Source organism: Paenibacillus plantiphilus, assembly GCF_927798095.1.
Classification (GTDB): Bacteria; Bacillota; Bacilli; order Paenibacillales; family Paenibacillaceae; genus Paenibacillus_Z; species Paenibacillus_Z plantiphilus.
In genome coordinates this window covers 1-57671 of sequence record NZ_CAKMMF010000019.1, presented here as the reverse complement: position 1 = coordinate 57671, position 57671 = coordinate 1, and the positions used below count along the sequence as shown (strand labels likewise).

Genomic DNA, 57671 nt, shown 5'->3' with positions numbered 1-57671 from the left:
GCCCGAACACAAAATATTATACCTGATGGATAAATAAGCGTAAACCTCCGCTTCCGCCAATCCTATCCAGCAGCAGACATAAGACGGCTTATCCCTGCGTACAAGTAGTAACATGTCTCATTCACCCGCTTGAATCTGCTCTGTAGATTACGTGCATATATACAAAACCTTTTGAGGAGGGATATTGTTGAGAACCGCAGTGTGGCTTTATCTGTTTCTGTTTGTCGCGTTCTTTGATCTGCATGCCCAATATCCGATACTAACGCCCTTTGCCGTGTCGCTAGGCGCGGCGCCATCCTTTATCGGGCTAATGATGGGCTTGTATTCCATCACGCATCTGCCCGGCAATCTCATTGCCGGTTATGGCGTCGACCGTTATGGCAGCCGCCTGTTCATCGTCTTCAGCCTCGCGGCTGCCGGAATCATCCTCGTCCTGCAGGCCAAGGTTACTGATCCGTGGCAGCTGCTCGTGCTGCGCTCCATCAGCGGCTTTGTCCTTGCTTTTCTGTCACCTGCCTGCATGTCCATGCTGGCCCGAATTGCCAAGGATCGCATTCATCAAGGCAAGCTTATGGCAGGCAACGGATTGGTCCATACTGTGGCATCCGTCGTTTCCCCTGCCGTTGGCGCTTATATGGTGGCGCAAATCGGGTTTACTATGGCATTCCAAATTCTCGGGTGGGTGCTTATTGGAACAGCTGCCTGCGCACTGATCTTCATTCGAGAGCCTCGGAATATTGCGACAGCTATAGCCCCAGAGAACGATACTGGTGGAACGGCAGAGCTTCCTGATTCATCGGATGAACCCGCAGAATCCAGGGTTCCCTGGATTGTCTTTTCCCTTCCCGTCGCCATGAGCTGCGCGCAAGGCATTCTCTCCTTTGAGCTGCCACTTATGGCGAAGTCTCAAGAAGCGATGCTGGAGACAGGCTTGCTCTTCTCTGTTGTCAGCTTAGGCGCGCTGCTCACGCTGAGCATGCTGTTCTTGAACCGCTTGTCGCCCTATCTGCGAACGTTGTGGGGAGCCCTGCTGCTGGCGGTCACTTACTTCACCATTGCCGCCGATACGCCGCTGCCGCTCTATGCCCTCCTGCTCCTGCTCGGAATGGCGAAAGGCATTATTTTCCCCGCATTGTCCTCTCTGCTGATTGAACTTAGCGGCGGCGTGCGGTACGGTAGAACCTTCTCCGTTCTGTCCATTGCCTTCTCCATCGGCGCTTTTCTTGGGCCTATGCTGGCCGGCCAGCTGCGGAATGTCGTATCCCCCTATTACATCGCATTTCTCGCACTAATGATCGCCGTCTCAATCCTGCCCTACTATAATGCGCGATCCGGGCGCGGGAGCAGCAGCGCCCATTTTTCCCGAACTGGGTAATCGCACAGGGCTCCTGCCGCCTCCCGTCATAGTATGCATAAAGGCAAACGACCAGTGTGCGATTGCGGAAATACCAGAATTATCGCGCCGGCGGCTGCCATGGAGATGCATATTGGCGAAGAGGAGTGATCATACATGTCTCAAATGATAGAATCCAACGACCGATACGGCGGCCATATGAAGGGCATCATGACTTCTACCGGCACCATTCTCGTGCTGTTCATCCTGCTTATCATTGTACTCGGCGGATTAATGTGCTTCTAAATCTAAAGACGGCTTGCTGCGGCGAGCCGTCTTTGCGTTTCTTTCGCGATATTATACAATAGCGCTAAGAGGTGAATGACAATATGGACATTGCAATTATCGTCGAAGGGAAAAATGACCGCAGCCGCCTCCGGCAGGTGCTTCATGCGGAGGTTCCCATTTATTGCACGTATGGCACTCCAAGCAGCGGGCATCTGGATGCGCTGAGCAAGCAGGTCGGCGACAAGCAGCCCTATCTGTTTACCGACAATGACGCGTCAGGCAAACGAATCAGGGGAATGCTGCGCGATACCTTCCCCGATGCCATACATATGCATACCCGTAAAGGCTATCCCGGTGTCGAGAAGACGCCGACGGAATACTTGATCGAGCAATTAGAAAAAGCGGGTCTCGAGGGGTACATTCAGTACCCGAATCCCGATCCCGCTTCATGGTAATGGGCGCCAAGCTGCCCAATTCATTCTCTTCTACTCGTCTACAAGTGCGTCGACGACCGCTACAATGCGGTCAGCATTCATCGTTTCATCGATGGAGCCTGTCATATATTTGCGAATCTTGCCTTCCCGATCGATGAAGGTAATCGTGTCGGAATGGGTGTACAGCCCTGATTTCTCGTCCTTCAAAAGTCCAAGCCCAAAGTCCGTCATCAGCTTCTTCGTAGCCTCTTCACTGTCTCCGCGCAGAAACTTCCAGCCGCTCTGGTCGATATCACCTGGAATTTTGTCGATGAATTTGCGAATCGCTTCCGGTGTATCCCGTTCAGGATCGAAGGTGACAGACAGAAATTCCACATCGCTGCCGAACACCTTCTGATTCTTCAGCTCATCCTGCACTTGGCTGAGTAGATACGTTGTCGGCGGACATACATCCGGACAGTTCGCAAAGTAGAAATAGACCACCCGTACCTTGCCATTCGTATTCTCAAGGGATACTTCCTCCCCGTCTATGCTTGTCAGCTTGAAGGATGGAGCCGCCTTGTCCTGGTCCAGCTTAGGCGCTGCTTCCTTTGTTGAAGAGAGATATAAATAAAGCCCCATTGCCGCGCATAATGCCAGCACTGCGATCTTAAATCCATGCTTGCGTGTGAAATCCATGCTCTGTTCCCCCTCGATTCATTTGAAGCTTCAGCCTATGCCGTTCGTGTCTACGACCATAATAAAAAAGATCACCATCAAGTAATTAATCGATATGAAAAAGTTCGTTTTCGCCCACTTTTCCGTATCCACAGCAGCTTTCAAGCCCATCAACGTATGAACGAGCCACAGGACGCCTCCGAGCAAGGAGACTATAAGAAAGTAAATACCGACATAATCATAGGTGTACATCAATATCCCTGTCGGAATGAGCAGCACGATATAAGGAATCATCTGCAGCTTCGTGCGAGGTATTCCTTTAACTACCGGCAGCAAGGGATAACCCGCCGCACGGTATTCTTCCACCCGTCTAATGGCAAGCGACCAGAAATGCGCCGGCTGCCACAGGAACAACAGTGCAAACAGCAGCCATGCTCCCATATCAACCTCATTAATGGCGCAATAGCCAATAACAGGAGGCATTGCTCCGGATACACCGCCGATGGATGTGCTCCATGTCGAGGAGCGTTTCAGCCACATTGTATACACGACGATGTATACGAATAGTCCCAGCAGTCCAAGCCAGCCTGTCCGGGCGTTGACCAGCGTGAACAGAATCGTAATGCCGGCTATCCCCAATACAACGCCGTAAATGAGCACCGTTCTGGGATTCATCCGGTTCATAGGCAGAGCGCGATTCTTCGTCCGCTCCATCTTCTTGTCCAATTCCCGGTCCCAATAATTGTTGATGACGCAAGCAGAAGCCATCGTTAGAGCTGAACCGATCAGCATGTAGAGCAGCAGCCACCAATTAATATTCCATTTGGAAGCGACCCAGAATCCGCCAAAAGCAGCAATCGTATTCAAGCGAATGATGCCCGGTTTAGTCAGGGCCACATATTCTTTAAGCACAGCGAGCCTCCCCGTTCCATTACCGTACATGCGCAAAAGCGCCTATCATTGATTCAAATCGTTCTTAATCATACCGAAAAAAGCTGCGGTTGACAATGTTCCAGCCCTTTGTTCATCAATTTGACACTGCTTGGCTGGAACGGCTATTTATAACGATTTTGCGAAGCTAAGGAACCATTTCGCCCATAGGTCAATACAATGTCATTGTGGTTATAGCCCAACTGAGCGAAAGGAAGTGAAATCCTTCAGACATGGCAGTCATAAAATCAAATAGCGAAGAAGTCAAGGTGCTTGCAAGGCTGATGCGTGCGGAAGCAGAGGGCGAAGGCGACCTTGGCATGCTCATGGTCGGCAATGTAGGCGTGAATCGGGTCAAAAGCGATTGTCTCGATTTCAAAAATATTCGCAGCATTCCACAGATGGTCTACCAGCGTCCGGGCGGCTTCGAAGCGACTGTTAAAGGCTACTTTTACCAAGGAGCGCGGGATAGAGAGATTCGTCTGGCCAAGCGGATCATTAACGGCGAGCGGCAGCATCCAGCCTCCAACGCCCTATGGTTCTTCAAGCCTGCCGGAGGCTGCCCGGGCACGTGGTACGATCAACGAAATACAGGGCGGTATAAAGCCCATTGCTTCTTCGCGCCGTCAGGCGAGGACTGTCCTAAAGTTTATTAATCTGTTTCATGATACGAAAGCGAGGAATTGGAAATATGTCGAACGGGTACGGGTACAACACCGCGGTAAGTCCAGCAAGCATGGGAGGACAAGGAGGCACGCACTACGGGTATGGACACTTTTCCCATCAGCCTGTCGCTCAGACTCTCCCTGCAGCTCCCTTTATGCCGTCTCAAGTAGCAGGAGCGCAAGCAGCAATGCCTCCCGGTGTGCCGAGCGGCTCCTTCGTAACGCCGGCTGGCGGCAATATTGTAGCAGCACCGCCAGTGGAAGAATCCTATGTGGAGAACATTCTGCGCCTGAATCGCGGCAAGATCGGCACTTTCTACATGACCTATGAGAATAACCGGGAATGGAATGCCAAAATATTTCGCGGTGTTATTGAAGCAGCCGGACGGGATCATGTCATTATAAGCGACCCCTCTACCGGTATGCGCTATCTGCTGTTGATGCTCAATCTGGATTATGTAACATTCGATGGCCCGATTGCCTATGAATATCCGTTCCAGGGCGCAAGCATTTCCAATCAGACGCCGCTGGGCACTGCAACATTGGGGACAGTTACGAACAGCCGTTAACGGGACGGAACGTCCATGAGTGGATTTTGGGAGCACCCCCCTGCACCCAATCCGCCATGGCGTGCCAGGAGGAACGCTCACTGCAGCGTTCTTTTTTTATCGCATCGGCTGTGCTCTCATCCTCTGTCTCCCATATTTCAACAAACAGCAGCGGCTGATCGGTTCCTTCATATAATCGAAAGGACGGTCCTTCCGCTTGCCTAGCGGATATCCAGCTTCGGTATTCCGATTCAAATTCAGAGTCAATTCGGTACTCCACGAAACATATATACATAAAATATCATCTCCCCGTTATAAGAACGTACGATTCAGAAAATACTGAGACGTACATATTAAAAGTATACCATAGGAACTTAAAAGGAGGAGACGCGTCATGGATACCGGTACGCATTTGGTCATGGGGCTTGGTTTGGCGGGACTCGCTACCATTGATCCTATTGTGGCTGCCGATGGAACCGTTTATACCGCTGTTCTGATCGGTACAATTGTCGGTTCGCAAGCGCCGGACTTCGATGGCCTGCTGCGGTTGAAGAGCAATGCGGCATATATCCGCAACCATAGAGGGGCATCGCATTCCCTGCCCGCTATCGCCATCTGGACAGCGCTTATTACATTCCTGCTCCAGCTCGGCTTTGGCTTCACGCTGCCCTGGCTTCATCTGACCGGCTGGGTGCTGCTCGCTGTCGTTGTTCATGTTTTTACGGATTTATTCAACACGTATGGGACACAAGCGATGCGGCCGTTCACGGATAAATGGATCTCATGGAACATTATCCATATCTTCGATCCCATCATCTTTATCTCGCATGTAGTAGCCATCTTCATGTGGGCGTTTCATCTGCTCAGTCCGACGATCATATTCCCGACCCTCTATGCCGGGCTTATCGTTTATTACATCTGGCGAACCATCGCTCACCGGATGCAGCACAACAGAATTATGGCGCTGGATACAGACCGAGCGGACAACGACAAATATATCATTATTCCGACCATATCGCTGAAGGATTGGAACGTGGTCAAGCAACGTGAGGATGGCAGCTTCCTGATCGGTGATTTCCGGCAAGGAAAGCTGCGTTGGGTTGACCGGGCGCGCTGCGACGACCACCCCGTTGTAGAGATGTCCAAGAATGATCCCTCGATTCGTTCTTTCTTGTACTTCACCTCCTTCGCTTGCGCTGAGGTGCGGGAGCATCCTTGGGGGTACGAGGTGCGCTGGTCCGATGTCCGCTATCGGCATCGCAAGCAATATCCGTTCGTAGCTGTTCTTCTGCTCGACAGCGACTATAAGACGCTTGGCTCCTATGTAGGCTGGCTGAGCGATGACAGATTGCAGAAACGGCTGCGCATGAATACGTATTGACGTTCAAGGCTCCTTCTTGCACAATAGAAGGGGCCTTGCTTTTGCGCCCAGCTTGAGATTGCATACAGAAAAGCCCAAGGTTTCCCTTGAGCTAGCTGTCGATCCTCTTCTTAACCTGACACGCCGCGTATTAACGCTGCTGAGATTGACCCGAAAGTTGTTGCTCGGCGATCTGCACAAGCTTCCGTGTGATGTAGCCGCCAAGAGATCCGGCATCGCGGGTTGCCATGTTGCCATAGTAACCGTCCTGCGGGATTTGGATGCCTAGCTCTTGTGCTACCTCATATTTCATTTGATTCAAAGCTGCGCTTGCTTGAGGTACGACCAACGTATTGCTGCTGCGAGATTGTCCTGCCATGTGGGAATTCTCCTTCCATCCTATACGATGATAGTGTGTTGCAAGCTTGCAAGCTTATTATGATACTTTAGTCATTAGAATATGCTCGCATGTACAATGAATTTTAACGAAAGAAGGAGGAGCTACACATGTCCAAGCCTATGGCGATGGGTTTTGCTCTATTTTCCGTTCTGCTGATGATTCTGACTGGCGTGTTTATTAGCATCAACGGATGGCTGGCCGCACTATTCTTTGTCCTGACAATTGCCTTTATTGTGTTCGGCTTCATCGTTAGCGCCAAATTAAGACGGCGCAATCAAACACAATAATGATACGGAAACAGCAAACGCCGCTGACGAGGGAATCCTCGCTCGCGGCGTTTGCTGTTTATTGATATATACGCAATCTAGCGCGGCATTACGAAGCCCATCCGCTCCTTAACATCGCGGACCGTCCGATTGGCAACAACGGATACCTGCTCCGCCCCTTGCCTTAGGATGTCATGAAGCTCTCCCGAGCTGCGGATCTCGGCATACCTTGCTTGCAGCGGCTCAAGCGTGGCAACGACATGCTCCGCAAGCTCCTTCTTGAAGGCGCCATAGCCTTGCCCTTCATAGCGGTCCTCAATTTCCTGAAGCGTCAGTCCCGCACAATGGGAGTAGATGCTCATCAAATTGCTCACCTCCGGCTTCTCAGCCGGATTAAACTTCACCTCGCGGCCCGAATCTGTCGTCGCGCGGCTGATTTTCTTGCGAATCACATCCGGCGGGTCCAATAGCGCAATATAGCTGGCCGGATTCGGATTGCTCTTGCTCATTTTCTTCGAGGCATCGTCCAGCGACATGATGCGCGCTCCCACCTTCGGCGTATACCCCTCAGGAATGTTGAAGTAATCACCGAACCTGGCATTAAAGCGGTTCGCCAAATCCCGGGTCAGCTCCAAATGCTGCTTCTGATCGTCTCCCACCGGGACAAGATCGGCGTTGTAGAGCAGAATGTCTGCCGCCATCAGCGTCGGATAGACGAACAAGCCAGCGCCAATGGAGTCTTTTCCCGCAGATTTGTCCTTATACTGCGTCATTCGCTCCAGCTCGCCCATATAAGCCAACGTCGTAAACAACCAGCCCATCTCTGCGTGCGCCGGCACATGCGATTGTACGAACACGCTGGATTTCGCAGGATCTATGCCAGCCGCGATGAAGAGCGCGGCAACCGATTCCGTCTGCTCGCGAAGCGCCTCCGGCTCCTGTGGAACGGTAATGGCATGCATATCCACGACCATGAAGAAGCATTCATGAGATTCCTGCAGTTTAACAAAGTTCTGTATCGCACCGATGTAATTGCCCAGCGTCAATTGTCCGCTTGCTTGAATGCCTGATAATACACGTGACATCGTACAGCCCCCTTTAATAGTTGCCTTCCAGAACGCAAAAAGGCCCCTCGCCGCAAGGGACGAAGGACCGTGGTGCCACCCTAATATGCTCGCTAACGCGTCCCTGCCGGACGGCTAACAAGCCTTCAAGTCCCTTAACGCGGAACGATGCGTAGATATATACTTGCGGGCGCGGACGCTCGCTTTCCTCATCTCAGCTCCAGGATCCATTCAGCAGCGGATGCTTGCACCGGTTCACACCACCCACCGGCTCTCTGCCAAGCTTACATCCAGGCTTACTTGTTCCCTTCCTTGCATTTAGGCAAATTATACTCTCATGAGCCTAAATGTCAAGTGGGCGCTCCTGTTCGAGTTGCTTCATTACAAGGCGAATGCCGGATTGCAGCTCGGATTGTGAGGATGCTGCTCCGTCATGCCGCAGAACTCCGAGACTGGTCATTTTTTCACTTCCGCAAAAATAGTGCTGCAGGTTGTCCTGTGGACGCTGTTGCGCGCATAGTCTATACTAAAATGGTCGTCGATTGACAGAAAGGAGCCCCAACTTGCGTTTCATTTATCGATTAGGAACTCCCCTGCTTGCTGCAGGATGCCTCATCATGCTGGCTCGGATATTAAGCGGCGGCGGTGTAACGGATCTCTTGCTGGAAAGCCCTTCCCTGCAATCATTCAAAATTTTATTCATAAGCATTATACTGGAAGCTTTCCCCTTCATCCTCTTGGGCGTCCTTGCCTCAGCACTGCTCCAGGTGTTCGTATCCGATTCCCTGATTGCCAGGCTGACACCGCGAAATCCTATTGTCGGCGTATTGTTCGGAAGCTTGCTCGGCCTGCTGCTGCCGTTATGCGAATGCGGCATGATCCCGGTGGTCAGACGGTTAATACGTAAAGGGATGCCGGCATATATTGGTATTGTCTTTATTTTCGCTGGCCCGATTCTCAACCCTGTTGTCTTCACTTCAACCTATACCGCATTCAGAACCCAGCCATCGATGGCGTATTCTCGAATGGGTCTCGCGTTTGCCGTTTGCGTTGTGCTGGGATTGCTTCTCTATAAATATTTGAAGAAAAGCCCGCTCAGAGAGGCCAAGAAAGCATTCGCTCATCCACATACACACGATCATCATAGTCACAACCATAAGCACCACGATGATGGTCAGGTGCTTCACCATCGCTCTGATCGCCATCACGATCATGCTCATCATCATGATGGTCACGATCATCATCACGATGTCCATAGTGAGCGTACTCATGGCGATCATCACGATCTCTATAGCGAGCGTGCTCACGACCATCGTCACGATGTCCATAGTGAGCGTACTACTCACGACCATCATCACGATCTCCATAGTGAGCATGCTCACGACCATCGTCACGATGTCCATAGTGAGCATGCTCACGGCGATCATCATGGTCACGATCACACCCATGGCCCTGCTGACGACGATCGCGGTCACGGAGAGGCTGCCAGCAGGACTTGGCGCGGACGATTCGGCTCAACACTTGCTCATGCCTCAGACGAGTTTTTTGATATCGGCAAATATTTAATTCTCGGCGCTTTTATCACTGCATTCATACAAACTCTGCTCGACCGCAGTGTATTGACCGCGCTGAGCGATCAGCCCGTAATGGAAAACCTGTTCATGATGGCCTTTGCCTTCTCCGTCTCGCTATGCTCAACATCAGACGCATTCGTTGCGGCATCTTTTAACGGAATATTCGGCCCTGGAGCGCTGCTCGCTTTTCTCGTATTTGGTCCGATGGTCGATTTCAAGAGTACGCTCATGCTGCTTTCTGCATTTCGCACGAAAATTGTGCTCGCTTTGATCGCCTTTATTTTCACAGCCGTCCTTATCGGTTCCATTATTATTCAACAGTTTATATTATAGTTCGTGCATCATAATGTCCATGTTGTCACCCCTGAATGAAAATGGTCCTTTATGACACTATTGCCTATATTGTTCAGACTGTTGAAAAAGGGAACCCCGCCATTCGCTGTTAAGGTGGAAATAAACCTGCTTACAGCGTACCAATCGGCGGCAAACGAGCTCTAGTGGCAGTGTTAAGGCGGAAAAACCTGCTTACAGCACGAAAAGCAGCAACGTTCGAGTCTGTAACACGGAGAAACCTGCTTACAGCGTGCCGATCGGCGGCAAACGAGCTCTAGTGGCAGTGTTAAGGCGGAAAAACCTGCTTACAGCACGAAAAGCAGCAACGTTCGAGTCTGTAACACGGAAAAACCTTCTTACAGATGCAAAGCATCGTAGAATCCCCTCGGCTATCTCCGAAAAGCGGAAATACGCTGGAACATTCAAGCTCTGCCGTTTGATCGCACAAATTTCATTGAAAGGAGTGACAGCATGTCACCCGCTGACCGCAAACGAATCGTGCATCATCTTATCCGAGCTGTTATTTTGACCGGCTTTGCGATGTATATTGTCTTCCTTGTTCGATCCGATAACCTGACTCTCTATATTGCGCCGAGAATGACCATCTATGTCAAACTATCCGCGATCGGCCTCTATGCTACTGCCATCTATCAACTGTATGCCGCTCTTCAAGCATGGGCTGGACGCAAGACGGCAGCCTGCGAATGCAATCATGAGCCCCCCTCTTCCATCACGAAGAACATATTGATCTATGGCATGTTCGTTCTTCCGCTTGTGCTTGGCTTTACGCTGCCGGATGCCGCACTGGGCAGCTCGGCTGCTGCGAAGAAAGGGGTTAATTTTGCAGGCGCCGAAGTATTGAATTCCGGATCGTCCAGAGCGGCGACATTACCGCCTGCCGGCAGCGGGGTTCAGGATGAGCCAGTCAAAACGGCGGCGCCACTCCCTGGCGGTGTGAAAACCGACGAAGAACTCGACGTCATGTTTCCAGCCGATGAATATACGGAGGCACATGCCAGCTATGGCAAAAAACTTTACGCGCAGGAGGTTATCAGCGTCCCTGAGAAGCAATTCATCGAAACGCTCACGACTCTGGATTTGTTCAGACAAAACTATATAGGCAAAACTGTAGAAATTAGCGGATTCGTACATAGACAGGAGGGTATGACCAAGAACCAGTTCGCCCTCAGCCGGTTTGCAATGAACTGCTGTTCCGCCGACGCGCTTCCTTATGGTCTGATGATTTCATACCCGCGCGCCGCAACCTACAATAATGATGTATGGCTGAAAGTCCGCGGCGAGCTGACAGAGGAGCTGTTCGACGGCAACAAGATTATCGTTCTCAAGGCCAAACAGCTCCAGGCCATTGCTGCGCCCGAATCGCCGTATATTTATCCGGATTATGACTTCGGGCTGTAGACGCAACCAGCAGTTGCCTTCGCATGTGGTCGGGGCCGACCTCCGTCATGCAGCGAAACACCGCGCGCTGGGAGCGTGTTCATCATTTATCCGACCATCTTAAATTTGGAAAACATTGCTGTACCTTCCTTGCCCTCCTGTTCGCATAAAAGCTTCCATTGCGACCATACTAAGGGTACCACAAGGAGGTGAACACGATGGCAGGACAATCCCGCAGCAGCAACTCGCTGGTCGTACCTCAGGCCAGCGCAGCGCTGGATCAATTGAAATATGAAATCGCGCAAGAGCTCGGCATTCAAATTCCGCAGGACGGTTATTACGGTTATATGGCTACACGCGATACTGGCGCCATTGGCGGATACATTACCCGCAGGCTCGTTCAAATCGCGGAGCAGCAGCTCGCAGGCAAGTTCCACTGAGCTCTGATCAAGCAAAAAGAAATGCTGCCCTTAGCGGACAGCATTTTTTGTATGTCGATATTAAGGCGCATCACGCAATGCTTGCTGTGTATATTTGGGCTGATAGCGGAATAAACCATTTGCCAAGTTATAGTTGGATTCATAGGTGATGCTTGCCGCCCACACGCCAGATCCTGCCCGAACGCTAAAATCATAAATAATCTCGCCATGTGTCCAGCTTCTCTTCATTCTAAGCGAATCCACTGCCATTTTTCTGAATGCCTGGACTTGAGCTTCCGTCATTCCTTGAGCTGCAGCTTTGTCTCCGATCTGACCATTCTTACTCTCTATGGGATTATGACGAACCCCGTATTTCCCCACGACATTGTTGCGAATATGTATGGTCACAGTACCTGCTACTGCATGAACCAGTTCTTCCTCCAGCTGCTTGAATACGAACTCCACCTGACGGGCTAAAGGCATTGCATCCAAATTCATTAACTCTCCCCCTCGCATCCATAATTTTCATCTAGTATGCATATGATGCTATGGGCCCATTATATGACATAAAAATAGTTCCTTCAATATATAATTACAGAAAACTTACAAAATTCCGTCTCTTTTTTGGTGTAATTTCATAGATCTACCGACATGGTTCTATCGTATTAGACCTTTGTAGACAAACGGCATAGCGATGCTATAATAATGATATTCCAATTAAAGGGGAGCTTACCACTATGCAATGGTTACACAGTCTATCTACTCGCAATAAACTGCTAGTTGGCTGCTATTCTATCGTGCTCGTCTTCTCCATTGCCTTACTGCTAGGCTTGTTAATTACAAATGGAAGCCTGCTGCTTGGGTTGATCATCATTGCTTTGGCTGCAATCGCAACTTTTCCTCTTGTTCGAGTCATCGAGACAGCGCTTACATCATCCATCCAGGACATGTCGAGTATTGCATACAGCATTGCCAAGGGCGATTTCACTCAAAAGGTTGATGTAGCCTCGTCCGCAGCACTGGGTGATCTTGGCCATTCCTTTAACAGCATGGTGGACAAGCTGCGCGATATTTTGAAAGAAACCTCCAACATCTCCCGTGTCGTCAACGATACCAGCCGTGGGATTTTTGATAAGAACAATGACTTGAAGCAGGTTATGGAGCAGGTCGCAACCTCTGCTAATGAGCTGGCGGTTGGAGCCAATGCCATCTCCGAGGACGTCAGCGATATGGCGGAATCCATCCGCGAAATCGAGGATAAAGTCGCCTCCTACGCCCACTCGACCAAAGTAATGAACGAACGCTCTGAGCTGACACTATCTCTGGTCGAGAGGGGCCGACAATCTGTGGACAGCCAGTCGGCCGGCATGAAGCGGACCGTTGCGGCATCCTCGGATGTCGCAGCAACCATCGAGGATTTGGCGAAAAAGGCCGAGGGCATCTCGGCCATTACACGAACGATCTCCGATCTTGCGGAGCAGACCAATTTGCTATCCTTGAACGCATCCATCGAGGCCGCCAGAGCTGGCGAGCACGGCAGAGGCTTTGCCGTCGTCGCTCAAGAGGTCCGCAAGCTGGCGGAGGAGTCGACCGCTTCGACGAAGGAAGTGTTCCAGCTCGTCAGCAGCATCGATAATGGCGTGCAGAAAGCCATTCAGAATATTCATGTCAATGCCGAGGTCGTGAAGCTGCAAACAGGCATGCTGAAGGAATCGGAGCAGATTTTCGCCGAGATCGTAAACAGCGTTGAGTTTATATCGAAACAAATCGCGCAATTCTCCAATGAGAGCGATATTATGCTGGAGAGCGCCCAGAAGATATCTGGCGCGATTCAGAACATATCGGCGATTACACAGCAGTCAGCTGCTGGAACCGAGCAAGTATCCGCATCTATGAACGAGCAGATTTATTCTGTTCAAGCGGTCGTAGCGGAAACGGAAAAAATGCAGCAGGCCGCCATGCAGCTTCAACGTACGATTTCGATCTTCAAAATTTAATTCGGGTAGAAATTAAAATCAGCGATCGATGGCACGTGGAACAAGCCGCTGCGGGTTTGGAGGGTTCTTCCGATCGCTGTTAAAGCCCGATTTCTTAACTGTAGAATCATTATAGGTTGAAATCGGGCTTTAAAGGCGAACACTAACGTTTCTCCAGAATCCTCCAACCCTCCGCTCTCTTCGCACGTAAAGTCAAACTCTGATTGTGAAATTGAATCTTCATTCACTTAAAAGCGATTAAGTGGATTGCCACAGCAGCAGGATTGAATCGAATATTGTTCATGTAAAAGAGGCCGATAGGGAAATTCACCCTATCGGCCGCTTTTGATTTGCCACTGATGGCTCGATAATGTGGAGAGCGGCAACCTGTTCAAAGTTCATATATACAGTCCATGAGGCGTGCATGATCATGTGCCGTTGGGGAACAATTTATAAACCGGGTTTATTCTGGAATGAAGAATTAGACGGAGGAGTTGCAATGTTTACACTGCAAAGCTGTCGCAGAGCTGCCGCAGGAATCTTGATCGCTGTAGTTTCTTCTTCACTGCTGACGGCCCCGATCGACAGCGTCCACGCTGACAGTCACGGGCCGCTCCTGCCGCAGCCCCTGCCTGCTTCGAACGCTTCAGCCGCTTCTTCACGCATTGCGCCCTATTCATCTGATTCACTATATGAGGGGGCAGCAGCTGTCACTGTCGCCAAACCTAAGCGGCATAACCGGAAGCCGCGCAGACAGCAACGAAAAACCCGGACAACCATCTCTTGGAATACGCTCCAACAATGGTATCCGGGCTCTTTCGTAATCGGGGGTCCCCGCAATATTCGCAAGGTAGCGCTAACCTTCGACGACGTGCCTGATCCGCGCTATACACCTAAAGTGCTCGATATTCTTGCCCGCTACAAGGTTCGTGCGACCTTCTTCGTTGTCGGCTCCAGAGCTGCGAAATATCCAGCCATCGTCCGCCGCATGCAGAGAGAAGGACATATTATTGGCAATCATTCGTACGATCACGCTGTATTCTCACGCATTTCCCTCGCCTCGTTCCAGCGGCAAATTATGCGCACAGACGCCATTCTGCGCCCACTAGCCGGTTACAGTCCGCGACACGTTCGCCCGCCCTACGGCGAGATCCTTCCCGAACAAATCGAATGGCTGCGTTCACGAGGCTTCGTGGTCGTCAATTGGGATGTCGATTCAGTCGATTGGCGCGGCATTGACAGCAACTCCATACTGGTCAACATCAAAAAAACGCTTCAGCCCGGCTCTATTATTCTGCAGCACGCAGGCGGCGGCATCGGACAGAATCTGTCAGGAACAATAAAAGCGCTGCCCCGGCTAATCAAGCTTCTGCATGATAAAGGGTATGAGATCGTTCCCTTGCCAGAGCTGATTCATAAACCCGCCGCACGAGGTGCGGGTAAGAAATAGCCAGAGGCTGTACAGGTCTATTCAAGCACAAACACTTTAACATACTGGTAGCCGAACGTCCGCGCCTGCTTCTGTGAATCCGGAACAAAGATATCGATCCGATCGCCTTTGATCGCGCCACCCATGTCGGATGCGACCGCAATCATCCCGCCTTGCGGCAAGCCGTCATAATTGTAGCCGGTAACGTATACCTTGGTGCCCAAAGGTATTGTGTTGGGGTCGACTGCAATCGTCCCCACCTTCAGCGGATTGCCAAAGTAGTCAACAGCGCCCCAGCCTCCGTTCTCCGAAGCTGCTGCCGTGTACGCGCTAGCCTTTGCCTGTATAACCTCCGAGAAACTGAATTCCTTCTTGCCGACCTGAATGACATTCTCGTCACCCGCGCTGTCTGAAGCTGCGGCCATCATCAACTTGTTTTCTGATTTCGTGTCCGCTGCAGCTTTCTTGCTCTTGGCTGCGCTCGCTGCAGCAGGAATTGTAATTTTGAGACCTTCATAAATATTAAGCGGATCAATCTTCGGATTCGCGGCCATTAGCTTGCCCAGCTGCACGTTGAACGTTTTGGACAGCTTCCAGAAAGTGTCGCCATCCTTCGCTTTGTAAGCGCTTGCGGCACTTGCTGCTCCAGAATAAGCCAACAGTGCAACAGTTAGTGCTGCTGCTGCCGCACTTGTCTTCCATTTCATTTTGAACAATTGAATGTCCTCCTTTTATTTACGGAACATGGATCGCACAATGGTGCGGATGTTCCGTCATGGCTGCACAGATTGCCGGGTCAGCAACACGGACTTCTATCTGCTTAGCATGCGGCCTACGAGGTTAGTTGTCGGATTCGGACCAAGGAGTTCGGCCCTACGCAGCGGACAAGCCATCGCGATTCACCCCAAGCGCCTATTGCGCAAATCCCGTGCAATCCCCCATTATCAGGGCCTTTGATTGCCGGTGGGAAACAACATCCTATGTTTCCTAATAATCCCCCGTACTTAAAGTTTCGGCTCGCGTAAGAGAATATCACATTCCAGCCGCGACTCCAACCGGTAAATGTGCCCAGTTGCAATAACCGCGCGTACAAAAGCCGTTCCAGACTTGCTTGATAGACGAATACTATGTCAGTACATTTACGGGTATTCTCTATGGTTTCTTCCTGCTTGGAGGTGATTTCTTAACGTGAATATCGTGATTATGGCTGGAGGCAAAGGAACTCGCTTCTGGCCGCGCAGCGTCGAATCGACACCTAAGCAATTTCTTCCTTTTCATTCTGACCGAACGATGATCCAGGAAACGGTGGCGCGATTTCGCAAATTAGTATCAGACACCAGCCTATATATTGCAGTTCCTCAACGCTATTTATCTCTCTTGGAGCAGCAGCTTCCAGACTTCCCCCTGGGCCAGCTTATTATTGAGCCAGAGCAGAAGGATACAGCTCCATGCATGGCTTTGGCAGCGTTCAGCTTCCTCCAGTCCGGCGATAATCGCCCCCTGATATTCGTCCCCTCGGATCAATATGTATCGGATGAGAATGCCTTCCTCGCAGCCATTTCTCTCGCTGCAGAAACCGCGAGCAAGAAAGATGCGATTGTCACTCTTGGCATTCCGCCAATTCGTCCGGAAACAGGGTTCGGTTATATGTATACCACTGCCCCGGAGAGCAGCGAGCTGTTATCCACGGGCGTTCTGCGAGTCCGCCAATTTCTGGAGAAGCCGACAGCCGAGCGAGCCTCACAGCTTATCGTGGAGCCTGATATCTATTGGAACAGCGGTATTTTCGCTTGGCGTCCTTCGACGATTGCGCAATGCGTCGCAGCTCATCAGCCTGACATATGGAACAGCCTGCTGAAGCATTCCAGCAATCTAGCAGCTGCATATGCCGAAATGCCATCCCTGTCGATTGACTATGCGGTTATGGAGCAGGCTGATTCCATCTATTGCATCCCGGTTCAATGCGGCTGGGATGACCTGGGGTCATGGGCAGCGCTGCGGCGCCATATGGATGCAGATGCAGCAGGCAATGTGAGTCAAGGCTTTGCTGCGCTTCTTGAATCTACTGGCAATACAGTTATCGTCGACGACAAGCAGGCTATTATTATTGGCGTTCATGATCTCATTATCGTATCGACTTCAAACGGGCTGCTCATCTGCCCGAAGGCGGAAGAGCAGCGTCTCAAAACGTGGATAAACCAATTTTCGAGGTGATCTTTTTGAAAGCTTTGGTTACTGGCATTTCCGGATTTGTCGGCAGTCATATGGCAGAATATTTGCTCGCTAAGGGGATAGAGGTCGTCGGGACGATTCGCCAGCGCAGTATGAAGGATCATATTGCACATATCGAGAACGATATCAAGCTGGTGGAATGCGAGCTCAGGGACCCTATTTCTGTAGAGCAGCTGATCGATCGCGAGCGGCCGGAGCTCATCTTCCATCTTGCTGCGCAAAGCTTCGTTCCAACGTCGTGGAATTCACCGATTGATACGATTCACAATAATGTTGCGGGACAAATTCATCTGTTCGAAGCGATTCGCCGCTTCAAGCTGCCAACCAAGGTGCAAATTGCTTGCTCCAGCGAGGAGTATGGTCAGGTCGAGCCGAGCGAGGTCCCTATTCGTGAGGACAATCCGCTCCGCCCTCTCAGTCCTTATGCTGTGAGTAAAGTAGCGCAGGACTATTTGGGTTATCAATATTTTAGAAGCTACGGCATTCATGTCATACGTACCCGCACATTCAATCATACGGGACCAAGACGCGGGGAGGGCTTCGTCACCTCCAATTTCGCCAAGCAAATTGCCGAGATTGAAAAAGGGCTGCGCCCTCCTGTTATTCATGTCGGCAACCTGCAAGCCAAACGCGACTTTACCGACGTGCGCGATATTGTCCACGGCTATTGGCTGGCGCTTGAGAGAGGAACGCCAGGCGAATGCTATAACCTTGCGTCCGGCTCCTGCTGCACGATTGAATATATGCTTCAGCTATTGCTGACACTCACTGATATTGAAGTGGAGATTCAGGAAGACCCGCAGCGAATGCGCCCTTCTGATGTGGAAATTCTGCTCGGCAGCTCCGATAAATTTCATGCGGATACAGGCTGGAAGCCGGAAATTCCGTTCAAGCAGACGATGACCGACCTGCTCAACTATTGGCGCGCCAAGCTGTAAATATACACAAGGGAGGCAGGAGCAATGATGAAGATCGGCTCCAGCGTCAAGCGGAGCAGAATCAAGCCGCGCAAACGGGCTGCCGGCCGATCGGCCGCCGCCCGTAAAGGAATCGCCCGCCGCTCCCGCACCGCCGCCAAGCGGTTACGCGCTGCCAAGCTAACCCGCGGGCGGCTTAAAAGCACTTCGCTTCGCAGTAAGCGCCGCCGGGCTTCCACTCGCGGCCGCACTCGCTTGCAGGGACGCAAGCGGCGGCGAATCGGAATTGTAAAGGGGTATGCAAGCGACCCCGCCTACAGCGCCTTCGATCCGGGCACCGAGGATACGGACCGAGGAGCAGTTGGAACGGGAACGCTGCAGCGCCGCGTGTCGATCATCATTCTGACATGGAACGGGCTCGAATATACGAAGCGCTGTTTGGAAATGCTGTATCCAACATTGAACCTTGGCATGGTCGATGTCATTCTTTTCGATAACGGCAGCTCCGACGGCACAACTGAATATTTGCGTACGGTTCCTTGGGTTAGGCTAATTACAAGCCCGGACAATATCGGTTTTGTCGCTGGCAACAATACTGCACTTCCCCACTGCGACCCGTCGAGCGATATCGTTCTGCTGAACAATGATATTCTTACAGACCCGCTGGATTGGCTAGTCCGGCTGCAGGAAACCGCCCTGTCATCGCCGGATATCGGCATTGTCGGCAGCAGGCTGCGCGGTCCTGAAGGACAGCTTCATCATGCAGGGACTTACATTTTGCACGACAATCTTATGGGGCAGCAGATCGGCGGCATGGAGCATGATGTCCGTCAATATACGGCCGTTCGGGATGTACAGGGCATTGTGTTCGCATGCGCTTATATTAAGCGGGAGCTCATTAACCGAATCGGTCTGCTGGACGAAGATTATTTCTCTTATTTCGAGGATACGGATTACTGTCTCAAAGCGATATCTGCCGGATATCGCATCGTCTGTGACGGCCGTGTAACCTTAACCCATTTTCACAATACGTCCACTCGCGTCAACGGCGTTGATTTCTGGGAAATTTATAATAAGTCCAAGGAAGTATTTCGCGACAAATGGCAGGCCGCGCTAGAGGGGACTTACCAGCGAGGGGTCACCTGGCATTCGGTAGTCAATCTGCCCTTCTTCGGCTATACCGAATCGTCCAAGAACATGATGATTGCGCTGGATGATCAGCATGTGAAGGTCAAATATCGGTATGTATACGGCATTGGAACTCCTGTTCCTCTGGATGAGCCGAAGAAGAACAGCGACATGCGCATCAATCTGTTCCGCGAGCGGCCTGAAATGCCGGATGCAGTCCAGATCGTATATGGCCAGGGCGATGTCTTCCATAGAAATGACGGCCGGTTTAAGATTGGCTATACGATGCTGGAGGTAGACGGTTTGCCCGCCGATTGGGTCAATCAGTCCAATGGAATGAATGAGATATGGGTTCCCTCCGCATTCAATCTCGGCACCTTTACAAACAGCGGCGTACAGGTCCCTATTCGGATCATGCCTCTTGGGGTCGATACGAATTACTATCATCCCGGCATTCGCGGCAGGCGGTTCAGCGAGAAATTCACCTTCCTGTCTGTCTTCGAATGGGGAGAACGAAAAGCACCGGAAATGCTGCTTCAAACGTTCGCTAAAGTATTTCATCGCCGCAAGGATGCCGTGCTCGTTTGCAAAATCATCAATAATGACTCCACCATCGATGTGCCGACCGAAATTCGCAAGCTGGAGCTGGGGGCGGCAGCCAGCAATATGATCATTCTCCATAACGACAAAATACCGTCCTCATGGATGAGCAGCCTATACCGCTCTGCAGATTGCTTCGTACTTCCCACACGCGGTGAAGGCTGGGGGATGCCGATCATAGAAGCTATGGCATGCGGATTGCCGGTTATTGCAACGAACTGGAGCGCGCAAACGGAGTTTATCAATGAGGGCAACAGCTATCCGCTTCGTGTGAAGAAGCTCGTTCCTGCGCAGGCGCGCTGTCATTATTACAACGGATTCCGCTGGGCAGAGCCGGATACCGCCCATCTGGCGCACCTGATGCGTCACGTCGTTGACAATCAGTCCGAAGCGGCTGCCAAGGGAGCGCAAGCCGCGCGCGATGTTGCTTCCCGCTTCACATGGGGGCATGCTGCTCAGCGGATCAAGAGCCGGCTGATGGAGATTTGAAGCGAAAGCGCACGCGGGGGCTAGTTCGGAGGGGGCGGCCTCGGGCTCGGGCTCGGGAGCGCAAGGCGGGGCCGCGAAGCAGCCGCGATAGGAAACGGATGCAGACAACGAGGAAGCATCCGCTGAGACAGCTCAGAAGATCACGTGGCAATAAGCGGCTCCGCGGATTGCCACGTAATGGCGGGAGTCGGAGGCGTAGAGTCTCCGATCACGATCTTCCCTCTGTCATGATGAATCCAGCACTCGAACCGGGCATCCAGCTAATCGGTTTCAACAAGGCTGAATCCGGCCTTGGCGAGGCTTGCCGATTAACAGCAGCAGCCCTTCTGCAGACTGGAACCCCGTTTCATATTCTATCCTGTGATGCCTGGTCCCTTGCCAGACCGTCTGATGCGACCTGGAATGCTTACGAAACGACTGCAGCGCTCCATAAAGCGAATTTACTTCATTTCAATCCCGACATCGCCCCTCATATATGCGGCGGTCTTGGTGCGGATGCTTTCGCAGGCCGGTTGAATATCGGCTACTGGCATTGGGAACTGCCTGCCGTGCCGGAGGGATGGATCGAGCATTTCAAGCTCTTAAACGAAGTATGGACGCCTTCCCCCTATGTACGCGATGCTGTAGCGGCCAAATCACCAGTCCCCGTCCTGTCTATGCCGCCCGGCATAACAGAGGGCAGCGGATTCCGCCCAGGACGCGCTTATTTCAGCTTGCCGGAAGAGCCGCTGCTGTTCCTCACCATGTTCGATGCGCTAAGCTTCACAGAACGCAAAAACCCGCAGGCTGCTCTTGCCGCCTTCATACAAGCATTCGGAAAGCATTCGGAGGAGGCTGCACTCGTTATTAAGGTCAGCAACAGCTATGCCTCCGGCGGGAATATGGAGCGGCTGCGTGCTGGAATTGCCGACTGCAGCAACGTCTATCTTCTGGATATCGGGCTGACAGGAATAGAGACTCGCGCATTGCTGGATGCATGCGATATCTATATTTCCTTGCATCGCGCCGAAGGCTTCGGACTGACTCTGGCGGAAGCGATGGCGATGGGCAAGCCCGTGATCGCAACGAACTGGTCCGGCAATACGGCATATATGGATGCCGCCAACTCTTGTCCTGTGCAGTATCAGCTGATACCAATCGGCCAGCAGATTGGTCCCTATGAGGCTCATCAGCTGTGGGCTGATCCGGATTGCGAGCACGCCGCTCATTATATGCGAGCCTTGTATTACGATTATCAGCTGCGTTCGCGGATTGGAGCCTCCGGACGCGATACGATTTTGTCCCGTTTCTCTCCCGCTGCTGCCGGGATGCGAATGCGCGAACGGCTTCATCAGCTAGGCGCCCTATAGCCTTCGCAGGCGCCTTCGCGGAGAGCACGCTCCTGTGCTTTTCTCGAAGGACAGCGAGGGCTATTCGAATTAGCGCTGGTCCGCTGGCGCTAACTTCCACCAGACCTGCTTGTCTGCTGCAGCCCTGCGATAATCGTCAGGATTCCCTGCTTGTATATCGGCAATATACGCTCAAGCAGCTCATCAGCAGGTTCAGTATGATTCGTATAGGTGCTGACAAAGCCTTGTACATAATAGAATAGAATACGAGTCTGATTCAACGCCGTTTCAGCGCTGCTTGCAGTGCTGCTCTCCCCGCCCAAAGCATGGCCCAGCGCATTCATCATATGACCGAATAACCGATTGCGGATCACATTTACTTCCAGCTCCGGCTCTTGCTCATCCACTCTTACTGATGCGGAGGTAACCAGTATCGTCTGTATGCTCGCGTTAGTCAGACTGAACCTGGCATACGCCACACAAACCGCTAACAACGCTTGCAGCGGCTCAGCTTGCAGCTTGTTCATCTGCGTCAGCATCCTTTGCTCCAGCTCCTCCAGCGGCGGTATCGCGATCTGCTGCAGTAAGTCCACCTTGTTCTTATAGTACAAGTAAATGGCCGTATGCGAGCATCCTGCCGCCTTTGCTATCTCTCTCATCGTAACGGAATGATAGCCCTTCTCTGCGAACAGCAGCGCTGCTGAGGTGCGTATGCCTGCCTTAATTTCTTCCGTCAATTGCTTTCTTCTCGTAGTCAAAATAGCGACCCTCTCTTCCACTTATAACCAATGGTTATATTTTAACCGCCGGTTACAATAAGGTCAAGATGGCCGCAGCAGCGCAGCATTATTTTATTTATACGTGCCGTACAAATCGACGACCTCCCTTCCATCGCGAAAATAACTCATAAGCTGCTCGTACGAATGAAGCTGCACCACGGTGTAGTTAAAGTCAATAATATATAAGCTCGGATACAGCTCCTGCAGCTTCCGATAGAGCAAGGAAGGGTCCTCATGAAAAATTGTCTGCTGTGCTCCCGGGTTAAACTCTACGATGAGATCGGGTCTGAATCCGCGAATGATGCCCTCCGCGCCCTTCAACGCAGGCACCTCCGCACCTTCAACATCCAGCTTGATCAGATCGAGCCTTCTCAAGCCCCGCTCCACCGCCCAATCATCAAGCTTGACGCAGGTTACCGTCTCTTGGATCCCCCGCTCCGCATACTCTGTCGTCAAATGAGACCAACCGCCTCCGAAATCAATGAATGAGAAGGCCATCCGCTTGTTCTCCTCATAAACACCAAGCTTGAGCGGAATGATATTGCCAGCTTTATTTTGCCGGACATTCATAGAGAGGTATTGAAAATTTTCCGAGGAAGGCTCAAAAGCGAATACAGCGCCTCCACCAGAGGCAAGGAAGCTCATCGCAAGGGAAATCGCGCCGATATTGGCCCCGATATCCAAGCAGACCCAATCCGGTTTCACGATATGTGTCAGCACATTCATAATATGCGGCTCATAAAAGCCGCTGTTATACTCCACACCAGCCAGAATCTGATCACGATCACTTGAGCTTAGCGCGAATGATGTTAAATGCCCTGGATAATGCAGTGCTATCGTTTTCATCCCCACAAGACCCCTCCTCCTTCTTTTATCGCACAGTTCATTCATGTTTATTAAGTCTGAACAGCTTCTCTCCGGCTCACTTAACGCACGATCGCTATCAGCCTGATCGGCCCCGTCAAATAAGCTTTAGAATCCGCTGATCTCACCAGCAGCACGTAAGCTTCCGCTGCCGTTTCAGTTCCGGGCTCGGTATGCTCCAGCAGCGATACCGCGTTCTGATGGCACATTTCATAGGAACGAAAGATTTCCTGCCCCTGAGCAGTATGCTTGCGCAGCACAATCTCCATCTCGCCGAGATCGGCAATCATCGGCTTGCCCCAGCCAATCTCGATCTCAAACTCGATAGACTTGCCGGAACGAATTGCCCGCAGCTCGATTTGCGCAATCGGAAATTCAAATTCCGGGACCTGAAACGGAGTAAAAGAATGTATAGGCAGCTCGGTTATATATCGCTTGCTCACCGTATATGAACACCTCGTTCCCAGGGCAGCTCCTCCAGAAGCACTCCTGCGGATTTACCCCCTCTTTCTATTATCTTATGCAGCTGCTTCATAGCCAGGAAGGGCCAATCCCACTCGTTTTTCGCCGCTTTTCCGTCCAAACTCTTTCATTCCCGACTACATAAAATAGAGCACTGATAATGAATCATTAGGAGGGTTCCCGCCATGGAATTGGAGCAAATGAAAGGGAGCTATGATGCCATATTTAGTTTGGGACAAAACTGCCTGCCGGCTATACAATTGGAACGAAACGGCATTCGCCCCTATACGGGCGTCATCGATTGGATGGACTCTGTAAATCTGGAAGGCATTAATCGGCTGCTCCATAACCGATTCCAGCATTTCATGAAGCTTGACAACATGGTCTATGCCGGACAAGCGGGCAACTTCCAGCTTATAACCGACACGCTGTTCGGCGTCATCGTTGTCCATGACTTTCCGGCTGACCGCAATTCACCGGCGCACTGGCCTAGCTACCCGGAGTTCAGAGTTAAGGTTGACAGGCGCATCGAGCGATTCCTGCATAAAGTGGCAACCTGCAAGAAGCTTCTGTTCATCCGCACTGGCGGTGATATCGAGCAGGCCAAGGTGCTGCAGAACGTGCTTAGCGAGCTGGTTCAACATGACTTCCGTGTGCTGCTCGTCAATCACGAGCCTGTAGAAGGAATTGTAGAGCAGCATTGGCCGCTAAAAAAGCTGTGTGCCGTATCGATACCTGACAGACCGGAGATTTGGAACGGAAACGATCATCTATGGAGGAAGCTGTTAACAGGCATTAAGTTGGAGGGATGAGATAGCTGATGAGCATTTTGCGAGCTGTAACGCTGTATTTCCGCCTAATGGAGATCGCCGAGGAGCAGTCTGCGACACCCTGGCATCTGTAAGAAGGTTTTTCAGCGTTACAGCGTACAGCGTGCTACTTTTCCGTGCTGTAACGCGGTTTTTCCGCCTTATAGGGAAAGCCGAAGAGCATTCTGCGACACCCTGGCATCTGTAAGAAGGTTTTTCAGCGTTACAGCGCACCGCGCATTACTTTTCCTTGCTGTAACAAGGTTTTTCCGCCTTATAGGGAAAGCTGAAGAGCATTCTGCGACGATCATATACAGCGACTATCTGGACTAATTTTCTCTACAGCCTGACTTTATACGAAAATAGAAGGTAGCTTCCAACGCCCATTTCATTCTGGGGGCATGTATGTCTACGATGTCATGAGAGTTGTTGCAGCTTGAAACGGGACAGCCCAAAAAGGGTAACCCGATTGGAGTGAGTCCCATAAAATGGACAAAAGAACCTTCAACACCACTATAAAAGTGGAGCTGAAGGTTCTTTTTAACCTCATATTACGTACAAAGCGGGCGATAAAATCCTCAAAGATGACGACATTTCGGACAGCCCCGCTTCGTTACAATATCCGAATACGTATTAGGACGTGAATTCTTGTACCCAAACGCCATTGTGATAAGCAACGCCGATCTTGCCGAAGTTACCGCTCATAATGTTGGCCTTGTGACCCGGGCTGTTCATCCAAGCTTTCATAACCTCTGCTGGTGTACGCTGTCCCTTGGCAATATTCTCGCCAGCGTAGGAATATTTAACGCCATAAGCGCGCATCATATCAAATGGAGAGCCATGCGTTGGTGAAGTATGAGAAAAGTAATTGTTATCATACATGTCTTTTGCTTTGTCCAAGGCTACCTTAGTCAGAAGTGCATCCGATTTAAGCGCGGACAATCCTGCTTTAGCACGCTCTTGATTCACAAGCGTTACAACCTCAGCTGCAAAAGCGCTTTGCGCTACAGTACCGCTGCCGGTGTTGCCAGTATTACCTGTGTTACCTGTGTTACCTGTGTTACCTGTGTTACCTGTATTGCCGGTATTTCCAGTGTTGCCCGTATTGCCTGTGTTGCCTGTGTTGCCTGTGTTACCTGTATTTCCAGTGTTGCCCGTAGATGGCTTGCTGCCGCCTGGAACTGGAACTTTAACTGTCATGCCTGGCCAGATCCATTTGATGTTAGCCAACGATGGATTGGAAGCAAGCAGCTTCTGCAGGTCAATGCCGTATTGCTGAGCGATCTTGTACATCGAATCGGTGGACTTCACCTTGTACGTGATGGAAGCTCCTTTCATGGATGCTGCATCCGCTGTTTGAACAGCAGCTCCACCACCAAGTACGATCATACTTGCTGCAACTACGCTAGCGACTCCTACACGGATTGTTTGCATTTTCTTCATGAAAAAATCCCCCTTCAGGTTAGTTGTGTGTGCCGTTGTTCCCGACGCCACCCATGTTAACACAGGGAGATTTCACTTTTCATGCCTCAAAATCTTCCAACGGCTATGAAATCCGCTGCCCGCTTGCCTTTCGCAGCTCATTCGCAAGTCGGTGAATTTCGTCCTTCTCTTCCTTCGTCTTTGCTGTTCCCCATGCAGGCTGGAGCCATGTTGTGATGATTCTATTGGCATCCTTCTCGCTTAGTTTTCCCTTCTCGTTCGAAGTTACTAGACCGACAAACCATGACTTGTCTATTGCGCTGCCAGGGCATGTCTTGCTCGGCTGCATCTCACGATGAAACTTGATCGCTGCGGCTGGCAGCCTCCAGCGGTCGAGAATAGCTTTAGTTAAACCGACTGCGCTATCGAGCTGCGGCGGCCTCAACTGCTCAGCGCCAATATCAAAGTTCCCAATCATCTCGAACATGAATGGATGTCTGCCATCCTGATCCACATCATTAAAGCCCGTTGCTGAAGCCGGGGGCAATAGCAATGAACGTCCTTCCCATACATATCCGTCGGGGTCAATAGTCGCGTGTTGGGCAATATCATTGAATTTTCGGGTTCCCACATGGAATCGCCACATGCTCTGGATGAGACGCTCCTTGTCCGATGCTGCTCTATAATCGGCAATTGTCGGTTTCCATGTGCCATGCACATGAACGCCTGTGAACCCTACCTGACCGACGAAAGTTTCCAGCCATGCGATATACTCATGAAGCGTGTAGCGACGAAACCCCTTATGCTGTACGGGCATGTCCATCACTTCCCATCATTAGAATACTATAATGTATTCAGGTAGATGAGAGAATGCAAGAGGAACATGCCTATTTTCAAAGAAAAATAAATTATAAGGATGTAAAAACTAGCAATTAAATTAGGTCGTGTCTGAAAACTTATCACTGTTCAATTTGAAAATGGCAGCTACGTATACAAACGCCCAGAATGACTTGGCCAACTTGTCGTAACGAGTCGCTACACGGCGAAAGTGTTCACTATTTATCTCCTTTTATTAAATCCTCTAATAAAAAATAATATAAGAATCAAATAAACACCAAAAAGTATGTATCCCATCAATTCTAAATTATGATTAATTTTTGAGCCTATTATTATAAGAAGTAACAAGCCAAATATTATCGAAAAATTAGTAATCAACCAGATTTTATTGTTCAAATTAATATCTCCTTTCGGAATAATAAAAAACACCTCAATGATGGTTTAATTAATTGCAGCGCAACTTAACAACCATTAATCAAGGTGTTTTTAATAACGAAGGCAGAGTCTTCTAAGTAGGTATTCTTACTTTCCCCACCAGCCTACAGATTTTCCAAACGCATCCATACATTCTGCCCCGGAAGTAATAGCAGAGCCGGCTGCAACTGTAATTGCAGTTGCAATAGCCGCTTGAGGTGTTGAGGAGGACGCTCTTGAAACCGCATACCCCGCTGCACCAGACAAGGTTGATGTGCCTATTTGAAGGAGATCAAATAAGTGACAAAGCTGTATCCATTATCTTCAATGACCGAGGTTGAAGTCAGCAGCTTCTTCCCGGAAGGACTCCAGCGGAGCGCATCCGACGCATATTGCACGTCCACAGAAATCGGAGTTGTTTTGCCTGAGACAGTATCGGCCACATAGATGCCTTTCACGCCTCCAGCTTCGGAGATGACGTTGTAGGCCAGCTTGGAGCCGTCCGGCGACCAGCTAGTACCGTATACCTGTGTGCTCTTGGCAATGGATTGCTTGGGCTTCATCTCAGCGTCAAGCAAGGAAAGCTCCATCTCTGTCTCGGATGTCCGTTTTACGACCGCGTACTGCTGTCCATTAGGAGAAGGAATAAACCATATGACATCTTTCTCCAGCACCTTCGTATCTTTAGTCTCCGTATCATAAACATTCAACTGATTGTTCGTGCTTATATAATAGACCTTCGTCCCGACCTGCTTCACATTATAATTGATGCTCTTCTTCGTTTTTGCCAGCAATTGTGCCGCTCCAGTTACATCGGAGGAATAAATATTGCCAGTAATCGCCGGAAAAATAACACTTTCGTTATCTCGCCACTCTCCATCGCTGGTAAGCATAATGTGATCACCGATCGGAGCGGTTTCGCGAGTAGCCACATTCATGATGAAGCCGCGCGCCGTATTCTCCTCATGCTTTTTAAAGAACAGATGCTTCTTATCCGGCGACAGCAGTCCGAAGCCCTGATCATGCGATTCCTCCAGCAGCGCTTCATCCTTCTCTTCACCTGTGCTCAGATCACGTATATACAAGTTATGCGGGTAACGCTCTTCGCCTTCTATGGTGACCGGCTTCATATTTTTGTTTATTTTATCGATAATTAATTTGTCCTCGCCCAGCCAATCCATCCCGCGAATACCTTTCAGTTCATCGATTTTGACCACTTCCACTTCACTTGCGGCAGCAGCCGGTTCCGTATCGATGACTGTAATTGTTTTGCCCTGCTTCTCTATAACCTGTCGATTGTTGGTGTTGTTCGCAGTTGAGCCTGTACTTCCACAGGCTGTAACGACCATCATACAGACGATTCCAGCCGCAGCGGCAGCCGTTATTTTTTGATTTTTTATCATTTTTGATGACCTCCTGATGTTGATAATAGAAGCATACAAGGAGAACGTCTCATCCATATTTCGAATTGTTTCAAGCTTGTAAACTTTTAACAACAATCGGAAATGCAACGATAAAGGCTGTACCCTGCTCATTCGATGCCGGAGCGGCAATCGTTATACTACCCTGTTGAAGCTCCACCAGCCGTTTGACCAGCGACAGTCCGAGCCCCGTTCCGCCCGTTAATCTCGCGCGATCCTTGCTAACTGTGAAGAAGGGCTCAAACAGCTTGGCCCTCGCCTCCTGCGGAATGCCAATTCCAGTATCACGAAAGGAAATAATCGCCCTGTCGCCCTCCGTACGGCAAGCAACATGAACGGTTCCGCCAGGGACATTATATTTGATCCCATTATCAATCAAGTTAAGAAAGATATGCATCAGGCTTTCTCGGTCTGCTCTTATGATCGCGGGCTTGAAGTCTGTCTCAATCGACAAATCGAACGTAACCGCCTTTCCCCGAAGCCTGCTGCAGGCTTCCTCAAGCGGCTCTTGAACATCGATCCTCTCGGCATTCAGGTTGAATTCATACTGCTCCATTGCCGACAAATGAAGAACCTTCTCTACCATTTCAAGCAGCCGGTCAGCCTCTCTTCGAATATTCATCCGCGCCTCCTCCAGCAACTCTGGATCGTCGCGATACATATCAAGCAGGTCGGAGTATGCGATAATCGAGGTGAGAGGTGTCTTGAATTCGTGGCTTACATTGCCGATAAATTGCTTTTGTCTTGCGAAGCTCTGCTCAATTTCACGGCTCATATAGCTAATCCCTTCACTCAGCTCGCCCAGCTCATCGCGTCTTCGAACTGGTGATTCTTGAAGGAACTGTCCATCACGAATCTGATCTGCCGCCGCACGAAGCCTGCGAAGCGATGTAATAACACGCTGCACGTATATAAAACCGATCAGGAAGCTTAGCGCAAGCGCGCTCAATCCAATATTGCGAAGCAAATTTTTAATCGAGGAATAAAAGGCTTGGTCCGATTTAAGCGAATACTGAAATTGTACAATGCCCACTTGTCCTACCGACCATACAATTGGAGACAGGTATACAAGCGAGTCTCCCGACTGCTGATACACCGTTTTACCCTGTACCGCATATGCCATAATTTCATCGATATCCTGCGTTGTCGACAGCGGCAGCGAGTTGCCGATTTCGTCCCCATTCTTATCATAAAGCATCACCTGCGAGCCGCCTAATAAATTGCCAAGATCACCAGCCAGCTCAGGGCCTCTCCTGCGCAGGAAGCCGTCCACATCATCAATCAGTCCGCTGCTCAAATAGGACTGGCGCAAACGAAGGCTCGCAAGCTCGCTGCGCTGTTTCAGATCGCTCTCAACCCTGCTCTTCTGATTCTGCTCGATACCACGCAGAACGAACAGACTGAGCGTAAATACAATCAGGATCAGAATAGCTGCCAGCCCGATTGAAAATCGCCATCTCAGACTAAAGTGGACTCGCTTCCTGCGCGTCATGCCTGAAGCTCCTTAATGGCTTTGTAGCCGACTCCATACACCGTCTGAAGCAGGTTCTGATGCGGCTCGCCAAGCTTCTTGCGCAGACGCTGCATATGAATATCGACGGTTCGAGTCCCTCCCGCATAATCAATGCTCCACACAATATCAAGCAGCTCATCTCGTGTATACACTCTCTCCGGGTGTGCTGCGAGCAGCGCCAGAAGGTCAAATTCCTTAGGCGTCAGCTCAAGGATGTTCTCTTCCAGCAGCACGGTGCGATTCGGTATGTTGATCTGCACGGCCCCGATCTGGACATGCAGAAGCCCTTCTTCCGGCCTGTTCTCCAGTCGCCGGAATAGAGCCTTCACCCGCGCGACAAGCTCCCTGAGATCGAATGGCTTGGTCATATAGTCGTCTGCGCCAAGCTCCAGACCGATTATCTTGTCCACGATATCATTCTTTACCGTCAGCATAATAATGCCCATCGCTCCGCGATTGTCCAGCTTGCGGCAGACGTCGTAGCCATTCAGCTTCGGCATCATAACATCCAGAACCATGACAGACGGCTTGAAGGAAGCCGCCTTGCGCAGCGCTTCTTCACCATCATAAGCAATCTCAACCGTGTATCCTTCACGGCGGAATGCATAAGCAATAGCGCCCGCTATACTTTGCTCGTCGTCAACAACGAGAATTCTCTTCTCCATGGTGTGCTCACCCTAATATTCATCATAGTAGACAAAATCAAGACTGTCAGCCTTCTTCAAATTACAGTCTCCACAGGCACATACGCAATTGCCGGGGGAGGACAAGCCGCCCTTCGATTTGGGCTGCACATGATCGATCGTATCGCCATATCTCCCGCAGTAATGACAACGATAGGCGTCTCGCTGCAGAATGAGCAGGCGGAAATCTGTCTTTGTATAAAGCTTATGAATAAGACCGGGATGAATAATGCCTGCCGCTCCTTCTTCAACCATTCGAACGGCCATCTCGGCTGGTATCTCGGTTGACCAACGTTTGCCCGTTTCGCGGCGGCCGCGCAATCTAATCATTCCGGTTCCCTTATCATTGAGAATTCTCGTGTCATAAGTAAACCTGCCTTTGAACGGAATAATGATCTTATCCGGCGGCCTGACAGGTCGAGGATCATCCGCAGGCACAGCCGATAGCGGCTTGGCAAGAGCTGTAGAGCCGCCTCTTCTGCGACGGCGCTTTCTCTTTCGCTTTGGCTTTAGCTCGCCGGCTGTTTCCAGAACGACAGACGCTTCTCCCTGACTATGCGCTCCCAGATCATGCCGTTGCAGATCGTGCTCTTGCGCTCCCATCTCCTGCGGATCGCTCTTATCCCTGTCAGCAGCGGCAGCGTTTCCCTGCTGGGGCGCACTTTGCCCCCGGCCCCTTCTGCGGCGGCGGCGCTTTCGTGCTGGCTTCGTCTCAGAGGCCGCTGTTGGGAGCGGCATAACCGCCTCATCGATTACAGCAGGGGAGACCTCCGCTTCTCCCGATCCTTCATGGGACACTCGCACACCCGCAGCCTCCCGCAAGCGCCGGCGCAAGCAAGCCCGACAGGTTCCCCGTCTGCTGCTGCTTCCCGAACGCTTGGTATAAGCGGTTAACGGCTTCTCCTGACCGCATGCCGCACAGCTTTTTACATCCATTATTACCGTTCGCTCCGTTCATTATCTCTAGGTCTGTTAGTCCAGCTTTGTTCCTATTATCATGCCCTGCACGAGCAGACATTAACGACTCATCCTACAGCTAAAAGCATAGCATACATTGGAATATTATTCATATCCGGAGGAAGATATAAGGAGAACCCCCAATACCACACAAATGAGTGGTGTCAGAGGTTCGTCGCGTCTAGCTTGAATCAATTTCCCAAACCGCAATTTCAGCCCGTTCAGTAGGCCGCAACTCCCAGCTTGTTAATCGTTTCTTCAATGAAAAAAGGCTCGTCCTCAGGCGTACGAGAGGTGATCAAATTATTGTCCACGACGACCGCTTTATCGATAAATCGGCCGCCTGCGTCATTGATTTCGGCATGCAGCTGGGGATATGCAGTCAGATTACGTCCGTCCAGCAAGCCCGCTTTGACAAGCAACTGCGGACCATGGCAAATTGCAGCGATCGTCTTGCCATCCTTGTCCATCCCCGTTACGAATGCAATGACATCCTCGCTGTCCAACAGATGCGCTGGCGATTTGCCTCCTGGAATAATGACAGCATCATAATCACTGGGATCTGCTTCCCTTGCGGCAAGATGCGATTTGTACGTAATCGTGCCGTTCTTGCCCCTCAGGTCCACACCTCTCTCCAGGCTGATGATGATTGCTTCATGCCCATTTTTCGTGATCGCCTCATATGGATTCACCATTTCCGAATCTTCGAATTCATCCCCTAACAAGAAAGCCACCTTCTTCTTTCGAGGCTCAATCATGGGGTTCACTTCCCTTCGGATATCGTATCGCGCTGCCCAGCAGGCGTACCATACATTACCCGATCTGACGAGATGAAATCACCTTGTCATTCTATAATATTCGCTTCGTCGACTCCCGTTCCAGCAGGGCAGGCACAATCAGTCGATGACGCTGGGACCGCCGCTCGTCATTGATTCGGTCCATCAGCATTTCTCCAGCCGCTACGCCCAGCTCGAATGTATCCATATGCATCGCTGTAAGCGCAGGTGTCGTGTAAGGCGCGAGGGGGTAGTTATCAAAAGTCGCTACACCCATCTCCTTTGGAACTTGAATGCGGCGTTCGCGAAGCGCCCTCAACACTCCGAAAGCGATGGCATTATTCATGCATACAACTGCATCAGGGGCCTCCTCCAGCTCCAATAGCTCCAGCACAAGCTGAGAGCCGATCGTCGCGTTGACATAGCTGGGCTTAATCAGCCGTTGATCGATAGCAACGCCATGCTCCTCCAGCGATGCCGTATAGCCGGTCATCCGATTCATGAAGATGGGCTCATTCGTCTCCCCGCCGATAAAAGCAATGCGTTTGTAGCCCTGCGCGAACAAGTGGTCTGTCAGCATTTTCCCGCCCAGCCGGCTATCGATATCGACCTCATGGATATTCTCCACACCCGGCATTTCGCCAAGCGACACGAACGGAAATGACAGATCATTCAGCTGTGCGGCAATCTCTTTGGTCAGAATGGAATTGTCCATAATAAGTCCATCCACTTTTTTATTCAGGACGAGGCGGTTCATGAAATGCTCCTGTCCCATCGTATGAATATTGCTGATCGTAAGCTCATAATTCAGCGGTCCGATCGTGCTCTCCACGCCTCCGATGATATCGTAGAAGAAATGGTTCAAGAAATCATTTTTGCGTGACAAATCAATTAACAGCCCTATGTTGAAGCATCGCTGCTTAGCCAGATGAGTGGCCAGACTGCTCGGGATATAATTCAACTCCTTCATTATCTCCCGTATCTTCCGCTTCGTTGAGTCGGGTATTGAAGGAGCGTCGTTCAACACCTTGGATACCGTTGACTTGGACACATTTGCTGCTTTTGCTATATCATTTATCGTTACCTTCATGAAAACCCTTTCAACCTCCTATAGGAATGTTAAAAAAAAGAGTTGATTTAAAAAATTGGTTGTGCTATTTTGAGTTTAAGAAACCGGTTTCCTAAACTGTCCTGATCAGACATGTTTGACGCTACTTGCATCACTATAACACACCCGACGAAAAAATGAGAACAACATCGTTCTCCGCTTGCGCAGAAGCTGCTCAGACGTGTCACAGAAGACTAAGTTTACTCTTCCGACGCTGTTTTCTGCTTGCTGGAAGCTGCTCGGGGACGTACCACAGAAAACTAAGCTTACCCTTCCGATGCTGTTTTCTGCTTACTGGAAGCTGCTCGGGGACGTACCACAGAAAACTAAGCTTACCCTTCCGATGCTGTTTTCTGCTTGCTGGAAGCTGCTCGGGGACGTACCACAGAAAACTTAGCTTACCCTTCCGACGCTGTTTTCTGCTTGCTGGAAGCTGCTCGGGGACGTACCACAGAAAACTTAAGGGGATGAAGACATTGAAAAGAAAAGGATTGCTAATCTTATTGGCCGCACTGCTTACATTCACGCTTGCAGCATGCGGAGGCGCAAATGAGGATAAGGGCAACAAGAACGCAGAGAACAAACCAGCTAACACCAATACGAACAAGCCTAATGGAAACGCTTCAACTCCTCCACCCGCTGAAGAGCTTTTGCCTGAAGAAGGCGCGTCCTTGCTCGTATGGGAAGAGTCCACTGATTTCGAATTCCTGGAGTCTGTTGCGGCTGACTTCAAAACAAAATACAACGTTGATGTAAAATTCGAGCACGTGCCATCACCTGACCAAGCTGACCGTCTTGCGAATGACGCGCCTGCAGGTCTTGCTGCTGACGTCGTTATGTTCGCGCATGACAAGCTTGGAAACGCAGTAGAAGCTGGCTTGCTGTTCCCGAATGATCTGCTTGAAGAGGATACAAAATCCGCTCATCCAGATGCAGCGATTCAAGCTTCCAGCTACGGCGGTACGCTGTACGGATACCCGAAATCAGTTGAAACTTACGCTGTTTTCTACAACAAAGCACTTGTAAAGGATTTGCCTAAGACATGGGATGACGTTGTCGCTTTCTCCAAAACTTTCACTGACAACAATGCGAAGAAATACGGCATCATGTGGGAAGCACGCCTTCTGTACTTCAACTATCCGTTCTTCGTAAACAAAGGCGGATATATCTGGGGTAAAGACAATACCGATCCAACCGATATCGGTCTGAACAACGAAGGTGCAATCGAAGGCGCGAAATACATGCAAACGATGGCCGAAATTCTTCCTTTGAAAGCTGAAAATATCACTTGGGATGTTAAAACACAGCTCTTCTCAGAAGGCAAAGTCGCATTCAACATTGATGGTCCTTGGTCCATCAGCAGCTTCAAAGACAAAGTGGATTTCGGTGTAATTCCACTGCCTGACATGCCAGACGGCAGCAAATCCATCTCTTTGTCCGGCGTACGTTCGTACTATGTTAACTCGTACACCAAATATCCGAACGCTGCCAAACTGTTCGCAAGCTTCGTAACGAACAAAGAAAACGCACTCAAAGCTTACAACATGCTTGGCATTCTGCCTTCCAACAAAGAGGCTGCAGCAGATCCAGCCATTACGAATGATCCGATTCTAAGCGGATTCATCAAGCAGTTCGAGAATTCCGTACCAATGCCTTCGATTCCGGAAACAAACAATGTTTGGACACCAATTGAAGGTGCAATCACTAAAATTTGGAACAACAAAGACCAAGATGTGAAAGCTGCTCTTGATGAAGCAGTCAATACGATTAAAGAATCGCTTGCTTCTGGCAAGTAATACCGAAACCTCATATTGCGTTTTATAACAAATGCGTGGAATCATCAGCGGCTTCTTCCTGATGGTTCCATGATATTTTTAGAAGGGAGAATGAGGCACCGATATGCCAAACCATGCGAAAAGAGCCTCTTTGCTTTCTGTGCTGTTCATGGGTCTTGGTCAGCTGTACAATCGCCAAGTCATCAAAGGACTGATCCTGATGTTAATCGGCGCTGTCGGCCTTACTGCATCAATCATGTATTTATTCGAAAACATTCAAGGCCTGATTACGCTAGGCGATACTCCCAGAGTGCAGATCAGGGAGCCCGGAAAAGCCACTATTGCTATTGAAGGCGACAACTCCATCTACATGCTCGTGAATGGTCTCGTATCACTAATTGCCCTTCTACTGTACGTGATTCTTTATGTATTGAATATTAGAGATTCATATGTAGTAGGCAAACGCAGAATGAACGGCTTGAAGGTAAATACCTTCGAACAAACCATGCATTACGTTCTTGATCGGCATTTTGCTTATCTTATTCTATTCGTACCTTTCATAGTTGCTCTGTTCCTTAATATTTTGCCGCTCATATTCAATATCTCGCTTGCATTCACGAACTATGCTAGGCCTGTTCTTCCCCCGGGCAATCTACTGGATTGGGTCGGATTCGAAACCTTTAAGAACCTGGTCACGCTTAAAACATGGAGCCGGACCTTCTATGGAGTATTCACTTGGACTATAATATGGGCGGTTCTATCTACAGCAACCACCTTCATTGGCGGTATACTCGTAGCAGTTTTGATTAACCAGCGAGAAATAAAGCTAAAACGAGTCTGGCGTACCTTGCTCATTATACCTTTCGCTATACCGAATCTTGTATCCCTGCTTGTCTTCCGCAATATGCTCAATACAGAATTCGGTCCTATCAACCAATATCTGAGCTACTTTGGATTGGGACAGCTGCCTTGGCTCACGGATCCTACCATGGCAAGAATTACGGTTATAGGCGTTAATATGTGGCTTGGCATTCCTCTCATTATGATACTTGTTTCCGGTATCCTCACTACGATCCCGAGAGATATGTATGAATCAGCTGAGGTGGACGGAGCGACAAAATGGCAGCTATTCCGCCATCTTACGATGCCAATGGTTATGTTCTCGACTGCGCCGATCCTTATCATGCAGTTTGCTGGCAATATTAACAACTTCAATGTCATCTTCCTGCTGACAGACGGCAATCCGATCGTGACCGGCTATCAATATGCCGGAGCAACTGATTTGCTCGTCACCTGGTTGTATAAATTGACATTAACCAATCAGCAATATAATTTCTCTGCCGTTATCGGAATTATTATTTTCGTCATGGTTGCTACGCTCTCCATCTACAACTACCGCAAGACAAGATCCTACAGAGAGGATGATATCATCCAATGAAGCCACGGGTTCTGTTATCCTATGTCATCATTATCCTACTCGTATGCATGAGTGTGTATCCTGCTCTCTGGATCGTAATGTCTTCTTTCAAAGTTGGAAACAGCTTGTACAGCGAGAGCCTTATTCCAGATGCCTTGACCTTAGACCATTACAAAGATTTGTTCACCAGCAAGAAGCATTCCTATGCGAACTGGTACGGTAATACGCTGTTCATTGCTACCATGTCCACCATAATCGGCAGCTTCCTGACCCTGCTGGGCTCCTACGCAATGGCACGATTCCGTTTCTATGGACGTAAGCAAAGCTTGATGGTCATGCTTGTCCTGAATATGTTCCCGGGCTTCATGGCCATGATCGCACTCTTCATTCTGCTGTATCAACTTGACCTGCTCAACAATCATTGGGCGCTAATTCTCGTATACAGCTCCGGAGCTTTCGTCACGAACGTCTTTGTGGCCAAGGGCTTCTACGATACGATTCCGCGCAGCTTGGATGAAGCGGCGCGGATCGATGGCGCATCCCACTTTACCATATTCTATCGGATCATTCTTCCATTATCCACACCGATGCTGACCTATATCAGCCTGGTCGTATTCTCTGGAGCTTGGGTTGACTTCATCTTCGCTCGCCTGATTCTTCGCTCACAGGATAAGATCACGCTTGCAGTCGGCCTTTACAACATGGTTAACCAAAGGAATTCCACGGAATTCACGTTGTTCGCAGCAGGTGCAGTATTATTGTCCATTCCCGTATTCGTTCTTTACTTCTGGCTCCAGAAATATTTGGTCGAAGGACTTACGGCTGGAGCGTCAAAAGGATAAACTTGTTCCCGAAGGAGCTTGCATATGCATTTAGAAGCCATCTATCATTCCAATGACATCCCTTATGTATTCGCGGTGGATCGCAGCTCAATCAAGATAAGAATCCGCGTTAAGAAAAACGATATTGTCCGTTGTATACTGATGTGCTCGGATCGTTACGATTCACCAGGCAAGGAGCTGCCTATCGAGCTGACACATTGTGCTGCAACCCAGCTGTTCGATTATTATGAAGGACTGGTTACCGTACCGACCAAGCGTCTGCGGTATCAGTTCCTGCTAACCGATACGGCCGGCAAAGAACTTTGGTATGGGGAGAGAGCGTTGTCTGCCAGCCGAGTTGGCGCAGGATATTTTCAATTCCCTTATCTCTGCGATGCCGATCTTCATGTGCTGCCATCCTGGCTTGCAGACGCTGTCATCTATCAGATCTTTCCTGATCGATTCCGCAAGGGCGAGTGCATGGATGCCTCAGCTCGTGATACGAGAGAATTAAACGATTGGTCGGATGATAATCCGAAGGAGTATTCCATGTATGGCGGCAATCTGCAGGGTATTATCGAGAAGCTGCCTTATCTGGTTGATCTTGGCGTCAACACCATCTATATGACACCAATCTTTGCTTCCCATTCCAATCACAAATACGACACAATCGATTACTACAAGATTGATCCTGTATTCGGCACCAATGAAACGTTGAAGCAGCTTGTCGATCTTGCTCATGCTTGCGGCATTCGTGTTCTTCTCGACGCTGTGTTCAATCATACCGGCGACGATTTCTACGCTTTCCAGGAGGCACAGGAGCTCGGCGAGCAGTCCGCATATCGTAATTGGTATCATTTTAATGAAACGCCAGCTCTGGCTGACGACAATAATACCGGCTACGAAACATTCGGAACCAACGTAAGCACGATGCCCAAGCTCAGAACAGCGAACCCGGATGTCAGCGCATATTTCATCGATGTTGCTCTGTACTGGCTCAAGGAGTTCGGAATCGATGGCTGGCGGCTGGATGTTGCCAATGAGGTGGATCATCAATTCTGGCGCGCGCTGCGCCAAGCTGTAAAGCCTCTTTATCCGGAGGCGGCATTGATCGGGGAAATTATGCACTACTCGGGAGCCTGGCTGCGCGGTGACCAATTCGACGGAGTTATGAACTACTGGCTGCGTGATGTCATGCTCGATTTCTTCGCAGCGAAGTCCATAAGCGCCAGCACATTTGCCGGCCAATTGGATGAAATTCAAATGAGCTATACGGACCAAGCAAATACGGCGATGATGCAGCTGCTCGGCAGCCATGATACGTTAAGATTCCTGACCGCATGCTCGCGTGGAGGCTGGGGCTGGCAGAGCGGAGAGTCGACGCTTGAGCGTATGAAGCTCGCAGTCGGTTTCCAGCTTACCTACAGCGGCATGCCGATGATCTACTACGGTGACGAGGTCGGAATGACCGGCAAATCCGATCCTGAGTGCCGTAAGCCTATGGTCTGGCAAGAGGATAAACAAAACAAACCATTGCTCGCACATTATAAGAAGCTCATTCGTTTGCGGCATGAATATGCGCCTCTCCGCAGCGGAACAACCCGCGTATGGTTTGTGGACGAAATCCACAATACGGTCGGCTTCCTTCGCTCTCATGGCGATGTAACGATCGGAATTGTGCTGAACAACTCACCGACACCGTGGACAGTAGCTCAACCACTGCCTCAGCAATGGCAAGGAAGCACACTGCATGATTTATTGACCGACAAGCAATATCCAGAGTCGCCATCGCTTTCCATACCGCTTCAAGCGTATGGGATGGTAATTCTGACAAATCAACAATAGTGTAGAGAAGCTGTCCCATTAAGCAGTTAACTGCTTAATGGGACAGCTTCGTCGCTTAAGCGGACCAGTGCCGCTCGCCGCTGCTGCTTGCTGCTTGCTTGGTGAGAAAGTCCACAGCGACATTAATCAGCGGGGCAGGGTTCGCATCAGCCATTGCTTGCCTCTCGAATATCCAGCTCTCTTCTCTTCACTTTTCCGTGCTGTAACGAGGTGTTTCCGCCTTATGGAAGATGGCTGAAGAGCATTATGCGATGCCTTGTCATCTGTAAGCAGGTTTTTCAGCGTTACAGCGCGCCTCGCTCCACTTTTCCGTGCTGTAACGCGGTTTTTCCGCCTTATGGAGTTAGTCGAAGAGCATTCTACGGCACCTTGGCATCTGTAAGAGGGTTTTTCAGCGTTTCAGCGCTCCTCGCTCCACTTTTTCGTGCTGTAACGCGGTTTTTCCGCCTTATGGAGTTAGCCGAAGAGCATTCTGCGATCCCTTGGCATCTGTAAGCAGGTTTTTCAGCGTTACAGCGCGCCTCGCTCTACTTTTCCGTGCTGTAATGCGGTATTCTTCCCAATGTATCCCAAGTTCAGCAGCATGATTCGGCGGAGACGTTCAACATGGACGACGCGGGGACGATGTAACATACGCTATCGCTATTCCAGCAATTATTTAAATGTAACAAATGAATGAAGTGTTTTATCCTTAGGTGAAGAATCAAGATTATCCATATGTTCAATTCCGAGGAACAATAATGCTTCTTTCCATTTCGAAGCTTCCGCGCCTTCGCTGTGCTTGGCGTATCTATCGAATATATAGGCCAAATAGGGTAGACTTATTTTTGTCATCCCATCTTCTACAATAGCCCATTCTCTGGGCCAGAGCACCTCGTCTTCAGACGGTGCGTAGTTCTTGTTTTGCGTGATCACCAGTCGCTTGCCCTTTTTCTTTATTGTGGCAACCTTGGATGTATGACCCCAGTTTATATCGGCATCAACCTTAGCGAACAATACTCTTACTGGAACATGAATGCCTTTGAAAAAAACTTCAGGTTCTGTTTTCAATTTATAACGTATTGTCAGTCCAATTTGCTCTGTCCGAGACCCTGAGAAATCGTAAACCCTTCCGACCTTCTCTTCCATACCATCGGCTGCATATACAGGAGCCATTATCATAAGGCTCAGCATAACGATCACAAGCTTCCTCAAACTCATTATTGTTCACCTTCGTTTTTATTTTTCGGCGTTGTTAAACACTATGTTGATTATGGGGTTAAAAGTCAACCGCCTTCCGAGGAAGGCGGTTGTAATCCCTTTGTTTAACGAGACAGATACATATGAATCAACGTAATGGTTCGCCATGAAATATATGAAAATGAAGATGTTTGGAGTCTTGGTACTCCCCAAAATTAGTTAGTACCCTGCAAGCTCCATACTCAGAGTTCACTTGTGCTGCCACTTTTTTAACTACGTCCATCAACTCAATTAATAGTTCATTGTCACTTTGCTCCAATGTTAGAAGAGATGGAATGTGCTTCTTCGGAATCGTAACAATGTGAACAGGATAATAAGGGCGAGTGTGATGGTATGCAAGAACATTGCCAGTCTCAATTACTTTCTGTACTGAAGTACGACCACTTAAAACCTCATCGCAATAAAAATCCTCAGACATAACACTACCCCTTCATACAAATTTTCCTTGTTTTAACATTCGCTATAATTTGTGAATTTCCTCCTGATTGTTAAACAAGAAAAAGCCGACTTACGAAGTCGGCTGACTGCCCGATCGAAGTAGTCAGTACCTACTACTTTCGCGGGACAGTCTTTTTAACATTCAGATATATATAATATTGTAAAAAATGCTATAATCATCATAAATTAATGAGATGAAGATCTATCAATAAGAGCAAATAAAATCTATCGTTCGCTCATGGCAAGCCTTTACCGCATTCCCATGCACGTCATGGACAGCCCGGCTATTCTCGGTCTTTATCCTGGCTGATCCTCCTGCCTGGAGCATACATCTGATCCTCTTGGCGCTCGTTTTCCTTGGCTGTAATCGTATCCGGCTTCAGCCTCATTACAGCTGTTCTGCTGCCGAGCGAGGATCTGTATTTATCCAGGTGGCTGCGGGCAAGCGGCGTGTCGTAGTAGCCGGGAACGTATTTGTCCAGCATGTGCTGCATAGCTGCAGTCGCTTCATTCAAATCCGAGATGAGTTCTACAGAGCCGAATAGCATCACACTCATATATGCAGTATCTGTATGGGCTGGAATCGGGGAAGTGATGGAGCCGTATTCCTCGCTTATTGTGAAGCAGCACCTGGCATTCTGCTCCAGAATGTCCATCTTGCGTCCTTCTGATGCGCCATGAAAATAAATCGTATCCTTCCACCATACGAAATTCAATGGCACGACGTAAGGTAAATCACCATCGGTCAGCCCCAGAAAACCTGTACGGGCCTGTACAAGAAACTCATTAATTTTCGACTCATCGGTACATGCCCGTTTCTGCAATCGAACAGGGAACATAGCTGGAATCTCCTCTCCACTTATCAATTTTGTCTGTGATAAACTACATGTTAGATGAGTTTTGTCCTTTCTAAAAGCGACAGAAAATATAAATTTCATAGGGACAGTTGGTGTGACATGATAGCTTTAACCCCATGGCTGGACAAAGAAAGCAAAACCCCTATTTACATACAGCTCTACAGCTATATTAAGCTGGAAATTGAAGGCGGCGCGATTGCTGAGGGAAGCCGATTGCCTTCAATCCGGCAGCTCTCCGCTCATTTGAAGCTAAGCAAGAATACGATTGAGACCGCCTATCAGCAGCTCATAGCAGAAGGCTATGCAGAGAGCAAGCTGCGCAGCGGACTCCGTGTTCTGCCCTTGGAGCAGCCTCTTCCGACTGCGGCTTCTGCCCAATCCTCTCCTGTCGAACAGCCGTTGAGGAAAGAATGGAAAACCACAGCTATGCCTGTTCCCCGGTTTGATTTTCGCTACGGGCATATTGAGCAGGAGAAATTCCCGCATGCACTTTGGCGTAAAAGTCTGATGGATGCAATCCAAGCTGATGCGAAAGAGGTGTTTGGATACGGACACCCTCAGGGGGGGCCGGATCTCCGTGCGGAGATTGCCAACTATTTGTATGAATCACGGGGCGTTAATTGCTCTCCAGACCAAATCTTCCTGAGCTCGGGCACCCAGCAAGCGGTTAGCTTGCTTTGCCAGCTGCTCCCGTTAACTGGAAAGACGATTGCTATGGAGAATCCGGGCTATGATGGCGTTCGCACGATTTTTAACAATCACGGCTGTACTGTTCTGCCTGTATCGCTTGAGCATGACGGATTGTCTGTGAAGGAATTGAGCCGTCTGCAAGCATCCGCAGTTTATGTAACTCCGTCGCATCAATTTCCTCTTGGCATGGTGTTGCCCATTCAAAAAAGGAATCGACTGCTCCAATGGGCAAGCGGGCAGGACAGCTATATCATTGAGGATGATTACGACAGCGAGTTTCGTTATCAAGGGCAGCCCATCCCTCCGCTCAAAGCGTTGGATAATGAAGAGCGTGTGATCTATTTGGGATCCTTCTCCAAATCATTCATTCCGGCCATTCGATTGACCTATATCGTCATGCCTATGCCTCTGGTCGCCACGTTCCAGCAGCGCATCCAGCCCTACAGCCAATCTGTCTCTCCGCTGCTCGGCGCCGCCATGCTCATTTTTATGAGAGAGGGACATTTTGAACGCCATATTCGCAGAATGAGACGAATCTATCAAGCCAAGCATCGGGCACTGATAGCTGCCATTACACACCACATGGGCAGTCGAGTGGAGATTATCGGGCAAAAGGCCGGGCTTCATCTCATACTCGTCGTCCATCATCGCCAAAGAAACGAGCTCATTCAGCTGGCAGAGGGGGCTGGCATTGCGGTCTATTCCCCGGCGCATCACTGGGTGGATTCTTCCCAATGTCCCCCGACTTACATCATGCTCGGTTTCGGCGGCATGCAAGAAGGAAATATAGAAGAAGGCATCCGGCGGCTAGGCCAAGCATGGTTTGGCCCACATTAGCATTGAGGGACTGAAATAGCTGGGATGGCAGATGTATGGCGATAAATCTATGTATCGCCCGCCACACCAACATATAGAAAGCAGCAGGTGACTGTACATGAACAGTTGGAATAGGAAGCATCGGAATATACTGTACGCCCTCGTCGGAATTATCATAATCGGCATTGTCGCTTCGGGCATGCTATTATTCGGTGACGATGATGCGAGTACAATTACTAGTATTGAAAAAGAGGGCAATGAAACCAATGCGGCTATCGCGGCAAAGACCCAGCCTGTTGAGACGGCCAAGGAAACGAACGAATCAGAGCTTACTTTAGCCAAGCTGATCGAATTATATGGTAATCAGCCGCTCATCGACGCGCATAACCACGGTGCAAGCCGCCCGAATTATGATTCTCTGATCAAGCGATGGTCCGACTACGGTATTGACCGCATCGTCTTGTTCGGTGCTGTATCCGAGCCAAGCGCAGTAACTACCGATGAAACGGCATGGAAAGCGTATCAAGCCTATCCCGATGTGGTCATCCCCTTCTTCTCGGGGATCGATCTGCACGATTCTGGCAGTTTGGAGACTGTTCGCGAGAAGCTGGAGAGAGGTTATTTTGGAATCGGGGAAATCGCCGCTGCATCAAGCCACTCTCCCGTATTAGCCAATGTTCCATGGAAAACCGAGCATCCCATGGACGGATTTTTGCCTCAAATCTATGAATTATGCGCTGCGTATAAAGCCCCTCTACTTCTGCATATCGACCCTCCGAATGGGATGGTAATAGACAAGTTGGAGGAAGCGCTCACTGCGTATCCTGACACAACTTTTATTTTTGCGCATGCGAATGCGTTTAACTCTCCTGACAATGTTCGTCGCCTATTGGCAGACCACCCCAATCTGTATGCCGACTTTTATGCCGGGTTCACAGCCTTTAATGAAGGCAGCACGAATAGCCTTGAGGATTTCGTGGAGGTCATACGAGAATTTCCTGACCGCTTTCTGTTAAGCACCGATTCCGGATTCGGTCTGCGGAATGACAGGCTGGCTATTGAGGCGATGTATCGTCTCATCCATCTGCTGGATGACGAACAGCTGGCGCGTCAAATTGCGTATGACAATCTTGATGCCCTCATTAAAGAGCAGCCTGCAACGAAGACACAGCTCCAGCTAATTGAGAAGCTGGATCGGACAGACCTGCTTCCCGAGGACACCGCCCAGTTAACGAAAATTGAAGCTGGTCTGATATTGCTAGGACGATAGCGCAACCTTTTACAAGCATCCCTTGAGGAAGAAATTGGAGATTCCCATAGAGTCCCTGTCTACGCTTGCGTTATGAGGCGGTATGCGGAATGAATAGACGTTGTACGTTTCTACTCCTTATGCATTTATGCTAGAATATAGATTCGTCCTGTTTTCTATGAAATAAAAGCATTGAGGAGTAGATTCAAATGAATACAAGCTTCGAGACAGAGTCACAAAGCAATTACAACACAAGAAGGCGAAAAAGCAGAGCAACTCTTCCATTATTTCTATCGATCTGGATGCTGTTGATTGCGTCAGGCGTTGTTGGGGCGATCTGGTATACCGACCAAATAAAGAAGAACCTGACAGCTGCGATCAGCAATCAGACAGCCAAGCAAATTACGGACATGCAAACGAAATATGAAGCACGGCTGAAGGGAATGGAAACCAGTTTCTCTAATGAGATAACGAAGGTTCAGGGGAAGGTGGATGCGCTCAATCAGCTTCTCGAATTCTCGAAGGACAATGCGAGCAGCAAGACCGACAACAGCAACAAGCTGTACACGCAGCTCAATGATGTCAAGAAGCAATTGGCTCAGCTGAAGAAAGATCTGGATGTGCTGAAATGATTACGGTCAAGCAGCTCAACCGATTTTGTTTATTGGCTACCGCGCCTTTTGTCGGACTGATGATCTGGATGCTGGCGTCTACGATGACCATTTCCTTGCCCCAGCCTACATATCCTGATCCCGTCCCTAATAGCGAGATCAAATTAGTGAACGAGCTAAACGGCCTTCTGGGCAATCTGGACACTGCCAAGCAGCGGGCGACCATCACAGCCAAATCGATCAAGAAATCGATTGCTCTGTACCGTTCTACGAACGAAAGCATGATCCAAATCGTCAAGATCGCCTCTACCCAAGCAGGACGTCCCGCCAAAATTTATGATCGGCGCATCACAAGCAAGATCGGCACGCCGTACAGTCAGATTCAATCAGATAATATAACGGCTCAGCTGTTCAAGATAACGGCTCAGAATTTCAAAGGCTATGCGCTTAAAGTGAAGCTGAAGACGGACAAGAGCATGAAGATGGTGCTTGGCAAGGACAAGGTTGGAGAGGCTGAGACGACGCTCGCGGCAGTTAAGCGTTACAAAGCCATTGCCGGGGTGAATGCTGGAGGGTTCGCAGACAATCGCGGGCAGCGTTATCCGCTCAGCACTACGATGCTCAACGGCAAATATGTAAGCCAATTCGAAGCCTCTTATAAGGACCTGTTCTTCGTCGGAATGAATAAAAATATGAAGCTGATCGGCGGCAAGTACAGCTCGCAGAGTCAGCTTGACAAGCAGGAGCCGTTATTCGGCGCTTCCTTCGTTCCTGTTCTTATGAAGAGCGGCGTACCGCAGACCATTCCACAAAAGTGGCAGGTCAGCCCCAAGCGCGCTCCGCGTACTGTTGTTGCCAATTACAAGGACAATCAACTGCTGTTCATCGTGACAGACGGCTACAACGAGAACGGCAGCTCAGGAGCCACGCTGCAGGAAATGCAAATTTTGCTGTCGCGCTTCGGCGCCATTGACGGCTATAATCTGGATGGCGGCGGCTCGTCCTCGCTCATCTTCAACGGCCGTGTCGTCAACAAGCCTTCGGACGGACGGCTGCGTCCGCTGCCAACGCACTTCCTGTTCTTTAAATAATGGAGATGCCTTTCATCGGAGGAAGAATACATTTCGCTCCTCCTGTCGGTCCAAAAAAATATCCCATTCGTCAGCTAAATTGACGGATGGGATATTTCATTGCTAATAAAAACGAATATACAGAAGCAATTTAGTATCGGCTTGTAATCGATGCGCTGCCTGTAACACCGTTCGCAGCAGTTGCTGTTACAACTGCTGTTTCCGCTACTGGGTTGCCGAGTATAATAATGGCTTCACCATTGGCATTTGTAGCCGTAGAAAGTGGAACCGCCATATTTTTCGTAGCGGTTAATTTGAGCGTATGGCTTGGAATTCCATTGCCGAACCGATCCACCAAAGTTACTTTGACAAAGCTGACATCATCGACAATAATTTGCGGCAGCGGGGACTGGAATATAATTCTGGCTGGAGCATCAGGCGTAAATTGAATTCTAGCCGTTCCCGATGCTGAAGAGCCCGGCACAGCTGCAGTTATTACTGCCGTCCCTGCTCTCTCGCTCGTTACCGCAACGACTGCCTCGCCGCTGCTATTGGTCGTAACAGAAGCCGGAAGTGAAGCATTGCCAGTCGCCGTCAGACTGACAGCGGATTGAGTAACCGGATTGCCGAAGCGATCAGTTACCTTAATATGCACATTCCTGCTTGTACCGACAACAGCTGTCGCAAGCGGTGGCGTCAGCGTTACAATCGCCGGTTCTGCAGCTGTGAACGCTATGGTGAATGTTCCCGTAACCTGGGAGCCCTGCACAGCTGCTGTGACAACTACACTGCCTACTCCCTGACTTGTTACTGTCAATTGCGCCTCGCCATTCTCGTCCGTTGCAATTGAAGCCGGGATGGAGGTATTCCCTACAGCAGTCAGGTCAATCAGGCTGTTGCCAACTGGATTGCCGAATCTGTCTATCACCTGGAAATGAACGGCTACGTTAGTTCCCGCGGCAGCCGAACCCGTCGCTGGCGTTATCGTTACGCTGGCTGGATCAGCTGGCAGCCAAAGCACCTGAGCGGCAGCCTCAGCACCATTATAGACAGCTGTGATTCTGACCGTTCCTGCCTTTTCAGTCGTTACGGCAGCAACGGCCTCGCCATTGGCATTCGTCGTCACTGCGGCTGGAATAACAACATTATTCCCCTCTGCCGACAATTGAACAGCAGCGCCAGCAATCGGATTATTCAACTTGTCCGTCAATACAATGCGAAGCTCTGTGCTCGTTCCTGCCACAGCCATAGAGCTCTCAGGCGCAAGTGTCAGAATGACCGATTGATCATCAGGCAGGAATTGAATTTGGGCTGTGCCCGATACGGAAGAGCTGCCCACTCTTCCCGTTACAACAGCTGTACCTGCTTGCTGGCTTGTCACGGAAATGACAGCTTCGCCACTGGCATCAGTCGTTACTGTCGCTGGAAGAGTCGCTCCCCCTGTCGCTGTCAATTGAATGGCAGTGCTGGCAACCGGATTGTTGAACCGATCCTTCAGCGCAATCTTCACAACGACATTCGTACCAACAACGACCCTGTCATTGTCCGGTACAAGTGTTAGTGCTGCCGGCACATCAGCCGTAAACTCCACCCTTGCCGCACCAATTACGGATGACCGGTCAACAGTTGCATGAATAAGGACAATGCCTGCCTTCTCGCTCCTTACAGAAGCGACAGCCTCGCCATTGCCATCGGTCGTAATGGATGCTGGGACCTCGGCATTGCCAATTGTTCGGAGACTGATCGTACTGTTAGGTATCCGGTTATCAAACTTATCGAGCACAATAAAACGGATTGCCCGACTTGTTCCTGCAACTGCTTCTTGCGAATCCTGCAATATGGTCAATGATGCCGGTCCAGCAGGTACAATACGCACCTCCGTCGATACAGACTTCCCTTGGAATGTCCCGGTAATGATCAAGCTTCCGGCCTGCTGGCTCGTTGCAGTCACAATTGCCTCGCCATTCGAATTTGTCGTAGTCGCAGCTGGAATCACAGCTCCTCCTGTTGCACTCAAACCTACTGACGCTTGTCCGATAGGATTGTTGTATTTGTCTGTCAAACGGACACGAATTGCCGTTCCGTTCCCTGCGACAGCGGATTCTGACTCAGGAACCAATGTTAACACAGCCGAACCCCTATCTGGCGTAAACTCTATTTGTGTCGAAGCAGTTACGGAATAACCGCTCGCCTTCGCAGAAATATAAGCTATTCCCGTTTGAACGCCTCCCACCAGAAAAGCGCCTTCCCCATTGTTATCTGTCGTCAGCTCCGTTGGCACAAAGCCGCTGCCTGTTGCCGACATCGTAATCTTCACCTGCCGGACCGGATTGTTATACTTGTCCGTCAAGCGGACGCGCACTGTCGGTCTCGATCCTACAACTGCGGTCGTGCTTTGTGGTGTCAGCTTCAGCGTAACCGTGTTATCCGGTGTGAACTGAATTTGTGCTGTACTGGAAATGGAATAGCCATTCACTGTACCCGTCACCACTACGGTTCCCGCCTGCTGGCTCGTTACTGCAACATCAGCCTCGCCACTTGCGTTAGTCACAACACTAGACGGAAGCGATCCATTGCCTGTTGCTGCTAATTTGATCATTTGTCCCTTGATCGGATTATTGAATCGGTCCGTCAAGCGCAGACGTATATTCGCATTCGTTCCGGCAGCAGTCGATTGATTTTGCGGTGTCATCGTCAGCACAGATGTATGAATATCCGGCGCAAATGTGATCTGGGCTGTACCAGAAACGGAGTAACCATTCACTGTACCCGTCACCACAACGGTTCCAGCCTGCTGGCTCGTTACTGCAACATCAGCCTCGCCGCTTGCATTCGTCGTAACTGTGGGTGGAATGGATGCATTGCCCGATGCCGACAGGCTGATCGCCTGCCCGTTGACCGGATTATTGGAGCTGTCCGTCAAGCGAAGGCGTACAATCGCATTCGTGCCGACAACAGCAGTCTGTGATTGCGGGGTCAGCGTTAATGCAGCAGGCACAGGCTGCTTGGCCGTTAACTGATGATCCCTCTGGAAGTTATTATCCCAGTAGGTTACGCCATTCGCGACATAGCCGATAACATACTTTACTGCCTTCACATTGGGAGCGACATCGACGTTGAAGTCCCAATATTCAAGACTGTTGTTGCTTTTGGGCAGCGGACTTGTGTACACGGCGTCCTTTTCTTTGTATGTCGCCCAATTGTCGCTCGTATAGCGGATCGTCACTTTTTTGTGATGGGTAATATTTTTCAAATAAATCCGGCCTGAGAAAGCATTGGATGCTCCAAACTCGGCATTATCCAGCGACAGAAACGATTTCGCAAGAACACGGTCTGGCGCTGAGCTCCCTCCGATGCGGTAATTCTGATTGCCATTGTTGTCCCAATAGGTCTGCCCGTTAACGATATATTTGATCGCGAACTGGATCGGGTTGCCGGTATCGGCAACCGCAGCCTTGAAGCTCCACCCCTCTAAATTGCCTTCTGTCTTGCCTCCATAGGAAGCAGGGATATCACTCCATTGCCCATTGCCAGTCGTGTAATGAACATAGACCTCCTTCTGATAGCCAATATTGTTCACCTCGATGCCGCCGCTAAATTCATAGCAGCCGGAAGGGCAGCCCTTCTCAACCTTCGCAAACAGCAGCTTCACTGCAGCCGGACTGTTCGCATAGGCAGTCCCTTCGAATACATTCGGTGTCAGTGATGTCCATATTGCGCATACTAGCAACCACATAAAAACCTTCTTCATCATCTCGATTCCTCTCTTCTCTCGGGTAGTTTTCTCTACAAAACTGGAATAGTTTAGTAATTCCATTCAATAGTATAATAGAACCAATTCTAGTAAGGCTATCGCTAAAAATGTATGCTTTTGTCGATCTTTTATGTTTTTTACAGGTATTTTGGATGATAAACTCGAATAAAGGAGAAACAAAAATAAACCTTCAAAACTACGCCTGCTGAACCAGGTAGTTTTGAAGGTTTGTCGATCTCAAGATAGTAAGCTCCTTTGCAGGCAGCATGAGCTTGCGCCCTTGCACCGCGCGCAGCTCCCAGCGAGCGGTGCAAGGCTGCATAACGGTGAGCAGCCGGTCGCATAGCTGGCATTAGATTTCTGACACAAGCACCCGATATTCATAGGGTGTCAGCTCATCCGAATATGATCCGCCGGATACGCTGACGAGTTCGCCGGAGAAGCCATCCTTCCACTCGCCGGCAGGCAGCATTACCGGGACTGTCCGTGCTTCCTCTGACGGATTCATCATCACAATAATCCGCTCCTGTCCATCACTGCGCTCATAGGCAATCCGCCTGCCATTCTCCTCTGCCAGCAGGATGCGAAACGCGCCTGTTCGTAGTGCGGAATGCTTCTTCCGCAGCGCTATCACGCTTTGATGGTAGGCGAACAGCTCGCGATCCTGCCTGGATACATCCCACTCCATGCACTTGCGGTTGTCCGGATCGAATTCGCCATTCAGGCCGATCTCATCCCCGTAGTAAATACACGGAGCCCCCGCGAAGGTGAACTGGAACAGTACAGCCAGCTTCATCCTCCGCTTGTCATTGCCGCACAGCGTCAGCAGCCGCACCGTATCATGGCTTCCCAGCAGATTGAAGCACGCTTCGCTCGCCTGCTTGGGGTAACCTGCCAGCTGCCCGCTCACTGTATCGGCGAAGCTCACCGCATCCATATGACCGAATACGAAGAAATCAAGCGTTGCATTCGTAAGCGGATAATTCATAACGCCATCGAACTGATCGCCCAGCAGCCACATCAGGGAATCATGCCATACCTCGCCGAGAATGTATGCCTCCGGATTAGCCCGCTTCACTACTGCGCGGAATTCGCGCCAGAACTGGTGATCGACCTCGTTGGCTACATCCAGCCGCCATCCATCGATCCCGATTTCCTCAATCCAATACTTCGCAGCAGAGAGCAAATACGCCTTCACCTGTGGATTCTCCGTATTGAATTTCGGCATCGTCGCCTCGAAAGCGAACGTCTCGTATGTTGGAATTCCATCCTCGACCGCAAGCGGCCATTTGCGAATATGAAACCAGTCACTGTATTCGGAAGCCTCCCCTTTCTCCATAACATCCACAAAAGGAGCAAAGGTGACGCCGCAATGGTTGAAAACCGCATCCAGCATAACCCGAATGCCACGTGCATGACAGGCGTCAACAAGCGTCCTGAGCGTCTCATTCGTGCCAAAATGCGGATCAACCCGCATATAGTCCCCCGTGTCGTACTTATGGTTGGCAGGAGCTGCGAAGAGCGGATTGAAGTAGATCGCATTGATGCCGAGCTCGGTCAGATGATCCAGGTGATCGATAACACCCTGCAGATCACCGCCGAAGAAATTATCATATTCCGGCTTGCCGCCCCATGGCAGCACATTATCCGGGCTGATGGAGGGGTCGCCATTGGCGAATCGTTCCGTGAACAGCTGATAAAATATAGCATCCTTCACCCATGCAGGCGGTTTAAGAATATCAACGGAATGGAGGCACGGATATTCGAACAATCCTAAATGCACGGCAGGCGGAGCGGCGCTGAAGCCCTTCTCCGTGTACCATAGCTGCTGATCTCCAGCGGTTAGTATAAAGCCATAGCATAGACGTCTGTACAGCGGCTCGACAGCTGCTTCCCAGTAGTCGAACAGCTCATCACTGCCCATTATCCGCATCGCTTCGGTTTCCATAGCGCTCCACGGCATACATTTGTCACCGTGAATAACATCGACTCGCTCCACATCGCCGCGTTTCGTGCGAATCCGCACATGAACCGTTTCATTATCATATCCGTACGCCCAGTTCTGCTTGGGACGATGGTAGATGGCTTCCTTTAGCATGTCTGTTATCACTCCTGCTCTTTCTCTGTTGATCCTACTATGCGATCTATGCGAGCTGCTGCCTTCACCGCCGCTAGCCCTTCTCCGCTCCAGCTGTCAGTCCTTCGACCAAATACCGCTGCAGGAAGATAAACAAGGCAGTAATAGGAATCGCTACAAGCACGCAGCCTGCGGCGAATAAGGTGAATTCAGTGGCGAACTTGATCTTGACCATCTTGAACAAACCTACTGCAAGTGTAAGCTTGCTGTTGTCGCTCAGCACCATATTGGCAAATATAAAGTCTACGAACCCTCCGCTGAAGGAAGTCAACGCGACGAAGACGAGCATCGGCTTGGAGAGCGGCAGCATGATCCGCGAGAACACGATCCAATGGCTCGCGCCATCAATCTTGGCGGCATCCAACAGGCTTGCCGGAATGGTGTCGAAGAAGCTTTTGACATATAGAAAGCCCATCGAGGCTCCCGACGAATACACAAGAATAAGCGCAAGATGCGTATCCAGCAGCTTCAATTGAAGCAGCAAAATGTAGATGGCAATCATGCTCATGAAGCCTGGGAACATCCCGATGACAAGCAGGCCCAGCATGAGCTGCCGACGGCCGTAGAAGCGGAATTTGGAGAACACGTAGCCTGTAAGCGTGACGATAATGGTGGTGAGAACCATCGTGAAAAATGATATTTTCAACGTGTTGAGAAACCATTGTCCGTAGGGGTATCGCTCGAATAATTCTCGATAATGCTCCAGCGTGAACACGCTAGGGATGAGCGATTCGCTGTACAGCGCTGTCCCCTGCCGGAGGGACGACATCACGACCCACAGTGCTGGATAGATGCAGCCGGCAGCAATGATGAGCAGGCCCAGATAACCGAGCGTCAGCTTCGAGAATGTTCGAACTCGCTTGCTTTTCATCACCTTTCATCCTCCTCTCTGAACGCTTTCGTCCTTCTCAGATTCCAGATCGAGAATGATGCTATGAGGATAAAGATGAACAATCCGATAACGGAAGCGAAATTATATTTTCCATTCGTTAATGTCAGGTTGTACAGCCAGGTGATCAGAATATCTGTCTCTCCGGCGAACTTATAATCAGCATTAGCCGGCGCGCCGTTCGTGAGCAGATAAATCAGATTGAAGTTGTTGATATTGCCTGCGAACGACATGACCAGAAGCGGACCAAAGCCAACCATAATGGACGGAAACGTAATCGCCTTGAACTGCTGCCAGCCGTTGGCCCCATCAATCTCCGAGGCCTCGTACAAGTCCTTCGGTATCGTGGAGAGCAGACCGATTATCATGAGCATCGTGATCGGGAAGCCAATCCACATATTGACGATAATGACAGTGACCTTTGCCCAGAACGGGTCAGTCAGCCAAGGCAGACCGCTCAGGCCAAAATATTTCAAATATTGGTTGATCGGCCCGAATTGCCCATTAAACATATTTTTCATAATGAGCAGGGAAATAAATTGTGGAATGGCATAAGGAATAATGAAGATCGTGCGCCAAAATACTTTGAAGCGGATTCCCTTCATCTGAACCAGCAGCGCAACCGCAAACCCGCTGACAAATATCGTGACAGTCGCGCATACCGTCCATATGAACGTCCACAGTGTCACACCATACAATGTGCTGCTCCATGCCTTGACATTGAACATATCGAGGAATGACTTGAATCCCGTCCAATCAACCAGCTTCGCCGGAGGCAAATAATTCGGGAACGAGAAGTTCGTGAAGGCGAGCAGAATCATGAATAGAATGGGCATTACGGTGAAGAAAACAACCAGCAGCAGAGGCACGCTAAGCACGAGCTGGGGGAATCTCTCCGTCGTCATTCGCTTCAGCGTCTTCCCGATCCCATTGGCCTGTATTCCCTTCTCGCGAAGACGTCCTACGACAAACGCATCCCGAATATTAAGCAAATAGAGCAGCGCGATCACAAGGCTGGCCAGCAGAATGATAATCCCTTGAACCAAAAGAAAGATCGAGTGGTCGCCCCTTACATTGACATATACTCTTCCTACCTTCTCCAGATGATCAGGCTGCTCGCCAAGCGTTGTCAGTGCCCACATGCCGAAAGGAAGCGCAGTCATGATGAAGTAAATGCCGGTCATATAAAATAAAAGCATAACGATCCCTTTGAAATACTGACGGTTGTAAAGCTGACCTAATCCCATGCCAAGGACGGATAAGCTCATTGCCAGTTTACGATGCTGAGCCACGTTCCGATCAACCCCTATTGCCTATATTTATCACCATCGCCCGCCCGCTCGGACGGGCAATGGCATACCGCTTGCCAGCTGCTGATCCTGCTACTGGTCTTGTGTAGCAATGCCGGTCTTAATATCTTCGACCGCCTTATCCAGCGATGTCTTCACATCCTCGCCGTTCCAGATCAGCTCCAGCGCTTGCTCAACCGGCGTCCACACTTGACCCATCTCGATTATGGTAGGCATCGGCTGTGAATTCTCCAATTGCTTGAGCGCCGCCCTCACCATCTCATTGCTCTGGATCGCAGGCTCGCTGTCCATTCCAGTACGCGCCGGGATGAAGCCCGTGATCTCAAAGTTCTTCAGCAGCGCTTCCTTCGAGGTCGAATAGCGGGCAAACAGCTTCGCCGCATTCGGATATTTGGAATACGTGCTGACATAATACGCCTTCACGCCTGCCAATGTAATCGGGTCCTTATCGCTGCCTGGCATTTTGGGAAGAGGAATCATCGTTACTTTATGCTTCAGATTGGAATACGCACCAATATTCCATACACCGTCAAGGTTGATTGCCAGCTTCCCATCCTGGAACAGGGAACGCTTAATATCGTCGGTTGTATCCGCTGAGGCCATAGGAAGAATGTCGCGCAGACTTTGGAAGAATTTCAAGCCTTGCACCGAGCCTTCGTTGTTCAGTCCGATATCCGCTGCATCTGTTTCTTTATTGCCAAAAATATATCCGCCGTAGCCGGAGAAGAACGGATATGTCCAATAAAGGCTCGTCAATTGGCTCATGAAGCCGTATTTGTTTTCCTTCAAATCGTTAAAGCCTTTAGAGAAATTGACGATATCCTCCCATGAGTTAATCGGCGTATCGCCAACAAGATCCTGATTGATGAAGAGCGCGTAGGTTTCCATATTTCGCGGATAGCCGTACAGCATCCCCTCAACCGTCACTGCCTCTACAGCTGCGGGAAGAAATTCCGCCTTGGTCTGCTCCTCGTAGTAATCATTGGGCAGCACAAACCCGCTCTTCACCGCATTGCCAAGATCATTATGCGGCAGTGTAATGATGTCCGCAGCCAGCTCAGCCGGTCCGTCTGTTTTCATTTTCTCCAGCTGCTCTGGTGCGCCCTGATCCTCAACCTTGACAGGAATGCCGTATTTGGCGGTGAACTCCTTCGCAATCTCCTCCAGGAAGGGAAGCCCATCCTTGCCATCCCACACAAGCAGCGTCGCTCCTTCCTCTGGTACGATCTCTTCATCTGCCGCGCCTGTCGGTGCATTGCCGCTTCCTTTATTCTCCGCCTTGCTTTCATTCGCCTTGTTGCCGGAATTAGTGCTTTCGCCAGCGCCGCAAGCCGTTATAGCGATTGCAACCGTCAATGCGAGCAGTATAATGAATCCTTTTCTCATGATAGACACCCTCTCGAATAGTAATATATTGGTTTTGCAATTCGTGATTTTATGATCATCAAATAATGTAAGCGCTTTCATTATTGCCAGGGTTAGCGCGGTAAGCGCTGTTAATAAGAAGCCTACTAATGGAGATGCCTATTGTTTTTTATAATTGCGTAGTTTAATGAATCGGCGCTGTGCTTTGACGCACCTTCAAACTAACCGGCAGCACCACCTTTCTTGATTGTTGCCTGCTCTCTCCGACGATCTGATCAAGCAGCAGCCTGACGGTGATATTGCCTCTCTCGATGATGTCTTGATTGACAGTCGTTAGCGATGGAATCATGAAATCGGTATAGAACAAATCGTCGAACCCTACAATCGAAATGTCGCGCGGAACCTGAACCCCGAGCTCATACAGTCCTTTAATGAGGCCCATTGCGCCAACGTCGGAGAACACGAACACTGCTGTAATATTCATCCGAGGGTCCGTAATGTACTGCGAAGCCTGATAACCGCCTACTGTCGATACCGGCTCCTCCCTGATCAATTCGGGATCATAGGGCAGACCCGCTTCCTCCAATGCTCTGCGATACCCGAGCCAGCGCTTGTAATTAACGCCATCCTGCTGCAGCTTGCCTGAGAGAAGCGCAATTCGCTGATGTCCGAGTCCGATGAGATGCTTCGTTCCCAGATAGCCGCCCATTTCATCATCCAGCAGCACCTGATACAGGCTGGAATCCGACATGTAGCTGTCCATAAATACACAGGGCACATCAAGAGACAGAATTTGATTCAAAATCGGCGACCCCTCGAAAGTTCCCACCACGATCAAGCCGTCGAGATGCCGCTCGCTAACGAAGGAGAAGCTCTCTCCCTCATCCACGCCCAGAAGGATGACATGGAACTGATGGTTGCGCGCCCCCTCTTCGATGCCAAGCACAAGCTGCCAATAGAACGGATTGTCCTGCAGGCGGCCCTTCTCCAGAAAGGGAACAACAACAGCAATCAAATGTGAATTTTTATCCCGAAGATTGCGGGCTGAAGCGCTAGGAGAAAATTGCAGCTCCTCAATCACTTGCTTCACCTTTCTAATCGTATCGGGTGAGGTTCGGCCTGAGTTGTTAATCACATTGGAGACTGTCGTTACCGAGACATTCGCTTTCCTCGCTACATCCTTAATCGTTACTTTTCCCACAATTATTCACCTGTCCATATGTGATTTAACGTTTCACCAACCAAGCCGCAAAACTATAACGATAATAACAAACTTTGCGCTTGAAGTACATGTCTGCGAGTCTATTGTCCACGAGGTTATTTTTGATGTAACGTTTCATCAACATAATCATAATATAATAAAGAACTTTTATGTTGTCAATAACAATATTGATAAATCGTTACACCTTTTTATCCCATTCCTCTTTACTGGTGCAAATCGGATAGGAGGCTATCCATTAGTTGAGTAGCCGACCTTCCACACCACCGTGCATACCGTTCGGTACACGGCGGTTCCTAAGTTTACGTCTGTACAGTCTTGTAATGCTCCGAGAAAAATGTGTATCCGGCTTGTTT

At 50.0% G+C, this 57671-nt stretch carries 52 protein-coding genes, 1 riboswitch and 1 other annotated feature; of the genes, 25 read left to right on the top strand and 27 right to left on the bottom strand.

Features of this window, described 5'->3' with window-relative positions; translation table 11 throughout:
- Positions 1-187: 187 nt before the first annotated feature.
- The 3 genes from L6H65_RS16810 to L6H65_RS16805 all read left to right on the top strand — a co-directional run bounded on the left by L6H65_RS16810 (position 188) and on the right by L6H65_RS16805 (position 2076).
- A complete protein-coding gene (locus L6H65_RS16810) occupies positions 188-1375 on the top strand; it encodes an MFS transporter (protein ID WP_236343754.1) in 1188 nt (395 codons plus the stop codon).
- A gap of 135 nt (positions 1376-1510) precedes the next feature.
- Entirely contained in the window at positions 1511-1639 is a 129-nt protein-coding gene (locus L6H65_RS26615; protein WP_290370444.1) for a hypothetical protein, read from the top strand.
- 83 nt (positions 1640-1722) lie between these two features.
- On the top strand, positions 1723-2076 hold the full coding sequence (locus tag L6H65_RS16805) for a DNA primase (protein ID WP_236343753.1): 354 nt from the start codon (positions 1723-1725) through the stop codon (positions 2074-2076).
- Positions 2077-2106: 30 nt separating this feature from the next.
- On the opposite strand, the gene L6H65_RS16800 is transcribed toward L6H65_RS16805, so the two are convergent.
- Both L6H65_RS16800 and cyoE read right to left on the bottom strand, forming a co-directional pair.
- Entirely contained in the window at positions 2107-2733 is a 627-nt protein-coding gene (locus tag L6H65_RS16800) for an SCO family protein (RefSeq protein ID WP_236343752.1), read from the bottom strand.
- Positions 2734-2763: 30 nt separating this feature from the next.
- Positions 2764-3624 carry a heme o synthase gene (cyoE, locus tag L6H65_RS16795; protein WP_236343751.1) on the bottom strand — a complete coding sequence of 287 codons (861 nt, stop codon included), beginning with the start codon at positions 3622-3624 and terminating at the stop codon, positions 2764-2766.
- 251 nt (positions 3625-3875) lie between these two features.
- Between cyoE and L6H65_RS16790 the strand changes: the two genes are divergently transcribed.
- Both L6H65_RS16790 and gerQ read left to right on the top strand, forming a co-directional pair.
- Positions 3876-4298, top strand: a complete 423-nt coding sequence (locus L6H65_RS16790) for a cell wall hydrolase (RefSeq protein ID WP_236343750.1) — start codon at positions 3876-3878, stop codon at positions 4296-4298.
- A 35-nt stretch (positions 4299-4333) separates the two neighbouring features.
- Positions 4334-4876 carry a spore coat protein GerQ gene (gene gerQ, locus L6H65_RS16785; RefSeq protein ID WP_236343749.1) on the top strand — a complete coding sequence of 181 codons (543 nt, stop codon included), beginning with the start codon at positions 4334-4336 and terminating at the stop codon, positions 4874-4876.
- On the opposite strand, the gene L6H65_RS16780 is transcribed toward gerQ, so the two are convergent.
- Positions 4860-5150: a hypothetical protein gene (locus L6H65_RS16780; RefSeq protein WP_236343748.1), complete on the bottom strand. Its 291-nt coding sequence runs from the start codon at positions 5148-5150 to the stop codon at positions 4860-4862. The genes gerQ and L6H65_RS16780 overlap by 17 nt on opposite strands.
- Before the next feature lie 99 nt (positions 5151-5249).
- On the opposite strand from L6H65_RS16780, the gene L6H65_RS16775 reads away from it, so the two are divergent.
- Positions 5250-6236 (top strand): metal-dependent hydrolase, encoded by a 987-nt coding sequence (locus L6H65_RS16775; protein ID WP_236343747.1) that lies wholly within the window; start codon positions 5250-5252, stop codon positions 6234-6236.
- Between the two features lie 130 nt (positions 6237-6366).
- Here the strand turns inward: L6H65_RS16775 and L6H65_RS16770 are convergent, their stop codons facing one another.
- The gene (locus tag L6H65_RS16770; protein WP_236343746.1) at positions 6367-6594 is read right to left on the bottom strand and encodes an alpha/beta-type small acid-soluble spore protein; all 228 of its coding nucleotides are present in this window, start codon (positions 6592-6594) and stop codon (positions 6367-6369) included.
- Positions 6595-6722: 128 nt separating this feature from the next.
- Between L6H65_RS16770 and L6H65_RS16765 the strand changes: the two genes are divergently transcribed.
- Positions 6723-6902, top strand: a complete 180-nt coding sequence (locus L6H65_RS16765) for a hypothetical protein (RefSeq protein ID WP_236343745.1) — start codon at positions 6723-6725, stop codon at positions 6900-6902.
- 77 nt (positions 6903-6979) lie between these two features.
- Here L6H65_RS16765 and trpS read toward each other — a convergent pair whose 3' ends face one another.
- The gene (gene trpS, locus L6H65_RS16760) at positions 6980-7966 is read right to left on the bottom strand and encodes a tryptophan--tRNA ligase (protein WP_236343744.1); all 987 of its coding nucleotides are present in this window, start codon (positions 7964-7966) and stop codon (positions 6980-6982) included.
- Between the two features lie 52 nt (positions 7967-8018).
- Positions 8019-8267 (bottom strand) — a binding site (T-box leader).
- Positions 8268-8562: 295 nt separating this feature from the next.
- Between trpS and L6H65_RS16755 the strand changes: the two genes are divergently transcribed.
- From L6H65_RS16755 to L6H65_RS16745, 3 genes are all read left to right on the top strand, one after another.
- Positions 8563-9852, top strand: coding sequence for a permease (locus L6H65_RS16755; protein WP_236343743.1), 1290 nt, complete (start codon positions 8563-8565; stop codon positions 9850-9852).
- A 471-nt stretch (positions 9853-10323) separates the two neighbouring features.
- Positions 10324-11271, top strand: coding sequence for a TIGR03943 family putative permease subunit (locus L6H65_RS16750; protein ID WP_236343742.1), 948 nt, complete (start codon positions 10324-10326; stop codon positions 11269-11271).
- Positions 11272-11468: 197 nt separating this feature from the next.
- Positions 11469-11690 carry an alpha/beta-type small acid-soluble spore protein gene (locus L6H65_RS16745; RefSeq protein ID WP_219871631.1) on the top strand — a complete coding sequence of 74 codons (222 nt, stop codon included), beginning with the start codon at positions 11469-11471 and terminating at the stop codon, positions 11688-11690.
- 60 nt (positions 11691-11750) lie between these two features.
- Here L6H65_RS16745 and L6H65_RS16740 read toward each other — a convergent pair whose 3' ends face one another.
- Positions 11751-12167 (bottom strand): O-methyltransferase, encoded by a 417-nt coding sequence (locus L6H65_RS16740; protein ID WP_236343741.1) that lies wholly within the window; start codon positions 12165-12167, stop codon positions 11751-11753.
- Positions 12168-12406: 239 nt separating this feature from the next.
- On the opposite strand from L6H65_RS16740, the gene L6H65_RS16735 reads away from it, so the two are divergent.
- Together L6H65_RS16735 and L6H65_RS16730 are read left to right on the top strand one after the other, a co-directional pair.
- Complete coding sequence (locus L6H65_RS16735; RefSeq protein WP_236343740.1) at positions 12407-13666, top strand: methyl-accepting chemotaxis protein; 1260 nt, start codon at positions 12407-12409, stop codon at positions 13664-13666.
- Positions 13667-14144: 478 nt separating this feature from the next.
- Positions 14145-15095 (top strand): polysaccharide deacetylase family protein, encoded by a 951-nt coding sequence (locus L6H65_RS16730; protein ID WP_236343739.1) that lies wholly within the window; start codon positions 14145-14147, stop codon positions 15093-15095.
- A 17-nt stretch (positions 15096-15112) separates the two neighbouring features.
- Here L6H65_RS16730 and L6H65_RS16725 read toward each other — a convergent pair whose 3' ends face one another.
- Positions 15113-15781, bottom strand: coding sequence for a 3D domain-containing protein (locus tag L6H65_RS16725; RefSeq protein WP_236343821.1), 669 nt, complete (start codon positions 15779-15781; stop codon positions 15113-15115).
- 107 nt (positions 15782-15888) lie between these two features.
- Positions 15889-16102, bottom strand: a riboswitch (cyclic di-AMP (ydaO/yuaA leader).
- Positions 16103-16262: 160 nt separating this feature from the next.
- On the opposite strand from L6H65_RS16725, the gene L6H65_RS16720 reads away from it, so the two are divergent.
- From L6H65_RS16720 to L6H65_RS16705, 4 genes are all read left to right on the top strand, one after another.
- Positions 16263-17288 (top strand): mannose-1-phosphate guanylyltransferase, encoded by a 1026-nt coding sequence (locus tag L6H65_RS16720; protein ID WP_236343738.1) that lies wholly within the window; start codon positions 16263-16265, stop codon positions 17286-17288.
- Positions 17289-17293: 5 nt separating this feature from the next.
- The gene (locus L6H65_RS16715) at positions 17294-18244 is read left to right on the top strand and encodes a GDP-mannose 4,6-dehydratase (RefSeq protein ID WP_236343820.1); all 951 of its coding nucleotides are present in this window, start codon (positions 17294-17296) and stop codon (positions 18242-18244) included.
- Positions 18245-18268: 24 nt separating this feature from the next.
- On the top strand, positions 18269-20440 hold the full coding sequence (locus L6H65_RS16710) for a glycosyltransferase (protein WP_236343737.1): 2172 nt from the start codon (positions 18269-18271) through the stop codon (positions 20438-20440).
- Between the two features lie 227 nt (positions 20441-20667).
- A complete protein-coding gene (locus tag L6H65_RS16705) occupies positions 20668-21789 on the top strand; it encodes a glycosyltransferase family 4 protein (protein ID WP_236343736.1) in 1122 nt (373 codons plus the stop codon).
- 89 nt (positions 21790-21878) lie between these two features.
- Here L6H65_RS16705 and L6H65_RS16700 read toward each other — a convergent pair whose 3' ends face one another.
- The 3 genes from L6H65_RS16700 to L6H65_RS16690 form a co-directional block, all read right to left on the bottom strand.
- Positions 21879-22526, bottom strand: a complete 648-nt coding sequence (locus L6H65_RS16700) for a TetR/AcrR family transcriptional regulator (RefSeq protein WP_236343735.1) — start codon at positions 22524-22526, stop codon at positions 21879-21881.
- Between the two features lie 93 nt (positions 22527-22619).
- The gene (locus L6H65_RS16695; RefSeq protein ID WP_236343734.1) at positions 22620-23393 is read right to left on the bottom strand and encodes an FkbM family methyltransferase; all 774 of its coding nucleotides are present in this window, start codon (positions 23391-23393) and stop codon (positions 22620-22622) included.
- 80 nt (positions 23394-23473) lie between these two features.
- Positions 23474-23854, bottom strand: a complete 381-nt coding sequence (locus tag L6H65_RS16690) for a hypothetical protein (RefSeq protein WP_236343733.1) — start codon at positions 23852-23854, stop codon at positions 23474-23476.
- A gap of 204 nt (positions 23855-24058) precedes the next feature.
- Between L6H65_RS16690 and L6H65_RS16685 the strand changes: the two genes are divergently transcribed.
- Entirely contained in the window at positions 24059-24685 is a 627-nt protein-coding gene (locus L6H65_RS16685; RefSeq protein ID WP_236343732.1) for a DUF1796 family putative cysteine peptidase, read from the top strand.
- Positions 24686-25315: 630 nt separating this feature from the next.
- Here the strand turns inward: L6H65_RS16685 and L6H65_RS16680 are convergent.
- From L6H65_RS16680 to L6H65_RS16645, 8 genes are all read right to left on the bottom strand, one after another.
- Entirely contained in the window at positions 25316-26125 is an 810-nt protein-coding gene (locus L6H65_RS16680; RefSeq protein WP_236343731.1) for a CAP domain-containing protein, read from the bottom strand.
- Between the two features lie 103 nt (positions 26126-26228).
- Positions 26229-26921: a peptidoglycan recognition protein family protein gene (locus tag L6H65_RS16675; RefSeq protein ID WP_236343730.1), complete on the bottom strand. Its 693-nt coding sequence runs from the start codon at positions 26919-26921 to the stop codon at positions 26229-26231.
- A gap of 712 nt (positions 26922-27633) precedes the next feature.
- Positions 27634-28758 (bottom strand): eIF2A-related protein, encoded by a 1125-nt coding sequence (locus L6H65_RS16670; RefSeq protein ID WP_236343729.1) that lies wholly within the window; start codon positions 28756-28758, stop codon positions 27634-27636.
- A gap of 70 nt (positions 28759-28828) precedes the next feature.
- The gene (locus L6H65_RS16665) at positions 28829-30268 is read right to left on the bottom strand and encodes a sensor histidine kinase (RefSeq protein WP_236343728.1); all 1440 of its coding nucleotides are present in this window, start codon (positions 30266-30268) and stop codon (positions 28829-28831) included.
- Positions 30265-30954, bottom strand: a complete 690-nt coding sequence (locus L6H65_RS16660) for a response regulator transcription factor (protein WP_236343727.1) — start codon at positions 30952-30954, stop codon at positions 30265-30267. The genes L6H65_RS16665 and L6H65_RS16660 overlap by 4 nt, the downstream gene beginning before the upstream one ends.
- Positions 30955-30966: 12 nt before the next feature.
- The gene (locus tag L6H65_RS16655; protein WP_236343726.1) at positions 30967-31908 is read right to left on the bottom strand and encodes an HNH endonuclease; all 942 of its coding nucleotides are present in this window, start codon (positions 31906-31908) and stop codon (positions 30967-30969) included.
- A 242-nt stretch (positions 31909-32150) separates the two neighbouring features.
- Complete coding sequence (locus tag L6H65_RS16650; protein ID WP_236343725.1) at positions 32151-32687, bottom strand: type 1 glutamine amidotransferase domain-containing protein; 537 nt, start codon at positions 32685-32687, stop codon at positions 32151-32153.
- A 91-nt stretch (positions 32688-32778) separates the two neighbouring features.
- Positions 32779-33795 (bottom strand): LacI family DNA-binding transcriptional regulator, encoded by a 1017-nt coding sequence (locus tag L6H65_RS16645; RefSeq protein WP_236343724.1) that lies wholly within the window; start codon positions 33793-33795, stop codon positions 32779-32781.
- 485 nt (positions 33796-34280) lie between these two features.
- On the opposite strand from L6H65_RS16645, the gene L6H65_RS16640 reads away from it, so the two are divergent.
- The 4 genes from L6H65_RS16640 (at position 34281) to L6H65_RS16625 (ending at position 39671) form a co-directional block, all read left to right on the top strand.
- Positions 34281-35609 (top strand): sugar ABC transporter substrate-binding protein, encoded by a 1329-nt coding sequence (locus L6H65_RS16640; protein WP_371877710.1) that lies wholly within the window; start codon positions 34281-34283, stop codon positions 35607-35609.
- Positions 35610-35712: 103 nt separating this feature from the next.
- Positions 35713-37026 carry a carbohydrate ABC transporter permease gene (locus L6H65_RS16635; protein ID WP_236343722.1) on the top strand — a complete coding sequence of 438 codons (1314 nt, stop codon included), beginning with the start codon at positions 35713-35715 and terminating at the stop codon, positions 37024-37026.
- Positions 37023-37847, top strand: coding sequence for a sugar ABC transporter permease (locus L6H65_RS16630; RefSeq protein ID WP_236343721.1), 825 nt, complete (start codon positions 37023-37025; stop codon positions 37845-37847). The genes L6H65_RS16635 and L6H65_RS16630 overlap by 4 nt, the downstream gene beginning before the upstream one ends.
- A gap of 24 nt (positions 37848-37871) precedes the next feature.
- Positions 37872-39671: a glycoside hydrolase family 13 protein gene (locus L6H65_RS16625; RefSeq protein WP_236343720.1), complete on the top strand. Its 1800-nt coding sequence runs from the start codon at positions 37872-37874 to the stop codon at positions 39669-39671.
- Positions 39672-40325: 654 nt separating this feature from the next.
- On the opposite strand, the gene L6H65_RS16620 is transcribed toward L6H65_RS16625, so the two are convergent.
- From L6H65_RS16620 to L6H65_RS16610, 3 genes are all read right to left on the bottom strand, one after another.
- Positions 40326-40871 carry a stalk domain-containing protein gene (locus L6H65_RS16620; protein WP_236343719.1) on the bottom strand — a complete coding sequence of 182 codons (546 nt, stop codon included), beginning with the start codon at positions 40869-40871 and terminating at the stop codon, positions 40326-40328.
- A gap of 127 nt (positions 40872-40998) precedes the next feature.
- On the bottom strand, positions 40999-41328 hold the full coding sequence (locus L6H65_RS16615) for an HIT domain-containing protein (RefSeq protein WP_236343718.1): 330 nt from the start codon (positions 41326-41328) through the stop codon (positions 40999-41001).
- A gap of 304 nt (positions 41329-41632) precedes the next feature.
- A complete protein-coding gene (locus L6H65_RS16610) occupies positions 41633-42187 on the bottom strand; it encodes a pyridoxamine 5'-phosphate oxidase family protein (protein WP_236343717.1) in 555 nt (184 codons plus the stop codon).
- 117 nt (positions 42188-42304) lie between these two features.
- Here L6H65_RS16610 and pdxR point away from each other — a divergent pair, with 117 nt between their 5' ends.
- The 4 genes from pdxR to L6H65_RS16590 all read left to right on the top strand — a co-directional run bounded on the left by pdxR (position 42305) and on the right by L6H65_RS16590 (position 46662).
- A complete protein-coding gene (gene pdxR, locus L6H65_RS16605; protein WP_236343716.1) occupies positions 42305-43732 on the top strand; it encodes a MocR-like pyridoxine biosynthesis transcription factor PdxR in 1428 nt (475 codons plus the stop codon).
- 97 nt (positions 43733-43829) lie between these two features.
- Entirely contained in the window at positions 43830-44981 is a 1152-nt protein-coding gene (locus tag L6H65_RS16600; protein WP_236343715.1) for an amidohydrolase family protein, read from the top strand.
- A gap of 188 nt (positions 44982-45169) precedes the next feature.
- Positions 45170-45592, top strand: a complete 423-nt coding sequence (locus L6H65_RS16595; protein ID WP_236343714.1) for a hypothetical protein — start codon at positions 45170-45172, stop codon at positions 45590-45592.
- Positions 45589-46662 (top strand): phosphodiester glycosidase family protein, encoded by a 1074-nt coding sequence (locus L6H65_RS16590; protein WP_236343713.1) that lies wholly within the window; start codon positions 45589-45591, stop codon positions 46660-46662. Before L6H65_RS16595 ends, L6H65_RS16590 begins: the two co-directional genes overlap by 4 nt.
- 130 nt (positions 46663-46792) lie before the next feature.
- Here L6H65_RS16590 and L6H65_RS16585 read toward each other — a convergent pair whose 3' ends face one another.
- The 6 genes from L6H65_RS16585 to L6H65_RS16560 all read right to left on the bottom strand — a co-directional run bounded on the left by L6H65_RS16585 (position 46793) and on the right by L6H65_RS16560 (position 57297).
- On the bottom strand, positions 46793-50395 hold the full coding sequence (locus L6H65_RS16585; RefSeq protein ID WP_236343712.1) for an Ig-like domain-containing protein: 3603 nt from the start codon (positions 50393-50395) through the stop codon (positions 46793-46795).
- A 352-nt stretch (positions 50396-50747) separates the two neighbouring features.
- Complete coding sequence (locus L6H65_RS16580) at positions 50748-52493, bottom strand: alpha-glycosidase (protein ID WP_236343711.1); 1746 nt, start codon at positions 52491-52493, stop codon at positions 50748-50750.
- Between the two features lie 73 nt (positions 52494-52566).
- Positions 52567-53403 carry a sugar ABC transporter permease gene (locus tag L6H65_RS16575; RefSeq protein WP_236343710.1) on the bottom strand — a complete coding sequence of 279 codons (837 nt, stop codon included), beginning with the start codon at positions 53401-53403 and terminating at the stop codon, positions 52567-52569.
- Positions 53403-54713 carry a carbohydrate ABC transporter permease gene (locus tag L6H65_RS16570; protein ID WP_236343709.1) on the bottom strand — a complete coding sequence of 437 codons (1311 nt, stop codon included), beginning with the start codon at positions 54711-54713 and terminating at the stop codon, positions 53403-53405. The genes L6H65_RS16575 and L6H65_RS16570 overlap by 1 nt, the downstream gene beginning before the upstream one ends.
- Before the next feature lie 90 nt (positions 54714-54803).
- A complete protein-coding gene (locus L6H65_RS16565) occupies positions 54804-56117 on the bottom strand; it encodes a sugar ABC transporter substrate-binding protein (protein WP_236343708.1) in 1314 nt (437 codons plus the stop codon).
- 163 nt (positions 56118-56280) lie between these two features.
- On the bottom strand, positions 56281-57297 hold the full coding sequence (locus tag L6H65_RS16560) for a LacI family DNA-binding transcriptional regulator (RefSeq protein WP_236343707.1): 1017 nt from the start codon (positions 57295-57297) through the stop codon (positions 56281-56283).
- Positions 57298-57671: the final 374 nt, after the last annotated feature.

Coding starts and splice junctions, on each gene's coding strand:
- L6H65_RS26615 (WP_290370444.1), top strand. CDS start 1,511: ATGTCTCAAATGATAGAATCCAACGACCGATACGGCGGCCATATGAAG.
- L6H65_RS16805 (WP_236343753.1), top strand. CDS start 1,723: ATGGACATTGCAATTATCGTCGAAGGGAAAAATGACCGCAGCCGCCTC.
- L6H65_RS16800 (WP_236343752.1), bottom strand. CDS start 2,733: ATGGATTTCACACGCAAGCATGGATTTAAGATCGCAGTGCTGGCATTA.
- L6H65_RS16790 (WP_236343750.1), top strand. CDS start 3,876: ATGGCAGTCATAAAATCAAATAGCGAAGAAGTCAAGGTGCTTGCAAGG.
- gerQ (WP_236343749.1), top strand. CDS start 4,334: ATGTCGAACGGGTACGGGTACAACACCGCGGTAAGTCCAGCAAGCATG.
- L6H65_RS16780 (WP_236343748.1), bottom strand. CDS start 5,150: ATGTATATATGTTTCGTGGAGTACCGAATTGACTCTGAATTTGAATCG.
- L6H65_RS16775 (WP_236343747.1), top strand. CDS start 5,250: ATGGATACCGGTACGCATTTGGTCATGGGGCTTGGTTTGGCGGGACTC.
- L6H65_RS16770 (WP_236343746.1), bottom strand. CDS start 6,594: ATGGCAGGACAATCTCGCAGCAGCAATACGTTGGTCGTACCTCAAGCA.
- L6H65_RS16765 (WP_236343745.1), top strand. CDS start 6,723: ATGTCCAAGCCTATGGCGATGGGTTTTGCTCTATTTTCCGTTCTGCTG.
- trpS (WP_236343744.1), bottom strand. CDS start 7,966: ATGTCACGTGTATTATCAGGCATTCAAGCAAGCGGACAATTGACGCTG.
- L6H65_RS16755 (WP_236343743.1), top strand. CDS start 8,563: ATGCTGGCTCGGATATTAAGCGGCGGCGGTGTAACGGATCTCTTGCTG.
- L6H65_RS16750 (WP_236343742.1), top strand. CDS start 10,324: ATGTCACCCGCTGACCGCAAACGAATCGTGCATCATCTTATCCGAGCT.
- L6H65_RS16745 (WP_219871631.1), top strand. CDS start 11,469: ATGGCAGGACAATCCCGCAGCAGCAACTCGCTGGTCGTACCTCAGGCC.
- L6H65_RS16740 (WP_236343741.1), bottom strand. CDS start 12,167: ATGAATTTGGATGCAATGCCTTTAGCCCGTCAGGTGGAGTTCGTATTC.
- L6H65_RS16735 (WP_236343740.1), top strand. CDS start 12,407: ATGCAATGGTTACACAGTCTATCTACTCGCAATAAACTGCTAGTTGGC.
- L6H65_RS16730 (WP_236343739.1), top strand. CDS start 14,145: ATGTTTACACTGCAAAGCTGTCGCAGAGCTGCCGCAGGAATCTTGATC.
- L6H65_RS16725 (WP_236343821.1), bottom strand. CDS start 15,781: ATGAAATGGAAGACAAGTGCGGCAGCAGCAGCACTAACTGTTGCACTG.
- L6H65_RS16710 (WP_236343737.1), top strand. CDS start 18,269: ATGATGAAGATCGGCTCCAGCGTCAAGCGGAGCAGAATCAAGCCGCGC.
- L6H65_RS16705 (WP_236343736.1), top strand. CDS start 20,668: ATGATGAATCCAGCACTCGAACCGGGCATCCAGCTAATCGGTTTCAAC.
- L6H65_RS16695 (WP_236343734.1), bottom strand. CDS start 23,393: ATGAAAACGATAGCACTGCATTATCCAGGGCATTTAACATCATTCGCG.
- L6H65_RS16685 (WP_236343732.1), top strand. CDS start 24,059: ATGGAATTGGAGCAAATGAAAGGGAGCTATGATGCCATATTTAGTTTG.
- L6H65_RS16680 (WP_236343731.1), bottom strand. CDS start 26,125: ATGAAGAAAATGCAAACAATCCGTGTAGGAGTCGCTAGCGTAGTTGCA.
- L6H65_RS16675 (WP_236343730.1), bottom strand. CDS start 26,921: ATGCCCGTACAGCATAAGGGGTTTCGTCGCTACACGCTTCATGAGTAT.
- L6H65_RS16670 (WP_236343729.1), bottom strand. CDS start 28,758: ATGATAAAAAATCAAAAAATAACGGCTGCCGCTGCGGCTGGAATCGTC.
- L6H65_RS16665 (WP_236343728.1), bottom strand. CDS start 30,268: ATGACGCGCAGGAAGCGAGTCCACTTTAGTCTGAGATGGCGATTTTCA.
- L6H65_RS16660 (WP_236343727.1), bottom strand. CDS start 30,954: ATGGAGAAGAGAATTCTCGTTGTTGACGACGAGCAAAGTATAGCGGGC.
- L6H65_RS16655 (WP_236343726.1), bottom strand. CDS start 31,908: ATGGATGTAAAAAGCTGTGCGGCATGCGGTCAGGAGAAGCCGTTAACC.
- L6H65_RS16650 (WP_236343725.1), bottom strand. CDS start 32,687: ATGATTGAGCCTCGAAAGAAGAAGGTGGCTTTCTTGTTAGGGGATGAA.
- L6H65_RS16645 (WP_236343724.1), bottom strand. CDS start 33,795: ATGAAGGTAACGATAAATGATATAGCAAAAGCAGCAAATGTGTCCAAG.
- L6H65_RS16640 (WP_371877710.1), top strand. CDS start 34,281: ATGAAGACATTGAAAAGAAAAGGATTGCTAATCTTATTGGCCGCACTG.
- L6H65_RS16635 (WP_236343722.1), top strand. CDS start 35,713: ATGCCAAACCATGCGAAAAGAGCCTCTTTGCTTTCTGTGCTGTTCATG.
- L6H65_RS16630 (WP_236343721.1), top strand. CDS start 37,023: ATGAAGCCACGGGTTCTGTTATCCTATGTCATCATTATCCTACTCGTA.
- L6H65_RS16625 (WP_236343720.1), top strand. CDS start 37,872: ATGCATTTAGAAGCCATCTATCATTCCAATGACATCCCTTATGTATTC.
- L6H65_RS16620 (WP_236343719.1), bottom strand. CDS start 40,871: ATGAGTTTGAGGAAGCTTGTGATCGTTATGCTGAGCCTTATGATAATG.
- L6H65_RS16615 (WP_236343718.1), bottom strand. CDS start 41,328: ATGTCTGAGGATTTTTATTGCGATGAGGTTTTAAGTGGTCGTACTTCA.
- L6H65_RS16610 (WP_236343717.1), bottom strand. CDS start 42,187: ATGTTCCCTGTTCGATTGCAGAAACGGGCATGTACCGATGAGTCGAAA.
- pdxR (WP_236343716.1), top strand. CDS start 42,305: ATGATAGCTTTAACCCCATGGCTGGACAAAGAAAGCAAAACCCCTATT.
- L6H65_RS16600 (WP_236343715.1), top strand. CDS start 43,830: ATGAACAGTTGGAATAGGAAGCATCGGAATATACTGTACGCCCTCGTC.
- L6H65_RS16595 (WP_236343714.1), top strand. CDS start 45,170: ATGAATACAAGCTTCGAGACAGAGTCACAAAGCAATTACAACACAAGA.
- L6H65_RS16590 (WP_236343713.1), top strand. CDS start 45,589: ATGATTACGGTCAAGCAGCTCAACCGATTTTGTTTATTGGCTACCGCG.
- L6H65_RS16585 (WP_236343712.1), bottom strand. CDS start 50,395: ATGATGAAGAAGGTTTTTATGTGGTTGCTAGTATGCGCAATATGGACA.
- L6H65_RS16580 (WP_236343711.1), bottom strand. CDS start 52,493: ATGCTAAAGGAAGCCATCTACCATCGTCCCAAGCAGAACTGGGCGTAC.
- L6H65_RS16575 (WP_236343710.1), bottom strand. CDS start 53,403: ATGAAAAGCAAGCGAGTTCGAACATTCTCGAAGCTGACGCTCGGTTAT.
- L6H65_RS16565 (WP_236343708.1), bottom strand. CDS start 56,117: ATGAGAAAAGGATTCATTATACTGCTCGCATTGACGGTTGCAATCGCT.